A 57671-nucleotide genomic window follows, 5' to 3' on the forward strand; every position below is an offset into this window, starting at 1 on the left:
AATCTATAATTTTACAAAAGAATATATATAATGGAAAATAAAGATTTGACAATACGAGATATAATTTATCGTGATATGGATACGTTAATAATGGCGAAATTGCAAAATGGCTCTAATATATCTATAAATGATTTAATTGATATTTCTTCATATTTAGCTGCAAGCTTATTTCGTGAACGTTGGAAGAATAAAGGTGAGTTGAACGAAGATGAGGTAAATATAGTTTTAGGGAATATTGGTGATTTTTGTAATGATCATTTTGGTGAATATTTTAAACAAGAGGATTTTGATAAAATTGTTAAAATTTCACAATTATTACTACAAAAGCCTACATTCGATAATGATTCTCAAGAATTTTTCGATAATATACTGAAAACTAACAAACTATAATATATAAAAAAATCTCGAAAGTTTCTCGAGATTTTTTTATACGAATAATGTAATAATTTTATTTCGTCAACTTTTCTAAAGAATATTCTATCATAGCATCTACTGCTTTATATGAATCTGAACTAAATTCTCCTAAAATTCTATTTGCAACAATGGCATTTACAGATAATGCTTCGTGTCCCATCATTGCTGCCAATCCATAAATTGCAGAAGTTTCCATCTCGAAATTAGAAATTCTTAAGCCATTATAATTGAAAGAAGTTAAACGCTCATTAATATCAGCTGGATTTGGTTGTAATCTCAAATTACGACCTTGTGGACCATAAAAACCACAAGCTGTAGCAGTTATTCCTTGAATTGTCTTTTCAGAAGCTAATTTATCTAATAAACTATCAGATCCTTTTACTAAATATGGACGAGACTTGTTTGACGACCAATCCACATGATTGATAAAAGCATCTTCTATCTCTTTGTTCATCACTGATTCGCTTCCTACATAGTAATGTAGAAGACCATCTAATCCTAGTCCATGAGAACCTATTACAAAACTATCTACAGGAATATCTGCTTGCAAAGCTCCTGAAGTTCCTAAACGCACGAATGATAATTTTCGAAAATCTTTGTTAATTTCTCCTGTTTCTAAATCTATATTTGCTAAAGCATCTAATTCAGAAAAGACAATATCAATATTATCTGTTCCCATTCCGGTAGAAATAACTGTTAAACGTTTTCCATTTAACGTTCCTGTATGTGTTACAATTTCTCGTTTAGAAGCTTTATGTTCGATAGAATCAAAATGTCTCGAAACTTTTTCGACACGATTTGGATCTCCTACTGTTATAATCGTATCAGCTAAATGTTCAGGTTTTATATTACAATGGTAAATGCTCCCGTCTGCATTTAAAACTAATTCTGATGCTGCTTTACTCATGATTTTATAAATTAAAAATAAGGGAACAATATACAATTTTTCCTTGTAATAATTGTAACGAAATTATTAACCACCTACTCTTTTCACTTTGAAACCTTTATCTTTCAAAAAAGACATAATCTTATCACGATAATCTCCTTGAATAATAATTGAATCATCTTTAAAGCTTCCTCCTACACCTAAAAACACTTTAATTTCTTTAGCTAATTGTTTAAAATCGTCATCAGCACCAGTATAACCTTCTATAATAGTAGTTGCTTTTCCTTTACGTTTTTCATATTTACAGATTAAAGGTTCTTCTTGCATCCATAATTCATTATCAACTTCTTGAAATTCTTCTGGTTCAGAAACATGATCTGGGAACAAATTTTTTAGTTGGTCTTGTAAATCTTTCATTAATTTTTATAAATTATTTCTAGTAACAAAGATAAGATTATCTCTTTCTTAGCGCTAAATATTTGTAACTTTACACAAAGTTTTATCAAAACAAATTATGAATAAAAAAGAAATTTCTAAAGAAATAAACTATAAAGGACATATAAAAAAATTTAAAGTAGAAATTGAACAATTACCTCCATTTAACGAAAAAACAATGGATAAAGTAAAATATGAAGAAACAGAAAGGGCTTTGTATTTGATAGCAGAAGAAAAATTTGAAAATCAAAAGTTTGAATGGATTTTTTCTATAGAGAAAGAATTACAACAATAACTGACAACTAAATATTGGCATGTACTTTGTAATACATAATACGTTTTTAAAACATATTTTGTGAAATGAAAAAATCAAAATTCTTTAAAGTAGCTGGAGCAGCAGCAATGGCAGCTCAAAAAGATAAATCTTTTTTTGAAAAAGTAAAGGCTTTTTTCAAAATGTTAGGTGATTACAAAAATGGAAGTTATAAACCTGACAATATGAATTTATTTATTGGATTTGTAGCAACTTTATACATTGTTTCCCCAATTGATATTATTCCTGAAGCTCTTTTTGGACCTTTCGGTTTAATTGATGATTTTGGTATTTTACTTTTTGGAATGAAATATTTCAATAAAGAAGTTATAAAATATCTTGCATGGAAAGATACGCAAACAGCCTATGCAAATGTTGAAGATGCAAAAATTATTGAATAACAATAGATTAAATATCTATCATAAATCCGATTGAATTTTCAGTCGGATTTTTTTATTTCACATTATTGAAAAAGCTCTTTGATTCTCATAAATAAAATTTATTATATGCCATTTATTCATTAGATTTGAGCAATACAATACTAAAAACTAAAACACCCGAAAAATGGTAATTATTAATAATTTCGATGAATACAAAGCTTTCGAAGGTAAAGAAATTGGTAAATCAGATTGGCATGTTATAAATCAAGAACAAATCAATCGTTTTGCTGATGCTACTTTAGATCATCAATGGATTCATACAGATCCAGAAAAAGCGGCTAATGAAGGACCTTTCAAAAAAACAATTGCACATGGTTACTTAACACTTTCTTTAATTCCTCATTTATGGGATCAAATTGCAGAAGTTCGTAATATCAAAATGTTAATCAATTATGGAATCGAAAGTTTAAGATTTGGACAAGCTGTTTTAGTTGATAGCGAAGTAAGGTTAACAGCTAAATTGAAGTCTATTACGAATTTAAGAGGAATTGCAAAAGTTGTTATCGAAGCAACTTTAGAAGTTAAAGATAACCCAAAACCTGCCTATACAGCAGATGTAGTTTTCCTATATCATTTCAACGATTAATCTTGAATTAATATAATTTACAAAGCTTCTATTTTCTGATAGAAGCTTTTTCTTTTCATAAAATATCGAAGTATCTTGCACTCGATTTCATTTAACATGCAAAAAATTCAAAATAATAAAACTTTAATTTCTATTGTTGGTCCAACAGCAATTGGTAAGACAAATTTGGCAATAGAAATTGCAAAACATTTTCAATCTGAAATTATTTCTTGTGATAGTCGGCAATTTTTCAAAGAGATGAGAATTGGAACAGCTGTTCCTTCTGAAGATGAATTATCTCAAGTGAAACATCATTTTATTCAAAATATTTCTATTTACGAAAAATATTCGGTTGGAGATTTTGAGCGCGATGGTTTAGCCTTTTTAGATAATTATTTCAAAACAAATAATATTTGCGTCATGGTTGGTGGTTCTGGTTTATATGAAAAAGCAATTACAATTGGTTTTGATGAATTTCCAGATGTTGATCCTAAAATTAGAGAAGAACTGAATAATGAACTTGCTGAGTTTGGAATTGAGAAGTTGCAAGAAGAGTTAAAGGAAGTTGATCCTAAATATTACGAAGAAGTTGATATTTTCAATAAACAGCGTGTAACACGTGCTTTAGAAATTTTTAGATCTTCTGGCTTACCATTCTCACATTTTAGAAATCAAGATTTGAACAAACGTCCATTTAACATAATTAAAATCGGTTTAGAACTTCCTCGCGAAGAAATGTATAATCGCATCAATCGTCGAGTTGATATTATGATCAACGAAGGTTTAATTAATGAAGCAAAAAGTTTGTTTCCATTAAAAGATTTAAATGCTTTACAAACTGTTGGTTATCGAGAATTGTTTGATTTTTTTGAAGAAAAGATTGCATTAGATTTGGCAATAGAAGAAATCAAAAAGAATACAAGACGCTTTGCAAAACGTCAAATGACTTGGTTTAAAAAAGATGAAAATGTCAATTGGTTTTCTCCTTTTGAACAAGAAAACATTATCAATTTTATAACAACCAAAATTTAAATTATGGAAAATTTTGTCGCCATAGATTTTGAAACAGCAAACAATTATCGTAATTCTGCTTGTGCTATTGGGATTGTAACTGTGACGGATAATGTGATAACGGATGAATATTATACACTAATTCAACCACCTTTAAATCAATATAATTATCATAATATATTGGTTCATGGAATTCGTCCAGAAGATACAATAGATGCTCCTACTTTTGAAGATGTTTATTTTGAAATCAAGCATCGTTTACAAAATCAACTTGTTGTTGCGCATAACGAATCCTTTGACCGCTCTGTTTTGAAAAATACAATGGAGTTTTACAACTTGAATTATTCTAATTTGAACCTTTCAGAAAAATGGGAATGTACGTACAGAATTTTCAAACAGAAAGGAATTGTTCCTACAAAATTATCAGATTGCGCGCGTCGATTTAACCTTTCACTTAACCATCACGAAGCTTTATCTGATGCAAGAGTTTGTGCTCAATTATACTTATTAAAATAATATTTACTAAAAATTCATCTAATTAAACGATTAAAAATAACTTTATAATAAATTATAATTGTTTTATAATTAGCACTATATCCATTTACAAACATTTACAAATGTTTACAAATGCTTGTAAATGGAATTTTGAATAATTATTGTTGTTATAATTTCAAACCAAAATAATAATTATGTCAGTACAAACTTTTAAAGAATTACATAACCAAAATTATCCCCTTGTTATTGCAAACGTATGGGATTCGATAAGTGCTAGAGCTGCAGAAAAAGCTGGTTTTTTAGCTATCGGTACTTCTAGTCATGCAATAGCAAATATGTTAGGTTATGAAGATGGGCAAAACATTTCTTTTTACGAAATGTTATATATTATAGAAAGAATTTCTAAATCAACTTCTATCCATATTTCTGCTGATATAGAAAGCGGTTTTACTGATGATCTGGACACATTAAACGATTATATTGAAAAATTAGTTGATATTGGTGTTGTTGGAATCAATTTAGAAGATGGTAATACTGATGATGAAAAAAGAGAATTATCAAATGAAGTTGTGCTTGAAAAAAAGATAAAATCCATCAAGGATTATTTAAAATCTAAAAATAAAAATGTTTTTATAAATGCACGCATTGATACTTATACAACAAAAATAGAGCATACATTGGAAGAAACAATAAAACGTGGAAAATTATACAAAGAAGCTGGTGCAGATGGAATTTTTGTACCATTGATTGAAGATAAAATTGAAATTCTAAAAGTTATTAATGAAGTTGATTTACCATTAAATATTTTTATTACACCAAAACTAAATTCATATAAAATAATAAGTGAACTAGGTGTTCATAGAATTTCAAGTGGAAATAAAGTTCATCACAAAGTAACTGAATTTACTAATGTTTTCTTTGAAAGATTAATAGATTCAAAAGATTTTTCAAGTTTACTATAGCTCCCCTACTCTTATAAAATAGATAATACAAAATAGAATCAACTAATTGATTCTATTTTGTATTAAGTAAATATTAATCTAAATCGTCTAAAACAGATTTTAAAATATTACAACCTTTGATGATATCTTCGTCAGAAATATTAATTGGTGGAGTAATTCTTAAATTCTCTATACTATACATCAAAAAGAAAAGAATTAAACCTCTATTCATACATTCTTGTTGAACTCTTAATGTGTATTCTGGTGATGACAACTCTGGTGCTAACATCAATCCTTTTCCATGAATTTTCTTAACTTTCGAATGATTTAAATTTTCTCTAAACAGTTGTTCTTTACGATCAATATCTTCCATCAATTTTTCGTCATCTAACACATTTAGCAACTCTAAAGCAGCGGCAGCAATCACAGGATTTCCTCCAAAAGTTGTAATGTGTCCTAATTGAGGATTCTGTTTCAAAGAAGTCATAATTTTATTAGAAGTCATAAACGCACCAACAGGTAGACCACTTGCCATTCCTTTTCCCATCGCTACAATATCTGGTACAACACCAAAATGTTCAAAACCAAAAAGTTTTCCTGTGCGCCCAAAACCTGGCTGAATTTCATCCATAATTAATAATGCACCAACTTCTTCACAACGTTTTTTTAACTTGATAAAGAAATCATTCTCTGGCAACCTAAAACCAGAAGCCCCACGAATACTCTCAACAATAACACCTGCTGTTTCTTTGGTGATTTTTTGTAGATCTTCTTCATTATTGAAATCGATAAAATAAACTTCTGGTAACAAAGGTCTGAAAGCTGCTTTTTTTCGTTCATCTCCAGAGACACTCAAAGAACCATGTGTATTTCCGTGATATGCATTTCGAAAAGAAATCAGTTGACGACGACCTGTATAACGTTTAGCCAGTTTCAGCGATGCTTCAATCGCTTCAGTACCTGAATTTACCAAATAAACTTGATCTAGTCCTTCTGGTGTTAAATCAACCAATTTCTTACATAATTCAACTGGTTTTTCTTGCGCATATTCACCATAAACAGCGACATGCATATATTTGTTTACTTGATCTATAATTGCTTGATTAATTCGCGGATGGCTATGTCCAAGTGTATTGACCGAAACGCCAGCTACAAAATCAAGATAGGCTCTTCCATCTTTTCCATAGATATAAGAGCCTTTTGCGTAATCAACTTCAAAACCAGAAGCAAAATTTGTTGTTTGAGCTTGGTATTTGAAAAATCCTTCTTTTAATGTTTCCATTTTATTTTAATAATAAAAATGCAGCAACTCCACCCATTGCATAAGCAACAACAGTAAGAGCATCTGATTTACCTTTTGAAAATTTTCTTATTTTGAACGATGAAATATCGTTTTTATGAAACTTCAACTCTTTTTCAGTTCCTTTCACTACAGCATATAATGTATCTGCTTTCCATTGCTTTGCCTCTATTGTATATTCTTTTCCTTGCGAATCTACTTTATAAAACTGATCCGTTTTAATAACATCTGTCAATTTAATTGTAGAAGGATCTATCGCTACTTTATCTTCAATATTAGCTTGTTGTTTAGTTTTTAATGCTTCAACTTCTTCTTTGCTAATTTCAACTGAGGAACTAGCTGCATTTTGATTTGGATTTTGACGCGCTCTTCTCAAATCAGAAATATTAGCTTTAGAACGGCTTCTTTCATTAGAATTAGCTGAATGATTAGTATTTTTAGTCATTTCTGCAACATATTCCTCGGGATCAAATGTTTGGTATGTATAACAACTTGACAATAATAAAATAGATAATATAATAGATGTAGTTTTCATTTATAGTTTTAGAGATTAAACGATTAATTTATGAAAAGATTATTTCGATTCGATAAAAATATCTCGCCAAGTATTTAATCGTTCAGAAATTCGCCATTTGAAATCTGGTAAATAACGCATTTCTTCAGGAAATTTAGATAAAGGATACATTTTTCCATCTGATTTTATTCGACATGCAACCAATTCAACATCTTTTCCTACAACATCAACTTCTATAATCCCACAATATGAGATATTAATCCCATAACGTTCTTTTTCTTTTGTTTTCTGATCTGTATCATCCATATAAGTTAATGCTACAGCGTTTTCTTCCACATTAATAAAGTCTATTTTATCATCTTGAAAAAGAACTGTCAAATATTTTCCTTTGATCTGATGAAATTCATTTTCAGTAAGCGAATCTACTTTTGCGATTACAAATGCATTATTGAAAACTTTCATTGAATCAATTTTTTCTGTTTTAGCATTTGTATATGCTTCGATAAAATTCCCAGTAACTTGATTATCTCCAGACCAAAGAATTGGATCTTTATAAAATTGCATTAATCCTTTTGTTTGATTATACACCAAAGAATCTGCTTTTCCATTCGCATTCGATTTGTAAAAACGTGCTTTATGAAACGCTTTCACAAGAGATGTAGAATCTACATCATGACGTTTAACCGCCAACAAGGTATCAGCACTAATATAAAGAGAATCTTTATCAAATGCTTTTACAGCATAAGCGTTCTTAGTAACAAAAGCAGAGTCTAAATATTTAAATGCTTCACCGTAATCTCCTTTCAAAAATCTTTTTTCAAGTGGGTCATCAAGATAAACATCTCCTTCTCCTTTTCCAAAACCAGTCTTATCATTAAAATAAAGATTTTTAGCTGTTAAGGTTTTGTTTTGATAGTATACTTTTGAATTATTTCTTAACCAAGCTTCTCCAGTTTTTTTATTAAAGTCTCCATCAGAAGTAATGATATATTGTGACGGATCGTTTCTACGCGTTATTTTAGAATAATCACGGAAAGTAGTAATTCCTGTAATATCATTTGTTGTCATTTTTCTCGAATAAATTGTATAATCTTTATTCGTAATAAAAACTTCTGAGCCAAAATTGGCTGATTTAGATTTTACATTATATACTACATTTCGTCCTTCAACTAAAGTTCCATCTGAACCAATTGTTTTATATGTATCATTCACAATGATATTTCCTGTCAATCGTTCATAAATCATTTTTTCTGAACTAATTTGTTGAGTTGGAGTTTTAACTTCTACTTTTCCTATTCCTGTTGCAATTTCAGTTGTACGATTATAATCCATATAATCTGCGGTAATACGAGAACTAGGATCCGTTAAAACAACATCTTTAAAAGCTTTGGCTATGGTTGTATTAGCATCATATTCCATTTTATGCGCCGTAATTGTTTTATCCTTGCTTACCAAACGAGCATTTGACCAAACAACAGCCAAATTTTTATCACGATACAAAACTGCACTATCAGCAGTAATTACATCACCTTTATACTCAATCAAAACATTTCCAGAAAGAAATTCATTTCCTTCAAAAAGCTTTGGATTACGTTCAACTAAATCAGCGTGTTTTAACACAACTTTTTCTTTTTTAGGTTTTTGTTGAGCAAAAACACTTAAACTTATAAAACATGATAGTAATAAAGCTACTTTCAACTTTGTTTTATTATTTATATTATTAATTAACAAGTATTTATTTTTTAGTTTTACTTATATTACACTTATAAAAAGTGCTAGCCAAAATTAGTGTTATTTTTTTAGTCCTAAAAATTATTTATTACGTTAAAACATGCTTGATTACTTAAAATTTTCATAATAATTATCTTTATTTTTAAAATTAATTCTATTTAAAAAAATCTCTATTATTTATCTAATTCAGTTTTAAAATCCTTAACTTCATACTAAATCTATTTAAAATATACAATAATGCCTAAATATCAAAATGTATTAGACTCTCCAAATACCAATACTATTTTTATGATTTGGAATTTCAAAGAAAATACAGATTACAAAACTGTTTTTAAAAAGCTTTGTTCTTTAGTTATTAATCTTAATCATAGTGCTAATACACGTTTCCCAGAAACACAATCTAGTGTTGTTTTAGGAATTAGTTACGAAGCTTGGTTAAAATTAGATTTACCAAAACCTTTACCTAGAGAGTTAAAACCTTTTGTTTCTATCAAAGGAAAAAAACATGAAGCAGTTTCTACAAAAGCCGATATTCATTTTCATATTCGTTCAAACAATCAAAGTTATTGTGTTGACATTGTATCTAATTTAACCGATTTATTGAAGGATGTTGCAACTTGTCAAGAAGAAATCCATGGATTTCGATATTGGGATGGGCGTAGTATTTTAGGTTTTGTTGATGGAACTGAAAATCCACAAGATAAAGAAAGAATAACTTTTGGTTTAATAGGTAAAGAAGATTCTAATTATCAGAATGGAAGTTATTTATTTGTACAGAAATATCTCCATGATATGCAAGCTTGGAAAAATTTACCAATCTCAGAACAAGAAAAGATTATTGGAAGAACAAAAGTAAATGATATAGAAATGGATGACGACGAAAAACCTTCTAATTCTCATTCAGCTTTAGCCAATGTTGGTGATGATAAAAAAATAGTTCGTGATAATATGCCTTTTGGTAATATATCAACAAATGAAATGGGAACATATTTTATTGCTTATGCTAGGAAGTTTAGTATTGTAAAAGAAATGTTAGAACGTATGTTTATTGGCGAACCTGTTGGAAATTATGATCGAATATTAGATTTTAGTAAAGCAAAAACTGGAACATTATTTTTTGTTCCTTCTTTTGATTTGTTAGATCAACTCTCTGATTAATAATATAAAAAGACCTTTAACAAAATTGTAAAAGGTCTTTTATATTCTATATAATCAAGCTTATTTATTTTTTCGTGTACCGTAGAAATATAATGAATGATTATCAATTTTGATATCAAAAACTTCTTCTATTGTTTGTTTAATCGATTGAATTCGAGGATCACAAAACTCTAATACCTCTCCAGTATCAGCCAAAATAATATGATCATGATTTTTATCGAAATATGATTTTTCATAATGAGCTTGCTGGTCACCAAACTGATGTTTACGTACCAATTTAGCATCCATTAATAACTCAATTGTATTATATAATGTAGCACGACTAACGCGATATTTCTTATTTTTCATTTTGATATACAACATGTCAATATCAAAATGGTCATCTGTAAAATAAATTTCCTCTAAAATAGCATAACGCTCAGGTGTTTTACGATGTCCATGTTCTTCCAAGAAATTTGTAAACACTTGTTTTACTACTTCATAATTACTTGATTTTACTGATTCGTTTGTCATATAAAAAATTTGTGTAAATATAGGTATTATTTCTATATTAAAGTAACGATAATTTCTTCAATTAGTATCAATTTTCTATCTGTTTATAATATAATTCTATAATTATCCTTATTTTAACAATAATCCTTTTTTGAAATAATATAATCTTTTAAAATTATTTTATCCTTTACGACACAAAGGTTAACTTTGCAAAAGATGGAAGAAAATTATTTAGAAAAACTAAACGAACCACAGCGATTAGCTGTAGAAGCAACTGAAGGTCCTGTAATGGTTATTGCTGGTGCTGGTTCTGGGAAAACAAGAGTTTTAACCTATCGAATTGCACATTTGTTAAATAAAGGAGTTGATGCTTTCAATATATTATCCTTAACATTTACCAACAAAGCTGCCCGAGAAATGAAAGAACGTATTGGACATGTAGTTGGCGAAGCGAATGCAAAAGCGCTTTGGATGGGAACATTCCATTCTGTTTTTGCGCGTATTCTCCGTGTTGAAGCACCACTTTTAGGTTATCCATCAGATTTTACAATTTATGATCAACAAGATGCTGTTTCGGTAATGACAAAAATTATTAACGAAATGCATTTGGACAAAGATATTTACAAAGCAAAACAAGTTTTGGGAAGAATTTCTCAATACAAAAATAACTTGATTACAGTTAGAGCTTATCATAACAATCAAGCATTGATTGAAGCAGATAATGAAGCAATGCGACCTCGAATGGGTGATATTTATAGAGCTTACGTAGATCGTTGTTTCAAATCTGGCGCAATGGATTTTGATGATTTATTGTTACGTACCAACGAAATTTTGACGCGTTTTCCTGAGGTTTTAGCAAAATATCAAGAACGTTTCAAATACATTATGGTAGATGAGTACCAAGATACCAATCATTCTCAATATTTGATTGTAAAAGCATTAGCCTCTCGTTACGAAAACCTTTGTGTAGTTGGTGATGATGCACAATCTATCTATGCATTCCGTGGAGCAAATATTCGAAATATTTTATCATTCAAATCAGATTATCCTGACGCGAAATTGTATCCATTGGAACAAAATTATCGTTCGACGCAAATGATTGTGGAAGCAGCGAATCAGATTATCAAACAGAATCAAGATCAATTAGAAAAAAATGTTTGGACAGCGAATGAAACTGGTGAAAAAATAGCCATTTATCGTGGACTTTCTGATGCTGATGAAGCGCGCTATATTGCTACGCAAATTTGGGAAAGACAGATCAATGAACATCTTCAACCAAAAGATTTTGCTATTCTTTATCGCACAAATGCGCAATCTCGTGCGTTAGAAGAAGCCTTGAGAAAAAGAGGAATTCAGTACCGAGTTTATGGTGGAACCTCTTTCTATCAGCGCAAAGAGATTAAGGATATGGTTGGCTATATGCGATTATTGATTAATCAAAATGATGAAGAAGCTTTATTACGAACAATCAATTACCCGGCACGTGGAATTGGTCAAACGACTATTTCAAAACTTTTGGTTGCGGCAGATCAACATCAAATTAGTTTATTTTCTTTGATTGAAAATATTGCAATGTATGCGCCAACAATTGGTATAAATGCAGGAACAGCAAACAAACTGAATGATTTTGTATTGATGATTAAGCGTTTCCAAGTGATGTTAAAATCGCATGACGTGTACGAAGTAACGATGGAAATGGCGAAAACAACTCAATTGTTAAACGCATTAAAAGAAGATTCTACACCAGAAGGTGTTTCTCGTTTAGAAAACGTTCAAGAATTGTTAAACTCGATTCAAGGTTATGTAGAAGAACAACAACAATTAGACGAAGGAGATGCTTCTTTAGGTGGTTTCTTAGAAAATATTGCTTTGGCAACTGATGCGGATAACGAAGAAGATGACGATAACAAAGTCAATTTGATGACCGTTCACTTAGCAAAAGGTTTAGAATTCCCTGTTGTATTTATTGCAGGTTTAGAAGAAAATCTTTTCCCTTCTATGATGAGCGTTAACACACGAGCTGAATTAGAAGAAGAGCGTCGTTTATTTTATGTTGCCTTGACGCGAGCTGAGAAAGTGGCTTATATGACCTACTCTGTTTCACGTTTTCGCTGGGGAAAAATTATCGATTGCGAACCTTCTCGTTTCTTAGAAGAAATTGATGGCAGTTTCTTGGATTGGAAAAATCTGAATATTTCTGTTAGAGCTTCAAACAATAGTGGTTTATCTGCTGATTTATTTGGAGATGAACCTACTCCACAACAATATCAACAACGGGAAAAATCGGTTGCAAGACCTAATCCAAGAGCTCGTATAGAACCTGCTCAGCCAAGGTCAAATTTCAAACCAATTAATCAAACAAAAAGTAGCACTTCATCAACAGCAAATACACAAGGTTTACAAGTTGGTCAAGTTGTCGTTCATGATCGTTTTGGGCGCGGAGTTGTAAAAGATTTACAAGGAGAACCGTCGGATATGAAAGCAATTATTCATTTTGATAATGCTGGTGAAAAGAAATTATTATTAAATTTTGCGAAACTAAAAATCATTCGATCATAAAAATAAAACAGAAGAATGTTACAATTATTTGTAACATTCTTCTGTTTTATTTTCAACTATTTAAATACTAAAATATAAACCTAAACTTTAATCATTAGTTAATAAATCCTTTAAAGTATTAAGTATAAATTGTTCAAATCTTTTGTTAAAAAAAAGAAATAATAAATATCATATATTAAGATTTTTTTAGCATTTTAGCACCACAAATAAACACAAGAACAAAAATTTTATACTAAAATGGATGATATCATCAATCTCGTAAGTAGCTACGTCTGGTCATATGCTTTAATTGGACTTTGCGCTTTAACAGGAATTTACTTCTCTATTCGCACCGGATTTCTACAAATCGTTTATATCAAAGACATGGTTCGTTTGCTATTTAGTGGCGAAAAATCAGATAAAGGAATTACTCCTTTTCAAGCCTTTTCTTTAGCTATTTCAGGTCGTGTAGGAACAGGAAATATTGTTGGAGTTGCTACCGCAATTGCTATGGGAGGACCAGGAGCAGTCTTTTGGATGTGGTTTATCGCATTCTTAGGAAGTGCATCTGCATTCATAGAATCTGCTTTAGGACAAGTCTACAAACAAGAGATAGATGGAGAGTATCGTGGAGGACCATCCTATTACATCGAAAAAGGTTTAGGGATTAAATGGTACGCAGTTTTATTTGCAATCATTACAATTATGAGTTGTGGATTATTATTACCAGGCGTTCAGTCGAATAGTATTTCATCTGCTTTGAATAATGCGTTTGATATTCCAGTTTATGACTTTATTGGAATTCCAATCAACATTGTAGGATTTGTCATTATTGGATTATTAGCCTTGATTATTTTTGGAGGTGTAAAACGTTTAGGACAAGCTTCTGAATATATCGTTCCATTTATGGCAGGCGCTTATATTTTGATGGCAATCATTATTATTGGAATGAATGTTCATCAAATACCATCTGTCTTAAGATTAATATTTTCGTCAGCATTCAATCAAGAATCTCTTTATAGTGGAGTTTTTGGATCTGCAATTGCTTGGGGAATAAAACGTGGAATTTATTCTAACGAAGCTGGTCAAGGAACTGCTCCTCACGCGGCGGCGGCTGCAGAAGTGAACCATCCTGCACAACAAGGTTTGGTACAAGCTTTTTCTGTTTATATCGATACATTATTTGTATGTACAGCAACTGCTTTTATGATTTTATTTACAGGAAAATACAATGTGAATCATCCAGAGAAAGCGGGAAGTTTCATTACTCAAAATCTTCCTGACGTAGATTATACAGGTTTTACGCAAGCAGCTGTTTCAAGTCATTTTCCTTCATTTGGGAATAGTTTTGTCGCTATCGCTCTGTTTTTCTTTGCGTTTACAACAATTATGGCATATTATTACTATGCTGAAACAAATATCACATACATTTTCAAGAAAGGAAATAGAAAAGTATATGTTTGGATTTTGAGAGTTTGTTTTTTAGGTGCTACTTATTATGGAACAATTAAAACTGCTGAAACTGCTTGGGCAATTGGTGATATTGGTGTTGGTCTGATGGCTTGGGTAAATGTTATCGCTATTTTATTATTAAGCGGAGTTGGGCTTAAAGTCTGGAAAGATTATAAAGACAAACGTAAAAAAGGAATTAAAAACCCTGATTTCAATCCAATTGAAATTGGAATTAAAAATGCAACTTTCTGGGAAAATAAGAATAATTAAAAAAAGGTGTCTCTTTTGAGACACCTTTTTTTAATTATTCTTATTCACTAAATACCTTTATTAAATATTCTTTATATATTGTTTCGTAATTATTGATTCGTTCTTTTGTCGCATTCTTTTCTAAATCATGAAAGTGAAAGCCATCAACTTTTTTCATTCCTGTGAATTGATTCATTTTATGAAAACCAAATAAAACACCTTCATCTACAGAATGTTTATCAAAAAATTCTCCTTCCATTGTAAAAGCTGTTTCTGGCGCATTCCAAGTTGTGTTTACCATATACTTTTTTTTCTGCATCAATCCTCCTGTTCCATAATTTATTTCTGGGTTTTTATGTGAGCGTCCATCATTTTTATAAATTCCATTATTATGTCCAGCAGTAAAAACTTCATCTATATAATACTTTAATCGGTTTGGAACCTGAAACCACCAAATTGGAAAATGATAAATGATAAAATCTGCCCATTTAAAGTTTTCTACTTCATCAAGAGGATTAAATTCATTGTTAATATTTGTCATTCGAAAATCATAACCTTTTTCTTTCAAAAAAACTATTATCCAATTATTTAATGTATTATTAAATGCACCTCCTGAATGAGCGAATTTTTGTCCTCCATTGATAATGAAAATATTCATATTTATTATTTTTATTATTGATAGTGCAAATTTCTATCATAATATTAAATTATAAAAATAATTTAAATTGTATATTTGTATCATAATAATTATAGAATGAGAAAACAATATCATTTTCGAACAATTAAAAATCAACTCTGTGCTTGGGATGTTGATAAACTAATTTTACTTACACAAAATATTAAACCTAAAAATGTCAATCTAGATAATATTCGTGAATTAGATGAATCATATTGGTATAATAATATAGAAGATATTCCAACTTGTCGTTCTATTTCTGAACATATAAAATTAGTAAATGAGGCTGACCTTTACTATCCTATTATTATTTGTCCTGAAGGAAAATTAATGGACGGGATGCATCGTGTAGTAAAAGCATATCTGACTGGACTAACATCTATTAAAGCCTATCAGTTTGATCATATTCCATTACCAGATTATATAGGAATAAATCCTGATGATTTACCATATGATTAACTAAAAAAATAGAATAATGCATTGGAATTTAGAATGGCTGAGAACTTTTAAAGCAATATATGAAACGGGAACTTTATCTGCAGCAGCACAAGAATTATTTATTTCTCAACCTGGTGTTAGTCTTCATCTTAATTCTTTAGAAGCATACACAGGAACTAAATTATTTGATCGTTTAGCACGGAAGATGGTACCAACAGAGAAAGGAAAAATTTTTTACAATTATATAATTGATCCTTTAAAAAAATTAGAAAATGGTGAACAACATTTCCATAAAAGATCACAAAATGAACGTATAACGATAAGTGTAGGAATGTGTTTTGAAACTTTTCAGTATACTTTAGAAGAACATATTGCAGAACTACCATTTAATTTAATCATAAAATTTGGGGAATATCCTCAAATGCAACATGATTTAGATAATGGATTATTAGATTTAATTATCACACCAAAAAAAGGAACACAACAAAATATTTTGTATGAATCTTTTTCCAAAGAACGAATTGTCCTAATTGCAGGAAATAAAACAGATACTTCTGAAATAGAACAATTAATAGACACTTCTGAAATAAAACAAGTTGCAGATTTATTAAAACAACAATTATGGTATAGTACAGCTGCTGATATGACTCACTTACGTGATTTTTGGACTAACAATTTTGGCGAACACCCTGATTTTAGTCCTAATTATATTGTACCAAATATTAGTTCTATTATTAGATGTTTAAGTGATAATTCAGGGTTTTCGATTGTTCCTGATTTTTTATGTTCAGATGCTTTAATTAACAATAAAATTAAAATTGTTTGGAAAGGGTTAAATCCTGTTGAAAATACGCTTTATTTTGGAACAAGAAAAAAAACAATGTATCAACAAGAAATTAATCAATTAGAAAATTTATTGAAAGAGAAGTGGGAAAATTAATCTTATAAACTAATTTTAAAATTATATAATACTTTATATCCTCAATCTTTGGAAATTTGCCTTATAAAATTACTGTTATGAATTTACAAACACTTAATATTCCTATACTTAATTTAGATTCTGAGCAACAAGTTTCTAAATTAAATCAATTAATTTCAGAAGTTGAAAACTTAGATAGTTTTTTAGTTGATTTAAAAAATAAAACAGTGACACTTACAGCAAAAAAAATACCTAAAGTTGCTGGAAAAGTTTATGAAATTTTAAAACAAAATAATTTTAAAATTGATTCAGTAGAAAAGTCATATCCTGTTCTTAATATGACTTGTGCTTCTTGTGCAAGCAGCTCACAAGCAAATCTAAAACGTCAACCTGGTGTAGTAAATGCAGAAGTTAATTATGGAAATGGAATGGGAAAAATTGAGTACATCCCTACTCTAATTTCTCCAGAAAATTTAAAAAATGCTTTAATAGAAGTTGGCTATGATTTGGTTATTAATGAGTCTAAAAATCAAGATGAAGAAATAGAACAGCTACATGAAGAAAAGTATAAATCTCTTAAAAATAAAGTTATTTGGGCGTTAATCTTTGGCTCTCCTCTATTTATTATCGGAATGTTTTTTATGAATATGCCTTACGGAAATTATATTATGTGGGCACTTTCTACTCCTATTTTATTCATTTTTGGAAAACAATTTTTTATTGGAGCTTGGAAGCAACTTAAAAATAAATCTGCTAATATGGACACCTTGGTTGCTCTGAGTACAGGTGTAGCTTATATTTTTAGTGTTTTCAATACATTGTTTCCTGAGTATTGGCACAGTAAAGGTTTGCATTCACATCCATATTTCGAAGCTGCAGGATTAATAATCGTTTTTATATTGATTGGTAAATTAATGGAAGAACGTGCGAAAGGAAATACCTCAGAAGCGATAAAAAAACTCATAGGATTACAACCTAATACCGTTTTAGTTGTGAAAGAAGGAAACCAGCTTGAGGTAAAAATTGAAGATGTTCAAATTGGAGATTTAATTTTAGCAAAACCTGGAGATAAAATTGCAGTTGACGGAATTATTGTTTCGGGTGAATCTTTTATCGATGAAAGTTCATTAACAGGAGAACCTATCCCAGTCGAGAAAGGGATTGATGCGAATGTTTTTTCTGGTACTTTAAACCAAAACTCACCTATTCAATATAAAGCCTTGAAAGTTGGGAATGATACACTTTTAGCTCAAATTATTCAATCAGTTAAAAATGCACAAGGAAGTAAAGCGCCAGTTCAACAATTAGTAGACAAAATTGCAGGAATTTTTGTTCCTATTGTGATAATTATTGCTATTTTAACATTTATTACGTGGTTAATTTTAGGCCAAGAAAATGCTTTTACAATGGCACTTCTATCAATGATTACTGTACTTGTTATTGCTTGTCCTTGTGCACTTGGATTAGCAACACCTACTGCAATTATGGTTGGAATGGGAAAAGGTGCTGAACAAGGAATTCTAATCAAAAATGCCGAAAGTTTAGAATTAGCAAAGAAAATTGATACAATTATTTTAGATAAAACAGGAACAATTACAGAAGGCAAACCGAAAGTTCAAGAATTAACTTGGTTTGATGATTCTGCTAAAAATGTGCTTTACACAATTGAAAGTAATTCTCAACATCCTTTAGCAAAAGCAATTACAGAACACATTGGTAAACAAGATATTTTACTTGAACTAAAAATTGAAGATGTATCTGGAAAAGGATTAAAAGCTAGTGTTTTAGATAAAATTTATTATGTTGGAAAAACAAGTTGGATAGCTGAATTGAATATTCAAATAGATGAAAAAGTAGAACAAGCAATTCAAGATTTTTCAACCAAAAATTATACAACTTCTTTCTTTGGAGATGATGAAAAAGTTCTAGGATTAATTGGAATTTCGGATGAAATAAAAGCAACTTCTGTTGAAGCTATTAAAGCTTTTCATGAAAAAGGAATTGAAGTTTGGATGGTAACTGGTGACAACGAATTCTCAGCAAATGCGATTGCAAAACAAGTCGGAATTGATCAAGTTGTCGCAAATGCCTTACCAAATGATAAAATGAATATCATAAAAGATTTACAACAAAAAGGTAAAGTTGTCGCGATGGTTGGTGATGGAATTAATGACAGTGCGGCATTGGCTCAAGCTGATGTTTCGATTGCAATGGGAAATGGTTCTGATATTGCGATTGATGTGGCAGAAGTTACGTTGATAGGTGGAGATTTAACTAAAATCGATCATGCAATTAATTTATCGACACAAACAGTCAAAACAATTCATCAAAATTTATTTTGGGCATTTATTTATAATGTAATTGGAATTCCAATCGCTGCTGGAATGCTTTATCCAATTAACGGATTTTTATTAGATCCTATGGTCGCTGGTGCTGCAATGGCTTTGAGTAGCGTAAGTGTTGTAACAAATAGTTTATTGTTAAAGTATAAAAAGATTTAGAAATTTCTAAAATATCCACAAAAAAATCGACTAAATATTTAGCCGATTTTTTTTGCCTCATAACAAACGATCATCCCAATTATAATCTTCTAATTCTTTGATTTTAACCTTCGAAGAAAAATCAGAATGTTTGGTATTTATTAAATAATTATATTCTTTCGGAATGATTGATGATGGAACTTTCATTACCAAATATTTAAAATCTTGATACCAAGTAGAACCAATTTCTTGTAACTCGGGATAAGCCTCTACAGATTGCCAATTTTTAGGTAATTTAGATTTTTTAATTTCATAAATTTCATCTTCTTCACAATTAATTTCTATCACTAATAATTTGTATGAATTATCAATGTTAATAGAACTTCGATGTACCACCAATTCTAAAGTTGAGAGCGCACGAGAACTTCCTGTATAAATAATAAATTCATCATTTTTATTCCATCTGTTGGCAACTCCAGAAGCTTGTAATGATTTTGTGTATTTAGCCTTACGTATATTGTAAACAAACATTTCTATACGTTTTCTCCGTATTCAATCGCAGTTAAACGATTATCGATGAATTTCAAACCTGAAACTGTATCAAGAAAATCTGCTGGTGATTTTTTATCTAGAAAAACATTAGGTGTTGTTAGCCATTTTTCAAAATCATCTTTTGTATTAAAAACCTCCAATCCGTGCTTGTATAAAGAAATTAATAAAACAATATGCTCTTTTGTATTGTCTTTTAAAGAAACATCTTTCGTTTTGTAATTCCTATACGTACGTGTTGTAATATTTAACCAACTTGAGATTATTTCGTCTTTTAATGTTGATAGTTCATCAAGATATTGAATATATTTTTGATCAATATTATAACGATTTACATAAAAATAAACATTCGTAAAATCTCTTACTTCAGGAATTCCTTCAATAATTTGTTTGTATTCTTTTTGTTTTATAGTTGCCATAATCTAAAACTTTTACTAAAGTTATAATTTTTCCTATATAAAAAGGAATTTTTTCCTTAATATTTTATTTTTAAAATTTTAGCACAAAAAAAGAGGTTATAAAAATAACCTCTTTTAATATAATAATTCTTGATTTTTTATTTCAAAGATCCAACCATATCTTCTGGCTTCACCCACTCGTCAAATTGTTCAGCAGTTACATATCCCAATGCAATCGCAGTTTCTTTTAACGTTGAGTTATTTTTGTGAGCTGTTTGAGCAATTTCTGCAGCTTTGTAGTAACCAATTTTCGTATTAAGCGCTGTAACTAACATTAATGAATTATCTACTAATTCTTTGATACGTGAATAATTTGGCTCGATACCTTGCGCACAGTGCTCATCAAAAGAAACACAAGCATCTCCTAATAAACGTGCAGATTGTAAAAAGTTTGCAGCCATAACTGGTTTGAAAACATTCAATTCATAATGACCTTGAGTTCCTCCAATTGTAATTGTAACATCGTTACCCATAACTTGAGCAGCAACCATTGTTAACGCCTCACATTGAGTAGGATTTACTTTACCTGGCATGATAGAAGATCCTGGCTCGTTTTCTGGAATTATAATTTCTCCGATACCTGAACGAGGTCCAGAAGCTAACATACGAATATCATTCGCTATTTTATTTAAAGAAACAGCTAATTGTTTTAAAGCTCCGTGAGTTTCTACGATTGCATCGTGAGCAGCTAAAGCTTCGAATTTATTTTCTGCAGTTACAAAAGGATGACCTGTAAATTCAGCAATATATTTCGCAACAACTACATCGTATCCTTCTGGCGTGTTAAGACCTGTACCTACAGCTGTTCCACCTAAAGCAACTTCAGATAAATGCTCTAAAGTATTTCGCAATGCTTTCAAACCGTGATTTAACTGTGCAACATATCCAGAAATTTCTTGACCTAATGTTAATGGAGTTGCGTCCATTAAGTGTGTACGACCAATTTTTACGACAGATTTGAACTCTTCAGCTTTTTTAGCTAAAGTATCACGTAATTGCTCAACACCTGGAATTGTTACTTCTACAACAGCTTTGTAAGCTGCAATGTGCATTCCTGTTGGGAAAGTATCATTAGAAGACTGAGATTTATTAACGTCATCATTCGCTTTAAGAACTGGTTCACCTTCACCAATTTTGAATCCAGCTAAAACTTGTGCACGATTAGCAACAACTTCATTTACATTCATATTAGATTGAGTTCCAGAACCTGTTTGCCAAATTACTAAAGGAAATTGATCATCTAATTTTCCTGCTAAAATTTCATCACATACAGCAGCAATAGCATCACGTTTTTCAACTGGTAAAACACCTAATTCTGCATTTGCATAAGCAGCAGCTTTTTTTAAGTAAGCAAAACCTTCTACAATTTCGTGAGGCATAGAAGCCGCAGGACCAATTTTAAAGTTGTTACGAGAACGTTCCGTTTGAGCACCCCAATATTTATCTGCAGGAACTTTTACTTCCCCCATGGTGTCTTTCTCAATTCTGTATTCCATTTTGTATTTTTATTATTTATAATTTGTTTACTAATCTCACAAAATTAAGAAATCGTTTGATTAAAGAAAAGTGATTAATGTTAGTATTTCTATAAATTTTATTTACTAAGTTTGTATCACATAAAAATAAAATCATGATTCAATTTTTAGGTTTCTTATTATTCTTAGTAATCGCTTTATGCGGATTTTGGGGTATCATCTTTTTTGCTACGATGGCTATCTCTTGGATTCCATTTTGGATTGCGAATTTAAGAAAAGAAAAAGCAGGAATTGTAACAGCTGAAGATCCTCGCCCGATTTTACCAAATCAAGAAGGAATCACAGTATTATTCAAAAAATAATAAGCTGTTATTAAAAAATAAAAGAGACTTGACGAAGTCTCTTTTTTTATTCACTCAACTTTTGAGTCTTCTTCTGAGTTTCCTTCCAAATAATTTTTCAAACTAATTCGGATAATTTCTGTCCAACCAGCTTCAAAACTTTCGCGCGAGAAATTTTTATCATCAGGCGGAAAAGTTTCAATTCCTTCATGAATCACCGTTAATTTTGTTTGCGGAACAATTTCATCTGTTAATTCATCCAAAATAAATGTAACAATAGAATTTCCTTCGTAGACAGGATATTTCCACGTATAAGCTAATAATTTAGTCGGCTCTACTTCTACTATTTTACAATGATGTAAATACGATCCGCCATAAAATTCAAACTCAAATCCAACTTCTGGAACAAACTTCTCAATATCAAAATACCATTTATCAAAAGCAGCTTTTGTTGTTAAGGCATTCCACACTTTCTCAATTGAAACATCAAAAATTTCTACTATTTCTACAGGTTTTGCACTCATACTCTATTTTTTTATGATTTTGTTTAATTTACTAATTTTTTAATTATTATTTAAATTTAGCCCAAAATTTAATTGTTACATTTGCTATTGTAAAATTTTTAAAATGAAATTCAATAAGACTTTTTTAAGTGTTTTAGGATTATTTGCCGGTCTTTCGCTATATGCGCAACAAGAGGTTAGCCGTCCAAAACTAGTAGTTGGTATCGTTGTCGATCAAATGCGATGGGATTATTTATATCGTTACCAAGATAGATATTCTACAGGAGGTTTCAATCGTATGTTAAACGAAGGTTTCAGTAACGAAAACACCTATATTCCTTATATACCTACTTATACAGCTATTGGTCATAGTACTATTTATACGGGTTCTGTACCTGCTATTCATGGAATTGCTGGGAACGATTTTATCATTCAAGCAACAGGACAGGAAATGTATTGTACACAGGATGACGCTGTAAATGGAGTTGGAACAACTTCTAAGACTGGTAAAATGTCACCAAAAAATTTATTAACCTCTACTGTGACAGATCAATTAAAATTAGCGACAAATTTCCGTTCTAAAGTATTTGGAATTTCTTTAAAAGATCGTGGAGGAATATTACCTGCAGGTCATTTTGCGGATGCAGCTTTTTGGTTTGAAGGTGAATCAGGGAATTGGGTTTCGAGTTCATTTTATATGAAAGAATTACCAAAATGGTTACAAAAATTTAATGATAAAAAAATTGCTGAAAAATATTTAGATAAATGGAATACACTTTATCCAATTGATACCTATGTACAGAGTGAAAAAGATGGAAATCCATACCGCGAAAATTATAAAGGATTGGATAAAATGCAATTTCCTTATGATTTGAAAGCGTTGAAAAAAGACAATGGTTTAGGTTTGATTCGCTCTACTCCTTTCGGAAATTCGTTGACAAAAGATATCGCAATTGAAATTATTGATAACGAAAAATTAGGTCAAAACGAAAAAGGAATTACAGATTTCTTAGCGGTTAGTTTCTCTTCTACTGATTATGTTGGACATCAATTTTCACCAAATACAATCGAAACTGAAGACACCTATTTGCGTTTAGATAAAGACTTAGAACAATTATTTAATCATTTAGATCAAAAAGTTGGAAAAGGACAATATTTAGTTTTCTTAACTGCAGACCATGGAGGAGCTCATAATCCAAAGTATTTTCAAGATAAAAAAGGTAATGCAGGATACTTTCCAACTGGAGAAGTAAAAAAAGCATTGAACGCTAAATTACAAGAGAAATTCAAATCTACTGATATTGTACGCTCATTGACAAATTATCAGGTTCATTTGAATTACCAAACGATCGAACAAAATGAATTAGACGAAGAAGATATCAAAGAAGAAATCGTAAAATTTATGCAAAAAGTTGATGGCGTTTCTTTCGTAGCTGATATGGATAAAATTGGAGAAGCTTCTATTCCTGCAATTATCAAAGAACGAATGGTTAATGGTTTCAATCGTAAACGTAGCGGTGCTATTACTTATATTTTAGAACCACAATGGTACGGCGGAAAACAAAATGCTGGAGGAACAACGCACGGAACTTGGGGTTCTTACGATGCGCATATTCCTTTCGTTTTAATGGGATGGGGAATAAAACATGGTAAAAATAATAATCATGTTTATATGACAGATATCGCTCCTACCTTAGCTGCTTTATTACATATTGAAGAACCAAATGGAAACATTGGTAAACCCATTTCTGAAGTAATAAATTAAAAAAAAATATTTCTAAAAACGTAATCAGATTTGGTTACGTTTTTTTTTATGTTAACTAATTTTAATGAAGTAAAAAAGAAGTTATTAAAGAACTTATTTTAATTTTTAGTTGATTTGTATTGGAAAAATATGCTTAAAGTTAACTGAAATCATAACATTTCTAAAACTTATTGTATACGATATAGCACAATATTAGTAAAAGAGTATAATTATTTCCAATTAAATTTATAATTTTAGGCTATCTAAATATAAAATAATGAAAAAGAATTTTTTGAGTAAACTAACTTTGACATTATTCTCTACCAACCTACTTTTTTTATTAGCTCCAAAACTTGATGCATGCACAAGAGTTGTATACAAAGGACCTGAAAATACTATAATCACAGCTCGCTCTATGGATTGGAAAGATGAAATTGATGCAAACATCTGGATTTTCCCAAGAGGTCTTGATCGTTCTGGAAATGTTGGAAATTCTTCAGAAAAATGGACTTCTAAATATGGAAGTGTAATTACAAGTGCCTGGGATATTGCTACTACAGATGGTATAAACGAAAAAGGACTTGTTGCCAATGTTTTGTGGTTAGTAGAAAGTCAATATCCTAAGTTTGATCCTCAGGGAGTAAAACCAGGTATTACAATCGCAGCTTGGGCACAATATGTTTTAGATAATTATGCTACAGTGAAAGAAGCTGTCGAAGATTTAAGTAAAGAAAAATTTGTAATTGTTTCTGACTACATCCCGGGAACTCAAAAATTCACAACTCTACATCTTTCAATTTCTGATGCAAATGGAGATAATGCAATTTTCGAATATGTAAATGGTAAATTAAAAATACATCATGATTCTTCTTATACAGTAATGACTAATTCACCTATATTTGATCAACAATTAGCTATAAATCAATATTGGAAAGGTATTCCTGGAACCATTATGTTACCTGGCACTAACAGAGCTGCTGACCGATATGTAAGAGCTTCATATTATATTAATGCAATACCTCAGACAACAGATACTCGTATTTCTGTCGCAAGTGTTTTTAGTGTAATTAGAAATGTATCAGTTCCTTTAGGAATTTCGTCAGAAACAGAACCTAATATTTCATCTACAAGATGGAGATCAGTTTCTGATCACAAAAATCTTGTTTATTATTTTGAAACAACTAAAACTCCAAATACATTTTGGGTTGATTTGAAGAAAATTGATTTTAGTAAAAATGCAAAAACTAAACGATTAAGCGTGAGTAAAAATGAAACATATGCTGGTGAAACTTCACAGCTTTTTAGTATTACGAAACCATTTATATTTGTTGGAATTTAGATTAAATCATTTATTGCTTTTTTATTCAAAGTTCCTAACAATCAAATTTTAATATGACTGCCAATAAAAAACATTTTCTAACTATCTTATTATTGGTAGGTTCTATTGTAAAAGCACAACAATCGAATGATACAATTGATATTTCGATAAGACCTTACACTAGTTTGAGAGGTCATCTTGCTGTGCATGATAAAGTAATGGAGCTACAAGAAAACGCATCTCGTGCAGGACTTGAAATTAATCTAAAAAAAGGACGTATAGCGTTTGTAGCTGGTGTTGAACTTCAAATAAATATGTTCAAAGGAAATTCTTCGTTTAACGTTGATGGAAATTTAGATAGTGATCTTTTGACAATTGTTTCAGAACAAAAACAACAAGTTTTTGGAAATCGCTTAGGGTATTTAGGAATCGATTTGTCTAAATATGGTAAAATAACATTTGGTAAACAATGGAGTGTTTACCGAGATGTTACAGCTTATACAGATCGTTTTAATGTATTTGGAGGACGCGCTTCTGCAACTTTTACAGGAGGAACAGATGGGGGATTATTAGGAACAGGACGAGCAGATCAATCAATAATTTATAGAAATAAAATTAAGGCTTTTCAATTTGGTGCTCAAATCCAATCAAAAGGAGGAAATGATGATAAAATTATTGATGGTTTTGGTTTTTCAGCTCAACTAGAATTAAATCAAAATATTAGTATTGGAGCTGCATTTAACCGTGCTTTTATAGCGCAAAACTTAATTGATGATAATCATATCTTAGGTTTATCAGGACATCCAACTTTTTATTCAATTGGTTCAAAATATACGAGCAAACAATTTGATTTTAGTTTACTTGGAATTTTACAACAAAATGGAGATTTCACACCTATTTCATATCAATCTGAAAATATGATTAATCCTTCTTATGTTTTTGATGCAAAAGGTTTTGAGATAGTGTTGAAATATAAACTAAATAAATTTTCCGTTTTAGGAGGTTATAATTTATATGTTCCTGAAGCAAAGAAATCTGTTGAAAATATAATCATTGATAAAAATTTCAGACGAAGTGATTTGATTACCGGATTAGAATATTATCCGATGAAATATGTACAATTGTATACAGAACAGCGCATCTCCTTTGGAAAAAATTATGCTGGTAGAAAAGAACAAAATGTTTTTACATTGGGAATGAAACTAGATTTATCTAAGCAATTTAATACGAAACTAAAGCTATAATAAACCATAACTAATTTAACTTTTCTCTCTATTATTTGAAATAATTAATAAAACGAAACTTAAAAAATTATGTTTAACTTTTTTCAAAAAAGCACATTTTTAATTCTATTAGCATCAAGTACTCAAACTTTTGCGCAAGACACAATTCAACCAGATAATTCTTGGCGTTTTAAGGTGGAGCCAAATATGATGTTGCCACATATGAAAGGAAAAGCGAGTGTTTCTCTACTTCCGAATGTACATGTAAGTCAATCTCCATCAGATTTTTTTGAGCATTTGAAATTTGCTGGAATGTTAACTTTTGAAGCCGAAAACAAAGATTGGGTAATTACTTCTGATATTATTTACGCTTCTTTAGCTGCAAATGTAAAAAAAGATCCTTTGGTTTTGGATGGTAAATTAACAGCAAAACAATTCTCTTTTGAAGCAGGTTTATTGAGAAAAATTACACCTTGGTTAGAAGCTGGTATTAGTTTAAATCTTGTAAATATTAAATCTGGATTTGATGTAAATCTAATAAATCCAGTTTCTTTAAAACCAATGCATTTAGATCGTAGTATTTCTAAAACTTGGGTAGATCCAATGTTGGTTGCAAGAACAAGAAATTTACCAAACAAAAAATTTTTGTATAATGTTTCTGGAGAAATTGGAGGATTTGGAATCGGGTCAAAATTAGCATGGCAATTAGAAGGATTAGCTGGTTATCAATTCTCTAATTTATTCTACGCAATGGCGGGCTATCAAATCATAAGTATGGATTATGAAAAAGGAAGTAACAATTCCAACTTTGTTTATGATATGGATATGTTCGGACCAATGATAAAAGTTGGCTTTAACTTAAAATAATAACCTTAAAATAAATATATTATGAAAAAATTATTTGTATTATGTGCTTTTACGAGCATCTTATTCACAGCTTGCGAAAAAAAGACTGAAAGTACTCCTGCTACTGAAAATAAGTCATCACAGAAAATCGATGACTCTACTTCTCAATCTGCTTTAGATTGGAACGGAACTTATGAAGGAGTTATTCCTTGCGCTGATTGTGAAGGCATTAAAACAGAATTAACCTTAAATCAAGATAATACATATACCTTAACAGAGGAATATATCGATAAAAATCTAAAGGTTGAAAATCAAGGTAATATTACTTGGGCTGATGATGGTAATTCAATTTCTTTAAAAATGAAAGACGATGAATATAGACGTTATAAAGTTGGAGAAAATATTTTATTTCAATTAGATTTAGAAGGAAATGAAATTACTGGAGCTTTAGCACAAAATTATCAATTAAAGAAAAAATAAATCAGATAAATGTAGAAAACGTAACCAAATATGGTTGCGTTTTTTTACTTTTATAAAAAATAAACCAGAAATGACTTTCAATTCACCAATCATATCAGCACAAGAATTACAAGATAATTTGCATCTTAATAATTTAATTATTTTAGATTGTACGATTGATAAAGTTGGACAATCAATAAAAGATCAAGAATTAGAATTAATTCCGAATTCTATTTTCTTTGATTTGGAAGGAAAATTTTCTGATCATTCTTCGCAATTCCCTCATACACTTGTTGATAAAGAAACTTTCACAAAAGGAGCTCAAAATTTAGGTATTAATCAAGATTCTATCATCGTTTGCTATGATCGTTGGGGCGTTTATTCAAGTCCGAGAGTTTGGTGGATGTTCAAAGCAATGGGACACAATGAAATATATGTTTTAGATGGCGGATTACCTCTTTGGCAAGAGAATAATTTTGACACAACTTCTGGTTATTTTCAATCCACTATAAAAGGTAGCTTTATTACTGATTTTCAATCAAATTTGTTAGCCGACACACAAGTTATGTTAAATGCAATAAACGATGATTCGAAAATGATTATAGATGCACGATCAGAAGGGCGTTTCAAGGGCACTTCTCCTGAGCCAAGACAAGGTTTACGAAGCGGACATATTCCAACTTCTAAGAATTTATTTTTTGAAAATGTTTTAGCTGACACAACATACAAATCAAAAGAAGAATTGAAAGCAATTTTCGAAAAATTGACAGATTCATCCAAAGAAAACATTTTTTCGTGCGGTTCTGGAATTACAGCTTCTATCCTAGCCTTAGCTTCAACAATTGCAGGTTTTGATGAGGTAAAAGTTTACGATGGTTCTTGGTCAGAATGGGGCGCTGACGAAAATTTACCGATTGAGGAAAATTAATAGAAAACTTTATATAAAAAAGTCTGTAAGATATTTTTTCTTATCGCCATTTATCCATTTCAAAGCGAACAGAGAAAATATTAGAGTATAATCCCAAACCACTATTTCCAAAGTTTGTTAAAGCATAATCTATAGAAATACCTTTGTATTTAAAACCAACTCCCACATTTGGTTGAATTTGAGTTTTTTGTTTTCCATCAAATTGTTCAATTTTTTGTAAATTATTTAATCCTCCACGGACAAAAACCATATCATCATATCCCAATTCCATTCCAACTTGAGGTGAAATAGAGAACCCTTTTCCAGAAATTGCAGCATTAGTTTGTTGAAACTCTAGATTCATATCAACTTCTCCTAATAAAGACCAACGATCATTAAAATCAAATTTCTTTCCAATTCCGAATTGTAACTTTGGCATTGTCAACTCTATATTTTCTCCTGGTAAATCATTCAAAATAATAGGTTCACCTTCATTATTTGGTTCATCAACCGAAATTTCTTTGACCTTCTCTTTGTTAATACTCCACGCATTAAATGTTGTTGTAATATCTCTAGCCATTACACCAAAATACATTTTGTTATCTGTTCTATATTGTAATCCTAGGTCTATTCCAAAACCAAATCCTTGTGCAAATTTTCCTATATGACGATAAACTAATTTTGCATTTGCTCCAAATTGAATATTTTTATTATTGAATACATTCCCAGCATAAGACATTGTTAAAGCATAATCTGCTGTCGAAAATTTAGAAATTTTATCGTAATTAATATTACCTTGATTATCAATCAACTCTGTTGTATTGAGAATATCATCTACACCAAAACGCATTAATGAAAAAGCAATTGTAGAATTACTCTCTCTCAACGGTATAGCAACTGCTGCATAGTCAAATTTTGCAATTGACTGAAAATATTCAGCATGCATCGCTGAAGCTTCCCAATCGTAAGTAATTTCTGTTAATCCAGCAGGATTCCAATAACTTGCATTTGCATTTCCAATATTTGCAACAACTGCATTTCCCATTGCAAACGAACGAGCATCTGCACCAATATTCAAAAACTCGTTAGAGTATTTACGTCCAGTTTGAGAAAAAGCTAATTGACTTGCACAGACAGATAATAAAAGTAATGTTTTTTTCAAAATTGATTAATTACGATATAAAAACTCAAAATTAGTGGTTTTATTGTGTCTAAAAAGGATTCAGATTAATTTTTGTTTGTACTTTTGTGATGAAAAATTCATTTATGAAATTATTTACAATTCCAAATTTTCTAACACTACTTAATCTTTCATGTGGTGTATTATCAGCCATTTTCATGATTTCGAGCAATGCTCAAATCACAACTACCACAGTTACAATTGTGATGGTTTTGATGTTGATTTCATTAGTTGCTGATTTTTTGGACGGAATGGTTGCACGACTAATGAATATTGGTAGCCCGATTGGAAAAGAATTGGATTCTTTGGCAGATTGTATTTCGTTTGGTGTTGTACCAGGATTGATGTTATTTTCGATGTTTAATCATTTTTCAACTGATTTTATTTATGAAAATGAGAATTTAAAAATTGCTGCAATTTCATTATTTGCCTTTTTAGTTCCTGCTTTTTCAGCCTTACGTTTGGCAAAATTTAATTTAGATGAAGATCAAGCAACGTATTTCAAAGGTTTGGCAACGCCATCAAATACCTTATTTATTTTCTCATTATTTTCAATCTATTACAATAATGGACAAATTGTAAATCCATCTGTTGATCCGTATTTATTAATTGCCGTTTCTATTGTATTTAGTGTTTTATTAATTGTAGATTTACCATTATTTGCCTTAAAATTTAAAGGATTGAGTTGGGCAGAAAATTATTATAAATACATTTTCTTAATCATTACATTAGGTTTAGTGGCTTGGTTGCAAGTTGCAGCAATTCCACTAATCATCTTATTGTACATCATCATCTCAATCATTTTCAGAAAAGAAATTACAAAATGAAATTAACTAAAAATATCTGTTTCTTTGATTTAGAAACAACAGGAACTAATGTTTCAAAAGATCGAATCGTTGAAATCTCTATTGTGAAAGCATTTACAGATGGATCGAAAGAAGTAAAAACTTGGAAAGTTAATCCAGGAATTCCAATTCCACCAGAAACAACTTTAATTCACGGAATTTCTGACGAAGATGTTGCTGATGCGCCATCTTTCAAAGAACTTGCACCTGCGATTATGGAAATGATTAAAGATTCTGATTTAGCTGGATACAATTCAAATCGCTTTGATATTCCGCTTCTAGCAGAAGAATTGTTGCGTAATGGTTTTGATTTCGATTTGTCAAAACATCGTCCAATTGATGTTCAAGTGATTTATCATAAAATGGAACCTCGCAATTTGAGCGCAGCTTATAAGTATTATTGTGATAAAGATCTGATTGATGCTCATTCTGCTGAAGCTGATACAATTGCAACTTACGAAGTCTTAATGGCACAAATCGAGAAATATGATGAACTTGAAAATGATAATAAATTTTTAAGTGAATTTTCTTCTCAACGCAAAACGGCTGATTTAGCTGGATTTATTCAGTATAATGATAAAGACCAAGAAATTATTTCATTTGGAAAATACAAAGGACAAGTTGTGACGGATATTTTTGCAAAAGATCCAGGTTATTATGCGTGGATTCAGAATGCAGATTTTCCTTTATATACAAAGAAAGTTTTTACTCGCATCAAATTACAAAACGGTTTTTAAGCGATGAAAATAATTTGTGTCGGACGAAATTACGTCGAACATGCAAAAGAATTAAATAATCTAATTCCAGAATCGCCTATGTTTTTTATGAAACCAGATTCGGCTATTTTGAGAAAGGGTTTTCCTTTTGTAATTCCAAGTTTTACGAAAGAAGTTCATTTCGAAACTGAGATTGTAATTAAAATTGATCGAGTTGGTAAGATGATTCAACCTCAATTTGCAGATCGTTATTTTTCAGAAATCGGTTTAGGAATTGATTTCACCGCGAGAGATGTACAACAAGAATTGAAAGAAAAACGTTTTCCTTGGGAAATTGCAAAAGCTTTTGATGGTTCTGCATTTGCTTCGGATTTCTATCCAAAAGAAAATTTTGATTTAGAGAATTTAGCATTCAAATTAGATCGAAATGGAGAAAATGTGCAAACAGGAAATTCAAAAGATATGATTTTTCATATCAACACGTTAATTGCTGAATGTTCTAAATATTTTACCTTGAAAAAAGGTGACTTAATTTTTACAGGAACGCCAGCAGGAGTTTCAAAAATCAATTCAAAAGACACTTTAGAAGGTTATTTGAATGATGAAAAAGTATTCGAAATAAAAGTATTATAAAAAAAGCGTTACAATTTGTAACGCTTTTTTTATTTTAAATTCTTAATAAAATTTGCGTTTATAGAATTAAAATCATCCACAATTTTATTAGCCTTTTCAATATTTTGTTGTTTAGAGTTTAAACTTTTATAACCCAAACAATATAAATTGGCACAAAAAGCCGCTTCAACTCCATTTTTACTATCTTCTATTACAATACATTCTGAATGTTCTGATTTGGCTAAATCTGCCGCATGAAGGAAAATTGCAGGATCAGGTTTCGATTTAGGAAAGTTTTCCCCAGAAATTTTATGCGAAAAATATTGATTCAAATTAAAACGATTAAAAACACGATCAATCGTACTTTTAGAAGCTGAAGATGCTAAAATCATTTCTATTTCATTTTCATATAAATCTTTAATCAAGTCTTCAACTCCATCTATCAAATACAAATCTGGTTTTGTATCAAAAGCTTCGTTAAATATTGCACGTTTTCCTAAGACTAAATCATTTACATCATCTTTCAAATCAAATTTATTCTTCAAAATTTGATAAACATTTTTAGTTGATTGTCCTGTAAACGTTGCAAATAATTCATCTGTAACGGGAATATTTAATTCTTTATAATGTTCGAAATAAGCGTATTTGTGCACTGGTTCTGTATCCACAATTACGCCGTCCATGTCAAAGATAACGGTCTTAATCATTGTTTTATTTGTTTGTACAAAAATAACTGATTTAAAAATAATCAATAAAAAAGTAAACACTTTAGAATTGTTTTAAACTAACCATGTAACTCACTGATTAATTGCATTAAACATATTTGAAAATAATTTTCGAAGTGTTAAAATTTAACACTAAAGTAACATTTGCACGCTTTTTGTAAAATTCATAAATAACAAAATTAGAATTGAAAAAATTATAAAATGAAAAAAGTATTATTAGTTGCTGTAATGGCATTAGGAATTTCTCAGGTGAATGCTCAAAACTATAAAAATGCTTTAGGTGTTGTTGTAGATTTAGGAGATGGAGAGACACTTGTAGGTCCACAATTTAAACATTCTTTTGATGGTAAAAATGCTGGTAATATACAAGTAATGTTTGGAGATCATATTACAGTTTTAGGTGCAGATTATACATATAATCAACCTTTTTCTGGTACAAATGGATTAGGATGGTATGTAGGTGTTGGTCCTCAATTATCTTTTGTTGATGGAGGAAAATTTGAAGATAAAACATATTTTGCTATTCGTCCACAAGCAGGTTTAGAATATAAAATTCCATCTGCACCTTTGGCTTTACATTTTGATTGGAAACCTTGGTGGAATTTGACAAATGATTCTAACTTCGAAGCTGGTCGTTTTTCATTAGGATTTAAATATACTTTTAACTAATAAAAATTGAATATAAGATAAGCCGCTCAATTGAGCGGCTTATCTTATATAAGTAAAATCATAAAATCTTATTTAAAATTAATTTTATTCCTATCAATTAATCATTATTTTTGAATGATATTGTATTTTGAATTTTATCTAAGACTAATTATAGATTTATAATCAGATTTGATTTTTCAAGATATAATTCCGAATTTTAACTTATTATTAGATTTAATAACATTTATAGAAAATGAAACAATTAATTGGGACGGGAGTTGCTTTGGTTACACCTTTTCAACAAGATGGTACAGTAGATTATATTGCTTTAGAAAAATTAGTAAACTATAGTATCGATGGTGGTGTTGAATATTTAGTTATTTTAGGAACTACTGCAGAAGCAGCTACACTTACAAAAGATGAAAAGAAACAAGTAATTGAAACAATAAAGAAGGCTAATGCTAATCGTGTTCCTATGGTTTTAGGTATTGGAGGAAACAATACAGCAGAAGTTATTAAAGAATATGAGGAAACAGATTTGAATGATTATATCGCTATTCTTACTGTTTCTCCTTATTATAATAAGCCAAATCAAGAAGGAATTTACCAACACTATAAAGCGATTGCAGAAAGTACTGAAGCGAATATTATTTTGTACAATGTTCCTGGTAGAACAGGTTCTAATATCGCTCCAGAAACAACAATTCGTTTAGCAAATGATTTTAAAAATATAGTTGCTATTAAAGAAGCATCACCAAATTTTTTACAATCAACAGATATTATTAGAATGAATACTCGCAAAGATTTTAATATTATTTCTGGTGATGATGAATTTGCTTTACCAATGACTCTAGCAGGAGGTTCTGGTGTAATTTCTGTAATTGGACAAGGTATTCCTACCGTCTTTACAGATATGATTCGTAAAGCAATAAATAAAGAAATAGACTCTGCTTATTCTGCTCATTATAAAATCGTAGAAATTACACGTGCTATTTTCGAGGAAGGAAATCCTTGTGGAATAAAAGCTGTTTTAGATAACAAAGGAATTTGTAAACCATTTACAAGATTACCATTAATTGCTGCATCAGCTAATTTAACAACTAAAATCAACCAATTATTATCAAACATCTAAAAAATAAAAATTATGATAAAAGATATTGTATTAAATGCTTTAAATAAACAAATAAAATTAGAAGGAGACTCATCTCAATTATATTTAGCTATGGCTTCTTGGGCTGAAGTAAAAGGATTAGAAGGTACTGCAAACTTCTTGTATACTCATGCTGATGAAGAACGTATGCATATGTTAAAACTAATTAAATTCATTAACGAAAGAGGTGGAAAAGCATTTGTTCCTCAAATCGAAGAACCTAAACAAGATTTTTCTACATTAAAAGATATTTTTACAGCGATTTTAAAACATGAAATGTTCGTATCTGAATCAATTAATGAGATTGTAGGTTTAACATTAGAAGAGAGAGATTATTCTACACACAATTTTTTACAATGGTATGTATCTGAGCAAATTGAAGAAGAAAAGTTAGCTCGAAACATCTTAGATAAATTGGAAATGATTGGTTCTGACAAAGGAGGATTATATCTATTTGATCGCGACATTGTTACATTAAGTGTTGACGCAACAGCGGAATAAATCAAAACTTTGATATTTTATTAAGAGGATAAGAATAATTTTTTTTATACTTTAGTCCTCAAATTTTATTAAATTTGCAGAATGTTTAAAAAACTAAGCTTACTAGTTTTAATTGGAGCTTCATTAGTGTCTTGTAATAAGACCTATAACAAAGCGATGAAAAGTACAGATAAAGATGAGATCTTTATATTGGCGACACAGTTATATCAAAATGGTAAATATGACTTAGCAAATGAGTTGTATGAAAAAATATCAACATCTTTTGTTGGAACAGAAAAAGCAGCTGATATTGCTTATAATATGGCTCAAGGTAATTTTAATGAAAAAAGTTATCGTCTAGCTGGTCATCAATTTAAAAGTTTTGCAGGAGCATATCCAATGGATAGTCGTGCTGAAGAATCATTATTTAAATCTGCTTTTTCATATTACAAAGATTCACCAAAATATGACTTGGATCAAACAAGTACATACACAGCTATTAATGAATTACAAGGATTTATTAATTCTTATCCTGAATCTTCGCATGTTTCAGATGCAAATAATTACATTACAGAGCTTAGACAGAAATTAGAAATGAAGTCTTTTGAAATTTCAAAAGTTTATTATAAAACAATGAAATATAAGGCTGCAGGAGTGTCTTTCGACAATATGATTGATGAATATCCAGATTCTAAATTTAGAGAAGAAGCTATGATGTACTCTTTACGTTCCAAAGCTGAATTAGCTTTGAATTTTTCGCGTTTAGAGAATAAAGACTTACGTCTTCAGGACGCTAGAACTCAGTATCTATTATTAAAAAGATATTATCCAGAAACAAAATTTAAAAGCGAAGCTGATAAATTAATGGAAAAAATTGATAAAGATATAGCTGAAACTAAAAAAACATTGGTAAATTTAGAAGAAGCACGTATAAAAGTTGAAGCAGAAAATGCTAAAACATTAAAAAAAGAAAATAAATAGTAAAATAAATATAATTCTTTCATTATGAATTTCAAGGATATCGGTGCAGCACCAACAACACAAACTTATGATCGTAATAAAATTGATGAAAAAACAGGAAACTTATACGAGTCAATTGTAATTATGGGAAAAAGAGCAGAACAAATCAACCAAGAAATGAAAACTGAATTAATTCAGAAATTGGATGAATTTGCTGCACATACAGATTCTTTAGAAGAAGTTTTTGAAAACAGAGAACAAATCGAAGTTTCAAAATTCTACGAAAGATTACCAAAACCGACTTCTATAGCGGTTAAGGAATGGTTAGACAATGACGTATATTATAGAAATCCAAATGAGGATAAATAATGTCTGTTTTACATAGTAAAAAAATTCTTTTGGCAGTATCTGCTGGAATAGCGGCCTATAAAGCCGCTTTTCTTGTTAGAGGGCTTATTAAAAAAGAAGCTGAAGTAAAAGTTATTATGACTCCTGAAGCTCAAAACTTTGTAACTCCTCTTACACTTTCTACTCTTTCCAAAAATCCAGTTGAATGGGAATTTTTCGGAGACAAAGGAGATTGGAATAATCATGTGGAATATGCTCTTTGGGCAGATTATATGATCATAGCTCCTTGTACAGCAAATACTCTTTCTCATATGGCTGACGGAACTTGTGATAATTTAGTTTTAGCAACTTATCTTTCAGCAAAATGTCCAGTTTTTTTTGCTCCAGCAATGGATTTAGATATGTACAAACATCCTTCTACTCTAGAAAATATATCTAAATTAGAATCATTTGGAAATATTTGTATTCCCGCTGAAGCAGGTGAATTAGCAAGTGGCTTAGTTGGAGAAGGTAGAATGGCTGAACCAGAAAACATTATTGCATTTTTAGAAAAGACAATTGAAGCTACACTCCCTCTATTTGGAAAAAAAGTAGTTGTTTCTGCTGGTCCTACATACGAAAACTTAGATCCTGTTCGTTTTATAGGTAATTATTCTTCAGGAAAAATGGGATTTGAGATTGCGAAAGCGGCTGCAAATCTAGGTGCAAAAGTCATTTTGGTTAGTGGTCCAAGTCATGAATCTGTTACTGGTTTTCCTATTGAACGAATTAATGTTGTCTCTGCTCGTGATATGTACGAAGCAATGCATACTAATTTTTCTGATGCAGATGTTGTAGTAATGTCAGCTGCAGTCGCAGATTATCGTCCGAAAGAGATAGCAGAACAAAAAATCAAGAAAGAAAACGATAATAATTTAATCATCGAATTAGTTAAGAATCCCGATATTCTAAAATCATTAGGAGAAATCAAAACACATCAATTGTTAATTGGTTTTGCATTAGAAACAAATAATGAAGAAGAATATGCGAAGAAAAAATTAGCTAAAAAGAATCTTGATTTTATTGTTCTTAATTCAATGCAAGACAAAGAAGCAGGTTTTCAGAAGAATACAAATAAAATTACAATTATCGACAAAGATTTATCGATGCAACAATTTGAAGCGAAATCAAAAACAGATGTTGCAGAAGATATCTTAAATGTTATTTTAAATAAATTATAACAATATAATGAAGAAGTTAGCCTCAATTTTCTTTTCAACATGTTTAGCTATTTCTGCTTTTTCTCAGAATCTTATAGCTGATGTAAAAGTTGATTATTCAATGGTTCAAGGTTCGAATACTCAAATATTTCAGACTTTAGAAAAATCTTTGACAACATTTATCAATTCTACGAAATGGACAAATGATCGATTAAAAACGTATGAAAGAATTGAAGCTAGTTTCGTTATTACTGTGAAAGAACGAGAAGGAAACAGATTAAAAGGTTCTATTTTAGTTCAGTCTCGTCGACCAGTATTCAATTCTACTTACTATACTCCTATTTTAAATTTATCAGACGACAACTTTACATTTCAGTACCAAGAATTTGAAGAATTAATTTTTAATGATCGTAAATTCAGTGGAAAGAATTTAACAGATGTAATTACCTATTATGTTTATTTGGTTTTAGGATATGACGCAGATTCTTTTATGAAAGAAGGAGGAACAGAATATTTTAAAATGGCAAAAAAAATAGCAGATTTTGGACAAGCTAATAATAACTTTACTGGGTGGAGTGAAATGGATGGATTAAAATCGCGAACTTCTTTAATTAACAATATCTTAAAAACAGACAATTCAACATTACGTAATATAAACTATCAATATCATCGAAATGGTTTAGATATTATGTCTGAAAATGAATTAAGAGGAAAGAATGCGATAGGAAATACATTATTACAATTAGAATTCTATCAGAGAGGAAATTATGCTCAATTTTATCCATTAGAACTTTTTTTGACAGCCAAAAATAGTGAAATTAGTCAAGTGTTTTCGGGTGGACAAGTTTCCACAGTTAATATTGAAAAATTAAAAGAAATTTTAAATTCAATCGCTCCAAAGTATAGTGATACATATTGGAATAAAATGAAAAAGTAAAATGTTAAAAATTCTTCGCGTTAATAATTTTGCAATTATAGATCAATTAGAAATTGATTTTCACAAAGGAATGACTACAATCACTGGTGAAACTGGTGCAGGAAAATCAATTCTTTTAGGAGCTTTAAAGTTAGTTTTAGGAGAACGTGCGGATTTAAAAGCATTGAAAAATGCAGATGAAAAATGCATTATAGAAGCTGTTTTTGATATTAAAGATTTAGAATTAATTGACTTTTTTGAAGAATATGATTTAGATTACGAAGATGAATCTATTCTTCGAAGAGAGTTGTTGCCTTCTGGTAAATCTCGAGCATTTATCAATGATACACCTGTTAAAGTTTCTATTTTACAAGAATTATCAGAATTATTAATTGATATTCATTCTCAATTTAATACACCGAAAATATTTGAAGCTGATTTTCAGTTATCTATGTTAGATATTTATGGAGAGAATAAAGACTTATTAAAAGAATACAAAAAAGATTTTAATCAATATATTTCTATAAAAAAGAAAATTAAAGAAGCTCAGAATTCATTAGAAAATCAATCACAAGATTTAGAATATAAATTGCATTTATGGGAAGAATTAAATAATGCTTCGCTAAAAAATGATGAATTAGAACAATTGGAAATTGAGATAAAATCTTTATCAAATGTAGAAGAAATTATTTCAACTTTGAATGAAACTTATCAATTTTTAGAACATTCTGAAATGGGAATTATTTCTCAATTGAACGAAGCAAGTAATAAATTGAATAAGATTTCAGATTATAATTCACAATATAATTCTATTTATGAACGCTTAATTTCATCTAAAATAGAACTTCAAGATATTTCTGGAGAAATGAGTCATCTAATTGAATCAACAGAAATTAATCCTGAACGTTTACAAGAGATAACTGAACGTTATGATTTGATTCATAAACTATTAAGAAAACATAATGTTTTAACTATTGAAGAATTAAAGATTAAACGTGATGAACTAGAAAATCAAACTTCTGGCTTTGATAATTTAAGTGATTTAATAATTCATTTGAATAAAGAACTTAATTCCACTTCTGAAAAACTTGAAAAACAAGCTAAAAAAGTTAGAAAAAATAGAATTTCTTCTATTGAAATAATTAGAAAAAATATACTAAATACTCTATCTCAATTAGGAATGGAAAATTCTCAATTAAATATTCAACTGAATGAAACATCTGATTTTACTCCAAATGGAAAAGATGAAGTCTTGTTTCTATTTTCTGCGAATAAAGGAATGGAACCTCGTATTTTCGAAAAATCTGTTTCTGGAGGAGAACGATCAAGATTGATGTTGGCTATAAAAAAATTATTAGCAACTCATCAACATTTACCTACTTTGATTTTAGATGAAATTGATACGGGAATTTCAGGAAAAGTTGCAAACGAAACAGGAAAAGTTATGCAATCTATGGCTGAGAACATGCAACTTTTAGTAATTACACACTTACCTCAAGTTGCTTCAAAAGGAAATTATCAATTGAAAGTTTATAAAGAAGTAGTTGGTGAAACAACACAAACAAGTGTAATTGAATTATCAGAACAACAACGTTTAGAAGAAATAGCACAGATGATTTCTGGGTCTGAATTAACAGATGCAGCAATTAATCAAGCAAAAGAATTAATGAATTTAAATTAATAAAACAATAAATTAAATTAATATAAAAAAAGCCACTCAATTGAGTGGCTTTTTTTACTAAGATTAGATGTGTTTATTGCCATCCTCCTCCTACAGCACGATATAATTCGACCATTGAAGACAAAGATGATAACTTAGCATCAACTACATTCAATTCTGCATTCAAACCATTATCTCTTGCAGTAATTACTTCTAAATAGTTTGCCATACCGTAGTTTAACAATTCTTCAGAATATGTAATTGCTTGATTATATAATTGATATTCTTTTTGTTTATATTCAGCTTTTTTAACTGCAGCATCATATGTATATAAAGCATCAGACACCTCTTTACTCGCATTTAATATTTTGCTTTTATAATTAATTAAAGCATTTTCTTGATTTGCTAAAGCAACTTCTTTTTGCGTACGCAATTTACGTTGTTGTAACAAAGGTTGAGTTAAGTTACCGATAACCGTTGCAAATAAAGATTGCGCACTGAATAACTTATCAATATCAATACCTTGTACACCGCCAGTTGCAGTGATAGAAAGAGAAGGATAAAAACTTGCATTTGCAACATTTACATTCTCAAAAGCATTCATCAATCCAAATTCAGCAGCTTTGATGTCAGGACGATTTTCTAATAACTGAGCTGGAACACCAACAGATAATTTTGCATTAACTTGTTGAGAAGCTATATTTGTACGATTAATTGATTGAGGATTTGTTCCTAATAAAACACTCATTACATTTTCGTTCAATTTGATACCATTTTCAACATCAACCAATAAAGATTTTACGTTAAATAATTGAGCTTCTGTTTGGTTAACCGCAACTTCTGTTACACTTCCTGCTTCTTTCAAAGCTTTTGTCGTTTCTAAACTTTGTTCACGGTTAATTAATGTTTTATCTAAGATTCTTTTTTGCTCATCTAAAGCTAATAAGTTGTAATATGCATTTGCAATAGAAGCAACAATTTGTGTTTTAACTGCTTTATGTGCTTCTATAGTTTGCAAATAAGTTGCAGATGATGCACGTTGATTACTTCTAATTTTACCCCAAATATCTGCTTCCCAACTTAAGTTTCCTGAAACTTCGTATTGGTTTGCTGCTCTTTTACCTCCCTGATTAGCAATAGCTGCACCAAACTGAGTATTTACAGAACTTTCTGTAAAAGTGTATTTTGGACCAACAGATAAAGTCGGTAAATATCCTGCTTTACCTTGCTTTGCATACGCTTCAGCAACTGCAATATTTTGCAGTGCTGAACGTATATCTAAATTATTTTGTAGACCTTGATTAATCAAAGCTTGTAATTGTGTATCTGTAAAAATTTGTTTCCAAGAAACAGTTGCAACACTAGCACTGTCTTTTGCAATAACATCTGTTCTGAAATTTGCCTCATTTACAATAACTTCAGGACGTTTATAATCTTTTGCAACGAAACAAGATTGAACAGCAAACAATCCAGCTGCGATTAAAGTAATATTAAAAATTCTGTACTTTTTCATTTTTAGATTGAATTATTATGTTCAATTTCTTCTTGTGGACGATCAAATTTAATTGGTTTTATTCTCTCTTGAATTGATTGGAAAATAACAAACAATACAGGAATAACAAATACTCCTAATATAGTACCAATTAACAATCCAAATGCAGCACCTGTACCAACAGAACGGTTACCCGCTGAAGAAACTCCTGTTGCGAATACTAATGGCATCAATCCTAAAATGAATGCAAAAGATGTCATTAAGATAGGACGTAAACGAGCTTTTGCTCCGTCAATAGCAGCTTGTACAATTGTCATTCCATGCATACGTCTTTGTAAAGCAAACTCTACAATCAAAATGGCATTCTTGGCTAATAATCCCACTAACATGATTAAGGCAATTTGGAAATAGATATTATTTTCTAATCCAGCAAGCCATTGAGCTAAATAAGCACCCATCATACCACAAGGTACAGATAGTAATACTGCTAATGGTAATACATAAGACTCATATTGTGCAGAAAGAATGAAGTATACAAAAACAATACATAAGGCAAAAATCATTGCTGTTTGAGAACCTGAATTAATCTCTTCACGAGTAAGACCTGTAAAGTCTGTTCCATAAGAAGTAGATAATGTCTGTTCAGAAACTTCATTAATAGCTCCAATTGCATCACCTGTAGAAAACCCTGGTTTTACTGCTCCTGTAATATTAGCTGATGTGAATAAGTTAAAACGATTTACAGAGTTAGGTCCATATACTCGTTTTAAAGTTACGAATTGAGATACTGGAGTCATTTCTCCTGTAGATGTCTTTACAAACATTTTATTTAAACTCATTTCATTCACACGATCATCAGGAGAAGCTTGGATATACACACGATATTGTTTACCAAAACGTGTAAAATCCGCAGCATAAAGCCCTCCGATATACCCTTGTAATGTTGAGAAAATTGAACTTACAGAAACACCTGATTGTTTTGCTCTTTCAATATTTACATCAATCTCATACTGAGGGAAATTAGTATTTAAAGAAGTTTGAGCATACATAATTTCTGGACGTTGCATTAACGCGCCAATATATTCTTTTGCAACTTTGTCAAAATCAGCAATATCTCCTCCTGTTTTGTCTAATAATTTCAATTCGAAACCTGAAGACATTCCAAAACCAGGAATTGCTGGTGGTTGGAAAAAGATCATTTGAGCATCAGAAAATTGAGCTGCTGCTCCAAATAATTTTCCAATGATTGTTTCGATAGCCACATCAGGAGTTGTACGTTCTTCAAATGGTTTCAATTTAACGAACATCATACCATAGTTAGATCCTGCTCCCGAAATAATTGAGTTACCAGAGATGATTGTTGCTTTATCAATTCCAGGGATTTTTTCAATTGCTTTTTGAAATTGTTTTTCAACTTCATAAACACGATCCATAGAAGCTCCTGCAGGTAATTCGATATTACCGATAATAAATCCATTATCTTCTGCTGGTACAAACCCTGTTGGCATTATTTTTCCGAATCCCCATATTCCTATACCAGATCCTATAATAATTAAGAAGGTTACCCATTTATGTTTAAAAAGGAATTTAAACGAATTACCATATTTATGAGTAATTGTATTAAACGCTGTATTAAAAGAGTCAAAAAAACGTTGAATGAAATTACGTTTATGTTCTCCTTCTTGATGTGGTTTTAAAAATAAAGCACATAAAGCAGGCGATAATGTTAAGGCATTTAATGCCGAAATTAAAATTGCTACAATTAACGTAATACCAAATTGTTTATAGAAAACACCTGTTGGACCTGAGATAAATGTTACTGGTACAAACACAGCACACATTACTAATGTAATTGAAATAATGGCACCTGTAATTTCGTCCATTGCACTTCTTGTTGCCTCAAGTGGAGATTCATGATGAGATTCCATTCGAGCATGCACTGCTTCCACAACAACAATCGCATCATCCACCACAATACCAATGGCGAGAACTAAAGCGAATAAAGTTAAAAGGTTTAACGAGAATCCTGCCAAGTTCAAGAAAAAGAATGTACCAATAATAGAGACCGGTACAGCAATTAACGGAACCAATGTAGAACGGAAATCTTGTAAGAAAATATAAACTACTATAAATACCAATATAAAGGCTTCAATCATAGTATGAACTACTTTTTCAATTGATGCATCTAAAAATGTATTTGTATCCATTAAAATTGAGTACGAAACACCTTCTGGGAATTGAGATTCAGCTTTCTTTAATTCCTCTCTCAAATTAACAATAATTTCTTGTGCATTAGATCCTGGAGTCTGATAAACAGCAAATACAGCCGAAGGATCACCATTCATCGAAGAACGCGCTGAATAAGATTGAGCTCCAAACTCAATATTAGCTACATCTTTTAAACGTAATACTTCTCCATTTGGAAGCGATTTAATTACAATATTACGATATTGATCTTCTGTTTTATATCGACCTGAATATGTAATTGTGTATTGGAAAGATTGCCCCGAGTTTTCTCCTAATGCACCAGCTGCTGCCTCAAGAGATTCCTGAGATAATGCTGCAGATACATCTGAAGGAATAAGACCATAACTAGCCATACGAGAAGGGTCTAACCAAATACGCATAGAATAAGTCATTGCTCCAAATACTGTTGCATCCCCTACACCACTTACACGTTTTAAAGCTGGAATAATATTAATATTCAAATAATTCTGCAAGAATACTTCATCATATTTAGGATTCGTTGAATAAAAAGATGTGAACATTAATGCAGATGTTTGTTGCTTTTGTGTTACAACTCCTGAACGAGTTACCTCTGAAGGTAATAAAGGTGTAGCACGTGCTACACGATTTTGAACGTTTACCTGAGCTATATCTCCATCAACACCTGGTTTAAAAATTACATCAATAGAAGCAGAACCATTATTAGAAGCTGTAGATTGAATATAATCCATTCCTTCTACACCATTCACTTGTTCTTCTATAGGAATAATAACAGATTCCATCACCGTTTTAGCATTTGCTCCAGGATATGAAGCTGATATTTTTACAGTTGCTGGTGCGATATCTGGATACTGAGTAACAGGAAGCGTCAAAAGCCCTAGTATACCCAGAATTAATATGATAATAGAAATAACCGTAGACAATACGGGTCTTTCAATAAACTTTTTTAACATATCTTTTTACAATTTAGAAAATTGGTTTTGTAGATTCTACAATTTGATCAAAGTTTGCTGGAGTTGGTTTTACAGCCGTTTTGTCTCTTAATTTACCTACACCTTGTGCAACAACTTTATCTCCTTTCTTAACACCTTCTTTTACTACTGCCATATTATTAGCTCTTTCAATAACTGTAATTGGAGTTGCATAAGCTGTATCTTTAGTTACTTTATAAACATATGTCATACCTTGTTGTTCAAAAGTTGCTGCTTCTGGAACAACTAATACATCTACAAATGTTTTTGGAACACGAATACGACCAGAGTTTCCGTTTGCTAAAATTTTAGCTTCATTATTAAATGTTACACGAAAATCTATAGTACCTGTAGTAGGGTTAATTTGACCAGTAACAGTTTGAATTTTACCTTTTTCAGGATAAACATCTCCATTTGCTAAAACCAAATCAACTGCTGGTATTTTATTTAATTTGTCTTTTAAAGTGCTTCCTTCAGACTTTGAAATAAAGTCTAAATACTCTTTCTCATTCATAGAGAAATAAGCATAAACTTTACTTGTATTAGAAACAGTTGTAATTGCCATTTGATCAGTCGGACCAACTAATGTTCCCTGACGAGAATTAATAGAACCAATAACTCCGCTGATAGGAGCTCTTACAATAGAGTAATCCACATTAGCTTGTGCTCCTTTGTAATTAGCTTGTGCTTGTGTTACGCCAGCTTTAGCTTGTCCCAAAGCTGCAACAGCTTGATTGTGCCCTGCTTGTGCTTTCGCTAAATTAGCTTTTGCAGTTTCTAATTGTACATTACTTATAATATTTTTCTGTACCAATGGAGTCAACTTGTTTACTTCTACCTGAGCGGCTTGTACTGCTGCTTGAGCTGCATTTACATTAGCTTGAGCTGCGCTTACATTAGCTTGAGCTGCACCTACACCAGATTTCAAAGCATCAGCATTTTGAGTTAGTACATTTGTTTCTAATCTAAATAAAGGTTGTCCAGCTTGAACATATTGACCTTCATCAACATATACTTCTGTTATATACCCTTGTATTTTAGCACGAACATCGTTATTCACAATACCTTGAATATTTGCAGGATATTCATCATAACTTGTCACAACTTTAGTAGGCACATCAACAACTGGATAAGGAGTTGGACCTTGTGCTTGTTGAGCAGATGCATCTTTCTTACCACAAGAACTTAATGCAATTGCCAAAGCACCAACCATTATAACGTTAACGTTTTTCATATTACTTTTACTTATTTTCTAGTTGAATTTTATTAATTTTTAGGATTGTTTCATCCAATAACTCTTTTGTTTGATTTAGGTGGTGTAAGTAAATATCTATTACTCTATTATCTGCATTTTTAGAAAGCGTATTATTAGCTAACTTATGTTCTTTTATACGATTTGTAAAAACAATATCTTGTGAAATCATTTCGAATAAAAAATCTAGCTTCTCTGTTAAATAATTAAAGTTTAATCTAAAATATCTTTTTCGAGAGTTAATTTTATTAATATATTCAATATGCTTCATTGATAACAGATAGTTTATCGAATTTGATAAAGAACTTTTACTAACATTAAAAACTTCTAAAAGTTCTTCAAAAGTAAAACCTTCTTCATTAGACTCTAAAACCATATATGCTTGTAATTTTGCTGTCAATGGAGGAAATTTGTATGTTTTCTCCAAAAACGCGCTAAAACTGCAAAAAAGATCTATATTACAAGCCTGATTTTCTATATTCATAATATGTGTTTAAATCTATAAAAACCATGCAAATATAAAATAGTTAGTTCGTTTTACACAGAACTAACTATTCTTTTTTCAAATATTTAACAATAAATTAAATTAATATTTATGCTAATTCATGTTTTTTATTCAACAAAAAATATACCAAAACACTTATAATAAACACATTAAGATACAATTTCTAAGATTTTTATGTAACAAATCAATAACATTATACTATTTATCCAAGGTGAAAACAAATAGATGTATTCTTTAAAAAATTGTTAATTTTAACAATATCTTCTTCATAATCATATTTCAAATCATCATGAAATTTTTCAAAAAGCGATTGAATTAATTTCAGCCTACCTGATTGATATTTGTATAATTTTTCGGCATTATCTCCAGTTGTATAAGTTGCAAAAAGATAAGGATAACGACTAAAAGATTCTTGAATAATATATTTTCTTAATTCAAATTCTGATACTTTATCTTTTGTAATTTGAACATGATAATTAACAATTCCACTCAATGTTTTTAGTGTCAATAACAGCTGCCGATGACTCCTATTAATATTAATCTGATTGATTAAATGATGAGACTTTTCAAACTGTAAATCAATCTTTTCATATATACTTTTCACACGATATTGCAGATCATTTTCATCCTCTAATAACTGAAAATGCAAATGCTCTACTAAAGCTTCATCTTTATTGATAAGACGCAAAAGAAGTTTATCTTTTTCTTTTGAAGGAAGATCTAAAATAGAGTTTTTCAATTCAGGAACGTCTTTCAATTTCATACTTTTTTTATTTGTTGTTAGCTTGTTTAAAAGTACAAAATTATTCAAGAAAATTCGTTTTATCCAAAACGAACAAATCATATAAATAATGTATATTCGAAAAAAAATCATAACCTAAATGTCAAAATCACTCAAAATTTACATCATCTTCTCAATTGTTCTTATTCTATTTTTATTGAGTTTAAACCTGATTGGTTTGAATTTAAAAGGAGAATATACCTATCAAATCCTTGTTTGGACTTGGATTATTTTCACCTTTTACATCGTAATTAAATTTTGGAAAATCATCTACATCAAAATTTATGGATTTCTGCTTTTTGCTTTAGTTGGATTGAGCATTTTACCAATGGCTATCCCTTTTTTCTCTATTCTTAGTTTTTTATTTAATCTAAACACAATACAAACCATTAAAGTAAACGATAAATACAAAATAGTTGTTACGAAAAAAGTTATGGCAATGAAACGTGCTTATATCTATAATAATGAATCAAAATTTCTTGTTTTAGAAAAATCAAACAATATTGCAAGGCCAGATTATAGTGATATTGTTTCTGAAACATTGAATCTCAATTCTGATGATCCCAAATTATATGAATTAGAAAATACACCTATTCAGCAGGCTAAATTAATTTCTGTTAACAAGGATAGTATTGGAATTGAATATCAAATTCTCAACAAAAAGAAAATTATTTATCATAATCTTAACGAAACTTATGGTTATTAAACGTATTTCGTGATTTATAATCCGTACTTTTGCACTCCGAAAAAAGGATTACATTATGAAAAGCGTTGTAGAACACAGAAAATTACTTGGAGTTGATAAAAATGTTACTCTAAAAGAGTTGAAAACAATTTACAGAAATACGATGAAAGATGCGCATCCTGATAAATTTATCAACGACGAAGCAGGTAAAATAGAAGCTGAAGAAAAAAGTAAAGTTGTGATCGAAGCTTACCACTTTTTAGTAAGTGTAAATCCTGAAACGCACGAAAAAAACAAAGAAGAATATACTGCTACAACGGCAAAATCTAACATTCATGATTTTTATATGGATGAGCAAATTTTGAAAGTAGAACATTTAGACGGAAATCATTACGAATATTTCGGTGTTCCTAAAAATACGTACATCAAAATGGTTAATTCTGATTCTCCAAGCCGTTTTGCAAGAAGACATATTTATGGGAAATTTACGCATAGAAAAGCTGGTGAAGCAATGAAAGATTAATTATCTGAACGATATAAAACTAAAAAACCACTTCTTGAGAAGTGGTTTTTTTATACTTATAATTTGATTAGTTTCCTAAAATGTAATTAAAAATCAACGGTGCTACGATAGTTGCATCAGATTCGATCATGTATTTTGGTGTATCGATATCTAATTTACCCCAAGTAATTTTCTCGTTTGGAACAGCTCCTGAATAAGATCCGTAAGATGTCGTAGAGTCAGAAATTTGACAGAAATACGCCCAGAAAGGAACATCAGTCCACTCTAAATCTTGGTACATCATTGGAACAACACAAATAGGGAAATCTCCTGAGATACCACCTGCAATTTGGAAGAAACCAACTCCTTTACCTTCAGAATTCGCACGATACCATTCTGTTAAGTAAATCATGTATTCAATTCCAGATTTTACTGTAGATGCTTTTAAATTTCCTTTGATTACATTAGACGCAAAAATGTTTCCTGTTGTAGAATCTTCCCAACCTGGACAAACAATCGGTAAATTTTTCTCAGCTGCAGCAACAATCCAAGAATCTTTAGGATCAATTTCGTAATATTGCTCTAAAACTCCAGAATTTACAACTTGGTATAAGAATTCGTGTGGTAAATAACGCTCACCTTTTTCTTCTGCCGCATGCCAAACATTCTCTAAATGCTCTTGTAAACGACGAAAAGCTTCCTCCTCTGGAATACAAGTATCTGTAACACGGTTGAAATGTGTATCTAACAGCTCGCGCTCTTGCTCTGGTGTTAAATCACGGTAATTGGGAATTCTTTTATAATGAGAATGCGCAACTAAATTCATTACGTCTTCTTCTAAATTTGCTCCTGTACAAGAAATGATATGCACTTTATCTTGGCGAATCATCTCAGCTAATGAAATTCCTAATTCAGCAGTAGACATTGCTCCACCCAAAGAAATTAACATTTTACCACCTTCTAACAAGTGTTGCTCATATCCTTTTGCAGCATCAACTAAAGCAGCTGCATTAAAGTGTCTATAGTTATGTTCTATAAACTGACTGATTGGTCCTTTACTCATTTTATTTGTTTTTTTTATTTAAATTCAATTATTTGTATCCCAAAGTATTCAACACATCTTGATGCGTTTGCTCTTCGGAATATACTTTTGCTTCATAATTTTCGTCAATCAAAATATATTTGGGTTGAGGAATCAAACAGTGATTAATTCCACCAAATCCACTAATATTATCTTGATATGCTCCTGTATTAAAGAAACCAATATACAATGGTTTTGCTTGATCATATTTCGGAAGATAAATAGCGTTTACGTGTTGTTCTGAGTTATAATAATCATCAGAATCACATGTTAAACCTCCTAATAACACACGCTCATACTTATCGTACCAACGGTTAATTGGCAACATTACAAATCGTTTCGAAATTGCCCAAGCATCTGGCAAAGTTGTCATAAAAGAAGAATCAATCATATCCCAATATTCCTTATCATTTTGTTTCTTTTGATAAAGAATTTTGTAGACCACTCCTCCACTTTCTCCTACTGTAAATGAGCCAAATTCTGTAAAAATGTTTGGAACAGGAATTCCTTCTTCATCACAAATCATTTTAATTTGCAACAAGATTTCTTTCGCCATGTATTCGTAATCATATTCGAAATTCAACGAATTTTTGATTGGGAATCCACCTCCAATATTCAAACTATCTAATTCTGGACAAACTTTTTTAAGGTTTACATAAACTCTCAAACATTTTGTCAACTCATTCCAATAATATGAATTGTCTTTAATTCCTGTATTAATAAAGAAATGAAGCATTTTCAATTTAATGCGTTCATTTGGTTTTACCATTGTTTGATAAAACGGTACAATATCCTTGTAGCCAATTCCTAAACGAGAAGTATAAAACTCAAATTTCGGTTCTTCTTCAGATGCAATACGAATTCCGATTTCAAAATCGCCTTCTATCGCTTCCGAAAACAAATCAACTTCTTCGTAATTATCAATCACTGTGATTGTTTTACGATGTCCGCTGTTTACCAAACGAGCAATATTTTCTACATATTCCTCACGTTTGAAACCGTTACAAACAACATATTGATCGTCATTAATCAATCCTTCTCCAATCAAATTTTCGACAATATTAATGTCAAATGCAGAAGATGTCTCGATGTGAATATGGTTTTTTAATGCTTCGCCTAAAATATGACGAAAGTGAGAACTTTTTGTACAATAACAATAATTGTAAGTTCCTTCATAGTTTAACTCTTCACGCGCTTTTTCAAACCAACCTTTCGCTTTTTGTATATTTTGCGAGATTTTAGGTAAATAAGTAAATTTCAATGGTGTTCCATGTTCTTCGACCAAAGCTTTTAGGTCAATTCCATTAAATTTTAAGTACTCTCCATCTAATTCAAATTCATCTTGTGGAAAGTCAAATGATTGCGTGATTAAATCTATGTATTTAGTTTTCATTATGCTTTATAAATGTTACGTGTGTTTAATAATTCTAAAAAATTTGCGAGAAAAATTTAGGGTATTACAGACGTATCGCATAATATACATTGCGAAGCAATAAAGGGAAAGAATAATTCTTAGACTCTTTTCTATTCATTAAAAGTAATGCGTTGAGATTTTTTCTATTTTCAACGCTTTCGAATAAAAGGTTAAAACTCATCAACTTTTTTATTAAAAAAAATTATAAAATACTTGTCGCAAATATAAGTTTTTTAATTCTGTTAAAAAGATAAAATAATATTAAAATTTAGCTGATAAAAGCTATATTGAATGTTATTCTTCAATATTCAAATTAGGGAATTTATTTTTTAATAAAGGTAAATCACGAGAACTTTGATTTGACAAACTCAATTTTCCATTCTTGTAATCAAAAAATAATTCACCAAAATATTTTACTTTGCCTTTTTCAATATTGAAATCGATATTAATTGGTAAATCTAATGTTGAATTTGACAAGCCTCCATTAGAGAAAACTCTAAATGTAGTAAATTGATATTTACCATTCTTTTCCTTGATTGCAAAAAAATACACAGCTTTTTCATTATCAAAAAAATCAGGTTTAAATTTCATTTTAACAGTTTGTGATGGATTTATCCTAACAGATTTTTGACCATAAAAATGATCTATATCCTCTCCTGTATAAAAATATAGATAACTATTAAAAATAGGTTTCTCATTTTTAAAAGACATTGTACCTACAATCATACCATCATTGGAGTATGTATTAATCTCTTGAGGAATATTATTAGATGGTAAAGTTGCACAAGAGGTAGTGATTAAAAAAATAATAATTAAAGCTAAAATTTTATTCATATTTATATCATTGTTATCTGTAAAAATAATTATTTTTCATCAATCTCATTAAATTATTATAATAATCAACAATTGTTCAAAAATTTATTTTTTCTTTAAGGTTTAGCAAGGTTAAATATTGTATTTTTGAAATCGTTTTGAACGTAAATTATGGGTAAAATTATTGCTATTGCTAACCAAAAAGGTGGTGTTGGTAAAACGACAACTTCGTTAAACCTTGCCGCTTCATTAGGTGTTTTAGAGAAAAAAGTTTTATTAATTGACGCAGATCCGCAAGCAAATGCAACATCTGGTTTGGGTTTTGATTTGGATGAAATCGAAGCAGGAACCTATGAAGTATTGGAAAATGAAGTGCTTGCGAGCAAAGCTATTTTACAATCAGAATCGCCAAACCTAGACTTGATGCCTGCTCATTTAGATTTAGTTGCTGCCGAGATTGAGATTGTAGATTACGAGAACCGCGAATACATGTTAAAAAACGCGTTGTCAGAAATCAAAGATCAATATGATTATATTATTATAGATTGTGCGCCTTCACTTGGCTTGATTACTTTGAACGCGCTTACAGCTGCTGATTCTGTGATTATTCCTATTCAGTGCGAATATTTCGCGTTAGAAGGTTTAGGTAAATTATTAAATACGATAAAAGGAATTCAACAACATCACAACAAAGAACTAGATATAGAAGGTTTATTGTTAACGATGTACGATTCGCGCTTACGCCTTTCTAATCAGGTGTTAGACGAAGTGAACAATCATTTTCCGCAAATGGTTTTCAAAACAATTATTACTCGAAATGTGCGTTTGTCAGAAGCACCAAGTTTTGGCGAAACAATTATTCAGTACGACGCAGCAAGTAAAGGTGCAGAAAATTACTTAAATTTAGCGCGTGAATTTTTAATTAACAACAACGATACAGTTTAAATAAAATGGCAAAGCCAAATAAAAATAATCGCTTGGGACGTGGATTATCTGCTCTATTAAAGGATGAACCAACTGTAAAAACAGCACAAGATGAAGGTGCAAAAAAATTGGTTGGAAACATTTTGGAAATAGATTTAGAAAAAATCACCGCGAATCCTTGGCAACCACGAACTAATTTCGATAAAAAAGCTTTAGAGGAATTGGTTTCGTCTATTCAAACATTAGGCGTTATTCAACCGATTACGATTCGTAAAAAACCAACTGGAGAATATGAATTGATTTCTGGTGAAAGACGTTTTCGCGCTTCACAACTAGCTGGAAAAAAAACAATTCCGGCTTATGTTCGTTTAGCAAATGACCAAGAAATGCTAGAAATGGCATTAGTCGAAAATATTCAGCGTCAAGATTTAGATGCGATTGAAATTGCACTTTCTTACCAACAATTGATTGATGAAATCAAGTTAACGCAAGAGGAATTAAGTAAACGTGTTGGAAAAGATAGAACGTCTATTACCAATTATTTACGCTTGTTGAAATTAGACCCAATCATCCAAACAGGAATTCGTGACGGAATGATTTCAATGGGACATGGCCGCGCTTTGATGGCAATTGATGACACTGATTTACAATTTGATATTTACGAAAAAATTGTCAAAAACAATTTATCTGTTCGTGATACAGAACGTTTAATCAAATCGATAAAAGAAGGAAAACCAGAGAAAAAAGCAACAAATGAATTGCCTTCTCAGTACAAAGAAGCGTTGAGTTCTATTTCAAATACATTGAATACGAAAGTTGAAATAAAACGTGCGAATAATGGAAAAGGTAAAATCATTTTGAATTTTACTTCTGATGATGAGTTTGAACGATTAAGAAAATTTTTAAATGAAAATTAAAGTATTCTTACTTGGATTAACTATTTCTTCGACGTTTGCTTTTGGTCAAGTTAAAGCTGACTCTTTAGTAGTTGTCGAAAATAATGTTATTGTAAACGATACGATGAGCGTAACTAAAGAAGCATTAATGGAAAAAAGTCCAATTAGAGCCTCTTTGTATTCGGCTATTTTGCCTGGTGCTGGACAATTGTACAACAAAAAATGGTTAAAAGCACCTATTGCGCTTGGTTTGGTCGGTACAGGAACAGGTTTCACTATTTATTACAATAATTTATACAAAAAATACCGAAAAGCATATATTGCTGTAAGAGAAGGAACGCCAAACGAATTCACAGGAATTTTATCTCCAGATCAACTAGCAGTTATTCAAGATGATTACAAACGCAAACGCGATTATAGTGTAGCCTTAACTGCATTGGCTTATTTACTAAATATAGTTGATGCAACTGTAGATGCACATTTATTTACAGTTCGTAATGACACAGAAATGTCATTCAAACCAACAGTTATTCAAGATCAAATGACATTAGAGCCAGTTTTAGGATTGGCATTTAACTTAAAATTTTAGAAATTACAGATGAAAATTGCATTAATAGGATACGGAAAAATGGGAAAAGCCATTGAAGAAATTTTAATTCAACGCGGACACGAAGTTGTACTTAAAATATCTCGTACTCCACTTGCGGAAGAATTAAATGATGTTGAAGTTGCAATAGAATTTTCTAGACCAGAATTTGCTTACGACAACCTTAAAGTATTACTTAAAAATAGAGTCGCAACAATTTGTGGAACAACAGGATGGTTAGATAAACAAGAAGAAATTAATCATTTAGCAATTTCAAATAATACCGCTTTTTTATATGCTTCTAACTTTAGTTTGGGCGTTAATTTATTCTTCGAATTAAATTCTATTTTAGCTCGAATGATGAATAAATATCGTAACGAATATCAAATTAATCTAGAAGAAATTCATCATACACAAAAGCTTGATGCACCTTCTGGAACAGCGATTACAATTGCCGAAGGAATTATTGATAATTCAACGTATAATTCTTGGTCGATGGACGAAAAAGCAAAAGATATTATTCCAGTTGAAGCAAAAAGAATTGAAGATGTTCCCGGAACACATATCGTACAATATAACTCTGATGTAGACACTATTGAGATTTCTCATACAGCACATTCCCGCAAAGGTTTTGCTCTTGGAGCCGTGATTGCTGCAGAATGGATTTGGAATAAACAAGGTGTTTTCACAATGAAAGATGTACTTGAATTAAACTAAATTAAAATACTAAATATCAAAAACTTATGCATGTACTAATTTACTGGTTAATTGGTTTTATTATTGCCAATATAATCTTTGGAGCTGCAACTTGGAAATTATATAAAAATGCTGGAAAGCAAGCAATTCAAGCTTATATTCCTTTTCTAAATATTTGGAAAGGTTTAGAAATTATTCACCGTCCAAAATGGTGGATTATTCTATTTTATTTGCCAATTGTTGGTCCTATTTTTTGGTTAGTATTCTTTGTTGATTTAGGAGATTCTTACGGAAAAATTGAAACAAAAGACAAAGTCATTATGGTTTTGACTTTAGGTTTATACATTTTTGCAGTTAATTATTCTGATAATCCAAAATATTTAGGACCAGAAAAACGCAAACCAACATTTGTTTCTTCATTGATTTTTGCCCTTGTTCTGGCTACTTTGGTTCATAACTGGTTTATTCAACCAATGATTGTTCCAACAGGATCGATGGAAAATACAATCAAAATTGGTGATGCTTTATTTGTAGAAAAAGTAAGTCACGGAGCGCGTGTTCCTATGACGCCAATCGGAATTCCGTTCTCTGAGTTTATTTACCGTGATGGTTTTATCGACAAAGCACGCTTACCTTATATGCGTATTCCAGGTTGGAGAGATTTAAAATCGAACGATATTGTAGTTTTCAACTATCCTACAGATTCTATTTACAATGCTATTGATCGTAAAGATGCATATGTAAAACGTTTAGTAGGTTTACCTGGAGAAACTGTACAAATTCGTAATGGAGTTTTATATGTAAACGATAAAAAATTCATTCCGAAAAAAGATGCACAAGTTCAACATGCTTATACAGTTATTGTAAAAACTCCTTTCAGCGATAAATTATTATACGATAATTTTGGAATCATAAGTACAGATTATAATGCTGCAAAACAAGGTGACGGAACATTTATTTATCAGTTTGCTGCCTTAACTGATGCTCATGTTACAGCAATGAAATCTAATGCAAATGTAGTTTCTGTTGAGCCTATTTTGCAACCTGTCGGTGAAAAAACGGAACATATTGTAAATGGAAAAATTGATAGTACAAACACTATTTTTCCAGTAAACAAAAACTGGAATCCTGATCAATACGGACCTTTATATATTCCGAAAAGAGGTGACGTAGTAGATATTAACGAAGAAACTTTAGCGCAGTATATTAACATTATTCGTCGCTATGAAAACAATACATTAAGAGTTGATTCTACAAACGGGAAGTTTGATGTATTTATCAATGATCAAAAAACAAATAAATACGAAATCAAACAAAATTATTATTTTATGGTTGGTGATAACAGAAATCAATCATTAGATGCACGTTTCTTTGGTTATGTTGGAGAAGATCATATTATTGGTCGTCCAATTATGATTTGGGCAAATATGAACGGAATGTTCGAACCTGCTGCTCCTAAGAAATTTATTTGGAATCGTTTCTTTACATCAATCAATAATGATAATCCTGACAAAACTTCTTATGGAATTTACGTTTTAATTGCGTTAATTGGTTGGATTGGATACGATATTGTGAAAGCTCGTAAAGAGAAAAAGAAGAACAAATACTAACAAAAAGAACGATTATAATCCTCTTAATTATAAAATAACAACACTATAAATGTGCATTATAAGCTACTTGTAATGCACATTTCCATATAAAATAATAGAATGAAAAATACGTTTGCAGCTTTTTATTTTGGACCGATTGATTACTATGCAGAAATGGTAAAAAGCCAAACTTTGGATATCGAAGTTCAAGAAAATTTTCAAAAACAAACTTACCGTAACCGCATGAATATTTTAGGCGCAAACGGTAAATTGATGTTGAATATTCCAATCTTACATAACGGAACTCGTTTGTTCAAAGATTTGCAACCTTCTTACGAATATGATTGGCAAAAAGAACACATCAAATCATTAAAATCAGCTTATCAAAGTTCTCCATATTTCGAATATTATGAAGATGAAGTTATTCCGATTTTAGAACAAAAAGAGAAATTTCTTTTAGATTTTAATCTAAAAACTATTGATTTTATCAATAAGAAATTAAGCTTAGATTTGGATATTTCAAAAACTGAAACCTATCAAGATTTAAAT

The 57671-nt window shown here is 30.4% G+C and carries 61 protein-coding genes (2 of these 61 cut by a window edge); 40 read left to right on the plus strand and 21 right to left on the minus strand.

The window, feature by feature from the left end:
• Both E4J94_RS10785 and E4J94_RS10790 read left to right on the plus strand, forming a co-directional pair.
• On the plus strand, nt 1–9 hold the end of the coding sequence (locus tag E4J94_RS10785) for an RluA family pseudouridine synthase (protein WP_135835817.1). It extends 1674 nt beyond the left edge of the window; 9 of the gene's 1683 nt are visible here — the last part of the coding sequence; its start codon lies beyond the left edge, outside the window; its stop codon occupies nt 7–9.
• Nucleotides 10–30: 21 nt separating this feature from the next.
• Nucleotides 31–390 (plus strand): hypothetical protein, encoded by a 360-nt coding sequence (locus E4J94_RS10790; RefSeq protein ID WP_135835818.1) that lies wholly within the window; start codon nt 31–33, stop codon nt 388–390.
• 58 nt (nt 391–448) lie between these two features.
• Here the strand turns inward: E4J94_RS10790 and E4J94_RS10795 are convergent, their stop codons facing one another.
• Both E4J94_RS10795 and E4J94_RS10800 read right to left on the minus strand, forming a co-directional pair.
• The gene (locus E4J94_RS10795) at nt 449–1321 is read right to left on the minus strand and encodes a nucleoside phosphorylase (protein ID WP_135835819.1); all 873 of its coding nucleotides are present in this window, start codon (nt 1319–1321) and stop codon (nt 449–451) included.
• 66 nt (nt 1322–1387) lie between these two features.
• On the minus strand, nt 1388–1717 hold the full coding sequence (locus E4J94_RS10800; RefSeq protein WP_135835820.1) for a translation initiation factor: 330 nt from the start codon (nt 1715–1717) through the stop codon (nt 1388–1390).
• 97 nt (nt 1718–1814) lie between these two features.
• Between E4J94_RS10800 and E4J94_RS10805 the strand changes: the two genes are divergently transcribed.
• The 6 genes from E4J94_RS10805 (at nt 1815) to E4J94_RS10830 (ending at nt 5521) form a co-directional block, all read left to right on the plus strand.
• Nucleotides 1815–2030: a hypothetical protein gene (locus E4J94_RS10805; protein ID WP_135835821.1), complete on the plus strand. Its 216-nt coding sequence runs from the start codon at nt 1815–1817 to the stop codon at nt 2028–2030.
• Nucleotides 2031–2095: 65 nt separating this feature from the next.
• On the plus strand, nt 2096–2449 hold the full coding sequence (locus E4J94_RS10810; RefSeq protein ID WP_135835822.1) for a YkvA family protein: 354 nt from the start codon (nt 2096–2098) through the stop codon (nt 2447–2449).
• A 163-nt stretch (nt 2450–2612) separates the two neighbouring features.
• Nucleotides 2613–3074 carry a MaoC family dehydratase gene (locus tag E4J94_RS10815; protein ID WP_135835823.1) on the plus strand — a complete coding sequence of 154 codons (462 nt, stop codon included), beginning with the start codon at nt 2613–2615 and terminating at the stop codon, nt 3072–3074.
• Between the two features lie 96 nt (nt 3075–3170).
• Nucleotides 3171–4085, plus strand: coding sequence for a tRNA (adenosine(37)-N6)-dimethylallyltransferase MiaA (gene miaA, locus E4J94_RS10820; protein WP_135835824.1), 915 nt, complete (start codon nt 3171–3173; stop codon nt 4083–4085).
• A gap of 3 nt (nt 4086–4088) precedes the next feature.
• The gene (locus E4J94_RS10825) at nt 4089–4580 is read left to right on the plus strand and encodes a 3'-5' exonuclease (protein ID WP_135835825.1); all 492 of its coding nucleotides are present in this window, start codon (nt 4089–4091) and stop codon (nt 4578–4580) included.
• 173 nt (nt 4581–4753) lie between these two features.
• On the plus strand, nt 4754–5521 hold the full coding sequence (locus E4J94_RS10830; protein ID WP_135835826.1) for an isocitrate lyase/PEP mutase family protein: 768 nt from the start codon (nt 4754–4756) through the stop codon (nt 5519–5521).
• 73 nt (nt 5522–5594) lie between these two features.
• Here the strand turns inward: E4J94_RS10830 and E4J94_RS10835 are convergent, their stop codons facing one another.
• Genes E4J94_RS10835 through E4J94_RS10845 form a run of 3 tightly spaced genes read right to left on the minus strand, consistent with a single transcriptional unit; the run spans nt 5595 to nt 9012 of the window.
• Nucleotides 5595–6782 (minus strand): aspartate aminotransferase family protein, encoded by a 1188-nt coding sequence (locus E4J94_RS10835; protein ID WP_135835827.1) that lies wholly within the window; start codon nt 6780–6782, stop codon nt 5595–5597.
• Between the two features lies 1 nt (nt 6783).
• Nucleotides 6784–7335 carry a hypothetical protein gene (locus tag E4J94_RS10840; protein ID WP_135835828.1) on the minus strand — a complete coding sequence of 184 codons (552 nt, stop codon included), beginning with the start codon at nt 7333–7335 and terminating at the stop codon, nt 6784–6786.
• A gap of 39 nt (nt 7336–7374) precedes the next feature.
• Nucleotides 7375–9012 carry an OstA-like protein gene (locus E4J94_RS10845; protein ID WP_246034306.1) on the minus strand — a complete coding sequence of 546 codons (1638 nt, stop codon included), beginning with the start codon at nt 9010–9012 and terminating at the stop codon, nt 7375–7377.
• A gap of 270 nt (nt 9013–9282) precedes the next feature.
• Here E4J94_RS10845 and E4J94_RS10850 point away from each other — a divergent pair, with 270 nt between their 5' ends.
• Complete coding sequence (locus E4J94_RS10850; protein WP_135835829.1) at nt 9283–10203, plus strand: Dyp-type peroxidase; 921 nt, start codon at nt 9283–9285, stop codon at nt 10201–10203.
• Between the two features lie 60 nt (nt 10204–10263).
• On the opposite strand, the gene E4J94_RS10855 is transcribed toward E4J94_RS10850, so the two are convergent.
• Entirely contained in the window at nt 10264–10716 is a 453-nt protein-coding gene (locus E4J94_RS10855) for a Fur family transcriptional regulator (protein WP_135835830.1), read from the minus strand.
• Nucleotides 10717–10911: 195 nt separating this feature from the next.
• Between E4J94_RS10855 and E4J94_RS10860 the strand changes: the two genes are divergently transcribed.
• Complete coding sequence (locus tag E4J94_RS10860; RefSeq protein WP_135835831.1) at nt 10912–13254, plus strand: ATP-dependent helicase; 2343 nt, start codon at nt 10912–10914, stop codon at nt 13252–13254.
• Between the two features lie 237 nt (nt 13255–13491).
• A complete protein-coding gene (locus E4J94_RS10865; RefSeq protein ID WP_135835832.1) occupies nt 13492–14955 on the plus strand; it encodes an alanine/glycine:cation symporter family protein in 1464 nt (487 codons plus the stop codon).
• 40 nt (nt 14956–14995) lie between these two features.
• On the opposite strand, the gene E4J94_RS10870 is transcribed toward E4J94_RS10865, so the two are convergent.
• Entirely contained in the window at nt 14996–15592 is a 597-nt protein-coding gene (locus E4J94_RS10870; protein ID WP_135835833.1) for an NAD(P)H-dependent oxidoreductase, read from the minus strand.
• A gap of 96 nt (nt 15593–15688) precedes the next feature.
• Here E4J94_RS10870 and E4J94_RS10875 point away from each other — a divergent pair, with 96 nt between their 5' ends.
• The 3 genes from E4J94_RS10875 (at nt 15689) to E4J94_RS10885 (ending at nt 19468) form a co-directional block, all read left to right on the plus strand.
• Nucleotides 15689–16069: a hypothetical protein gene (locus E4J94_RS10875; protein WP_135835834.1), complete on the plus strand. Its 381-nt coding sequence runs from the start codon at nt 15689–15691 to the stop codon at nt 16067–16069.
• A 16-nt stretch (nt 16070–16085) separates the two neighbouring features.
• Complete coding sequence (locus E4J94_RS10880) at nt 16086–16988, plus strand: LysR family transcriptional regulator (RefSeq protein ID WP_135835835.1); 903 nt, start codon at nt 16086–16088, stop codon at nt 16986–16988.
• A gap of 77 nt (nt 16989–17065) precedes the next feature.
• Nucleotides 17066–19468, plus strand: a complete 2403-nt coding sequence (locus E4J94_RS10885; protein WP_135835836.1) for a heavy metal translocating P-type ATPase — start codon at nt 17066–17068, stop codon at nt 19466–19468.
• Between the two features lie 57 nt (nt 19469–19525).
• Here E4J94_RS10885 and E4J94_RS10890 read toward each other — a convergent pair whose 3' ends face one another.
• From E4J94_RS10890 to fumC, 3 genes are all read right to left on the minus strand, one after another.
• Nucleotides 19526–19978, minus strand: coding sequence for an RES family NAD+ phosphorylase (locus E4J94_RS10890; protein ID WP_135835837.1), 453 nt, complete (start codon nt 19976–19978; stop codon nt 19526–19528).
• Nucleotides 19979–19980: 2 nt separating this feature from the next.
• A complete protein-coding gene (locus E4J94_RS10895; RefSeq protein ID WP_135835838.1) occupies nt 19981–20415 on the minus strand; it encodes an antitoxin Xre/MbcA/ParS toxin-binding domain-containing protein in 435 nt (144 codons plus the stop codon).
• A gap of 137 nt (nt 20416–20552) precedes the next feature.
• Entirely contained in the window at nt 20553–21950 is a 1398-nt protein-coding gene (gene fumC, locus E4J94_RS10900) for a class II fumarate hydratase (protein WP_135835839.1), read from the minus strand.
• A 134-nt stretch (nt 21951–22084) separates the two neighbouring features.
• Between fumC and E4J94_RS10905 the strand changes: the two genes are divergently transcribed.
• Nucleotides 22085–22291 (plus strand): hypothetical protein, encoded by a 207-nt coding sequence (locus E4J94_RS10905; protein WP_135835840.1) that lies wholly within the window; start codon nt 22085–22087, stop codon nt 22289–22291.
• Between the two features lie 50 nt (nt 22292–22341).
• Here the strand turns inward: E4J94_RS10905 and E4J94_RS10910 are convergent, their stop codons facing one another.
• On the minus strand, nt 22342–22794 hold the full coding sequence (locus E4J94_RS10910; RefSeq protein ID WP_135835841.1) for an SRPBCC family protein: 453 nt from the start codon (nt 22792–22794) through the stop codon (nt 22342–22344).
• A gap of 103 nt (nt 22795–22897) precedes the next feature.
• Between E4J94_RS10910 and pafA the strand changes: the two genes are divergently transcribed.
• From pafA to E4J94_RS10940, 6 genes are all read left to right on the plus strand, one after another.
• Nucleotides 22898–24538 carry an alkaline phosphatase PafA gene (gene pafA, locus E4J94_RS10915; protein ID WP_135835842.1) on the plus strand — a complete coding sequence of 547 codons (1641 nt, stop codon included), beginning with the start codon at nt 22898–22900 and terminating at the stop codon, nt 24536–24538.
• 256 nt (nt 24539–24794) lie between these two features.
• Nucleotides 24795–25856, plus strand: a complete 1062-nt coding sequence (locus E4J94_RS10920; protein ID WP_135835843.1) for a linear amide C-N hydrolase — start codon at nt 24795–24797, stop codon at nt 25854–25856.
• Between the two features lie 53 nt (nt 25857–25909).
• A complete protein-coding gene (locus E4J94_RS10925) occupies nt 25910–27079 on the plus strand; it encodes a porin (RefSeq protein ID WP_246034307.1) in 1170 nt (389 codons plus the stop codon).
• A gap of 69 nt (nt 27080–27148) precedes the next feature.
• Entirely contained in the window at nt 27149–27925 is a 777-nt protein-coding gene (locus E4J94_RS10930; RefSeq protein WP_135835844.1) for a hypothetical protein, read from the plus strand.
• Nucleotides 27926–27946: 21 nt separating this feature from the next.
• Complete coding sequence (locus E4J94_RS10935; protein WP_135835845.1) at nt 27947–28384, plus strand: copper resistance protein NlpE; 438 nt, start codon at nt 27947–27949, stop codon at nt 28382–28384.
• A 70-nt stretch (nt 28385–28454) separates the two neighbouring features.
• A complete protein-coding gene (locus E4J94_RS10940; RefSeq protein ID WP_135835846.1) occupies nt 28455–29291 on the plus strand; it encodes a sulfurtransferase in 837 nt (278 codons plus the stop codon).
• A gap of 40 nt (nt 29292–29331) precedes the next feature.
• Here the strand turns inward: E4J94_RS10940 and E4J94_RS10945 are convergent, their stop codons facing one another.
• Nucleotides 29332–30432 (minus strand): putative type IX sorting system protein PorV2, encoded by a 1101-nt coding sequence (locus E4J94_RS10945; protein WP_246034308.1) that lies wholly within the window; start codon nt 30430–30432, stop codon nt 29332–29334.
• Between the two features lie 104 nt (nt 30433–30536).
• Between E4J94_RS10945 and E4J94_RS10950 the strand changes: the two genes are divergently transcribed.
• From E4J94_RS10950 to E4J94_RS10960, 3 genes are read left to right on the plus strand one after another with little or no spacing between them, the layout of a single operon-like run.
• Nucleotides 30537–31277: a CDP-alcohol phosphatidyltransferase family protein gene (locus tag E4J94_RS10950; RefSeq protein ID WP_246034309.1), complete on the plus strand. Its 741-nt coding sequence runs from the start codon at nt 30537–30539 to the stop codon at nt 31275–31277.
• Entirely contained in the window at nt 31274–32032 is a 759-nt protein-coding gene (locus tag E4J94_RS10955; protein WP_135835848.1) for a 3'-5' exonuclease, read from the plus strand. The genes E4J94_RS10950 and E4J94_RS10955 overlap by 4 nt, the downstream gene beginning before the upstream one ends.
• A 3-nt stretch (nt 32033–32035) precedes the next feature.
• Nucleotides 32036–32644 carry a fumarylacetoacetate hydrolase family protein gene (locus E4J94_RS10960; protein ID WP_135835849.1) on the plus strand — a complete coding sequence of 203 codons (609 nt, stop codon included), beginning with the start codon at nt 32036–32038 and terminating at the stop codon, nt 32642–32644.
• A 29-nt stretch (nt 32645–32673) separates the two neighbouring features.
• Here the strand turns inward: E4J94_RS10960 and E4J94_RS10965 are convergent, their stop codons facing one another.
• Nucleotides 32674–33330: an HAD family hydrolase gene (locus tag E4J94_RS10965; RefSeq protein ID WP_135835850.1), complete on the minus strand. Its 657-nt coding sequence runs from the start codon at nt 33328–33330 to the stop codon at nt 32674–32676.
• Between the two features lie 219 nt (nt 33331–33549).
• Here E4J94_RS10965 and E4J94_RS10970 point away from each other — a divergent pair, with 219 nt between their 5' ends.
• From E4J94_RS10970 to recN, 8 genes are all read left to right on the plus strand, one after another.
• Complete coding sequence (locus tag E4J94_RS10970) at nt 33550–34017, plus strand: hypothetical protein (protein WP_135835851.1); 468 nt, start codon at nt 33550–33552, stop codon at nt 34015–34017.
• Between the two features lie 232 nt (nt 34018–34249).
• Nucleotides 34250–35128, plus strand: a complete 879-nt coding sequence (gene dapA / locus E4J94_RS10975) for a 4-hydroxy-tetrahydrodipicolinate synthase (protein ID WP_135835852.1) — start codon at nt 34250–34252, stop codon at nt 35126–35128.
• Between the two features lie 12 nt (nt 35129–35140).
• Nucleotides 35141–35647 carry a ferritin gene (locus tag E4J94_RS10980; RefSeq protein WP_135835853.1) on the plus strand — a complete coding sequence of 169 codons (507 nt, stop codon included), beginning with the start codon at nt 35141–35143 and terminating at the stop codon, nt 35645–35647.
• A gap of 81 nt (nt 35648–35728) precedes the next feature.
• Entirely contained in the window at nt 35729–36607 is an 879-nt protein-coding gene (locus tag E4J94_RS10985; protein ID WP_135835854.1) for an outer membrane protein assembly factor BamD, read from the plus strand.
• A gap of 24 nt (nt 36608–36631) precedes the next feature.
• Complete coding sequence (locus tag E4J94_RS10990; protein WP_019973784.1) at nt 36632–36955, plus strand: DNA-directed RNA polymerase subunit omega; 324 nt, start codon at nt 36632–36634, stop codon at nt 36953–36955.
• The gene (coaBC, locus tag E4J94_RS10995; RefSeq protein WP_135835855.1) at nt 36955–38154 is read left to right on the plus strand and encodes a bifunctional phosphopantothenoylcysteine decarboxylase/phosphopantothenate--cysteine ligase CoaBC; all 1200 of its coding nucleotides are present in this window, start codon (nt 36955–36957) and stop codon (nt 38152–38154) included. Before E4J94_RS10990 ends, coaBC begins: the two co-directional genes overlap by 1 nt.
• 7 nt (nt 38155–38161) lie before the next feature.
• Complete coding sequence (gene porD, locus E4J94_RS11000; RefSeq protein ID WP_135835856.1) at nt 38162–39070, plus strand: type IX secretion system protein PorD; 909 nt, start codon at nt 38162–38164, stop codon at nt 39068–39070.
• Between the two features lies 1 nt (nt 39071).
• Nucleotides 39072–40730: a DNA repair protein RecN gene (gene recN / locus E4J94_RS11005; RefSeq protein WP_135835857.1), complete on the plus strand. Its 1659-nt coding sequence runs from the start codon at nt 39072–39074 to the stop codon at nt 40728–40730.
• 73 nt (nt 40731–40803) lie between these two features.
• Here the strand turns inward: recN and E4J94_RS11010 are convergent, their stop codons facing one another.
• From E4J94_RS11010 to E4J94_RS11030, 5 genes are all read right to left on the minus strand, one after another.
• On the minus strand, nt 40804–42222 hold the full coding sequence (locus E4J94_RS11010; protein ID WP_135835858.1) for an efflux transporter outer membrane subunit: 1419 nt from the start codon (nt 42220–42222) through the stop codon (nt 40804–40806).
• Nucleotides 42223–42224: 2 nt separating this feature from the next.
• Nucleotides 42225–45380, minus strand: coding sequence for an efflux RND transporter permease subunit (locus E4J94_RS11015; protein ID WP_135835859.1), 3156 nt, complete (start codon nt 45378–45380; stop codon nt 42225–42227).
• Nucleotides 45381–45393: 13 nt separating this feature from the next.
• Entirely contained in the window at nt 45394–46632 is a 1239-nt protein-coding gene (locus E4J94_RS11020) for an efflux RND transporter periplasmic adaptor subunit (protein ID WP_135835860.1), read from the minus strand.
• A gap of 7 nt (nt 46633–46639) precedes the next feature.
• Complete coding sequence (locus E4J94_RS11025) at nt 46640–47134, minus strand: GbsR/MarR family transcriptional regulator (RefSeq protein ID WP_135835861.1); 495 nt, start codon at nt 47132–47134, stop codon at nt 46640–46642.
• A gap of 223 nt (nt 47135–47357) precedes the next feature.
• Nucleotides 47358–47918 (minus strand): hypothetical protein, encoded by a 561-nt coding sequence (locus E4J94_RS11030; protein WP_115000380.1) that lies wholly within the window; start codon nt 47916–47918, stop codon nt 47358–47360.
• Between the two features lie 118 nt (nt 47919–48036).
• On the opposite strand from E4J94_RS11030, the gene E4J94_RS11035 reads away from it, so the two are divergent.
• Nucleotides 48037–48642, plus strand: coding sequence for a hypothetical protein (locus E4J94_RS11035; protein WP_135835862.1), 606 nt, complete (start codon nt 48037–48039; stop codon nt 48640–48642).
• A 55-nt stretch (nt 48643–48697) separates the two neighbouring features.
• Nucleotides 48698–49144, plus strand: a complete 447-nt coding sequence (locus tag E4J94_RS11040; protein ID WP_135835863.1) for a KTSC domain-containing protein — start codon at nt 48698–48700, stop codon at nt 49142–49144.
• Nucleotides 49145–49211: 67 nt separating this feature from the next.
• On the opposite strand, the gene E4J94_RS11045 is transcribed toward E4J94_RS11040, so the two are convergent.
• From E4J94_RS11045 to E4J94_RS11055, 3 genes are all read right to left on the minus strand, one after another.
• Nucleotides 49212–50186 carry a deoxyhypusine synthase family protein gene (locus E4J94_RS11045; RefSeq protein WP_135835864.1) on the minus strand — a complete coding sequence of 325 codons (975 nt, stop codon included), beginning with the start codon at nt 50184–50186 and terminating at the stop codon, nt 49212–49214.
• Nucleotides 50187–50214: 28 nt separating this feature from the next.
• Nucleotides 50215–51597, minus strand: a complete 1383-nt coding sequence (locus E4J94_RS11050; RefSeq protein ID WP_135835865.1) for a type III PLP-dependent enzyme domain-containing protein — start codon at nt 51595–51597, stop codon at nt 50215–50217.
• Nucleotides 51598–51912: 315 nt separating this feature from the next.
• Nucleotides 51913–52452: a hypothetical protein gene (locus E4J94_RS11055; protein ID WP_135835866.1), complete on the minus strand. Its 540-nt coding sequence runs from the start codon at nt 52450–52452 to the stop codon at nt 51913–51915.
• A 150-nt stretch (nt 52453–52602) separates the two neighbouring features.
• Here E4J94_RS11055 and E4J94_RS11060 point away from each other — a divergent pair, with 150 nt between their 5' ends.
• The 6 genes from E4J94_RS11060 to E4J94_RS11085 all read left to right on the plus strand — a co-directional run.
• Nucleotides 52603–53376: a ParA family protein gene (locus E4J94_RS11060; protein ID WP_038330582.1), complete on the plus strand. Its 774-nt coding sequence runs from the start codon at nt 52603–52605 to the stop codon at nt 53374–53376.
• A gap of 5 nt (nt 53377–53381) precedes the next feature.
• Nucleotides 53382–54272, plus strand: a complete 891-nt coding sequence (locus tag E4J94_RS11065; RefSeq protein ID WP_135835867.1) for a ParB/RepB/Spo0J family partition protein — start codon at nt 53382–53384, stop codon at nt 54270–54272.
• Nucleotides 54262–54840 (plus strand): DUF5683 domain-containing protein, encoded by a 579-nt coding sequence (locus E4J94_RS11070; protein WP_135835868.1) that lies wholly within the window; start codon nt 54262–54264, stop codon nt 54838–54840. Before E4J94_RS11065 ends, E4J94_RS11070 begins: the two co-directional genes overlap by 11 nt.
• A gap of 9 nt (nt 54841–54849) precedes the next feature.
• A complete protein-coding gene (dapB, locus tag E4J94_RS11075) occupies nt 54850–55554 on the plus strand; it encodes a 4-hydroxy-tetrahydrodipicolinate reductase (protein WP_135835869.1) in 705 nt (234 codons plus the stop codon).
• 26 nt (nt 55555–55580) lie between these two features.
• Nucleotides 55581–57143, plus strand: a complete 1563-nt coding sequence (lepB, locus tag E4J94_RS11080; RefSeq protein ID WP_135835870.1) for a signal peptidase I — start codon at nt 55581–55583, stop codon at nt 57141–57143.
• Nucleotides 57144–57242: 99 nt separating this feature from the next.
• Nucleotides 57243–57671: the 5' portion of a WbqC family protein gene (locus E4J94_RS11085; RefSeq protein ID WP_135835871.1), read on the plus strand. It continues 177 nt past the right edge of the window; 429 of the gene's 606 nt are visible here — the first part of the coding sequence; the start codon lies at nt 57243–57245; its stop codon lies beyond the right edge, outside the window.

The organism is Empedobacter tilapiae, assembly GCF_004785645.1.
Lineage (GTDB): Bacteria > Bacteroidota > Bacteroidia > Flavobacteriales > Weeksellaceae > Empedobacter > Empedobacter tilapiae.

What these genes read in the sequence shown, in the direction of transcription:
- E4J94_RS10925 (WP_246034307.1), top strand. Translation starts at nt 25,910, where the DNA reads ATGACTGCCAATAAAAAACATTTTCTAACTATCTTATTATTGGTAGGT.
- E4J94_RS10840 (WP_135835828.1), bottom strand. Translation starts at nt 7,335, where the DNA reads ATGAAAACTACATCTATTATATTATCTATTTTATTATTGTCAAGTTGT.
- E4J94_RS10850 (WP_135835829.1), top strand. Translation starts at nt 9,283, where the DNA reads ATGCCTAAATATCAAAATGTATTAGACTCTCCAAATACCAATACTATT.
- dapB (WP_135835869.1), top strand. Translation starts at nt 54,850, where the DNA reads ATGAAAATTGCATTAATAGGATACGGAAAAATGGGAAAAGCCATTGAA.
- E4J94_RS11025 (WP_135835861.1), bottom strand. Translation starts at nt 47,134, where the DNA reads ATGAATATAGAAAATCAGGCTTGTAATATAGATCTTTTTTGCAGTTTT.
- lepB (WP_135835870.1), top strand. Translation starts at nt 55,581, where the DNA reads ATGCATGTACTAATTTACTGGTTAATTGGTTTTATTATTGCCAATATA.
- E4J94_RS11055 (WP_135835866.1), bottom strand. Translation starts at nt 52,452, where the DNA reads ATGAATAAAATTTTAGCTTTAATTATTATTTTTTTAATCACTACCTCT.
- pafA (WP_135835842.1), top strand. Translation starts at nt 22,898, where the DNA reads ATGAAATTCAATAAGACTTTTTTAAGTGTTTTAGGATTATTTGCCGGT.
- E4J94_RS10950 (WP_246034309.1), top strand. Translation starts at nt 30,537, where the DNA reads ATGAAATTATTTACAATTCCAAATTTTCTAACACTACTTAATCTTTCA.
- E4J94_RS10805 (WP_135835821.1), top strand. Translation starts at nt 1,815, where the DNA reads ATGAATAAAAAAGAAATTTCTAAAGAAATAAACTATAAAGGACATATA.
- E4J94_RS10910 (WP_135835841.1), bottom strand. Translation starts at nt 22,794, where the DNA reads ATGAGTGCAAAACCTGTAGAAATAGTAGAAATTTTTGATGTTTCAATT.
- miaA (WP_135835824.1), top strand. Translation starts at nt 3,171, where the DNA reads ATGCAAAAAATTCAAAATAATAAAACTTTAATTTCTATTGTTGGTCCA.
- E4J94_RS10895 (WP_135835838.1), bottom strand. Translation starts at nt 20,415, where the DNA reads ATGGCAACTATAAAACAAAAAGAATACAAACAAATTATTGAAGGAATT.
- E4J94_RS10920 (WP_135835843.1), top strand. Translation starts at nt 24,795, where the DNA reads ATGAAAAAGAATTTTTTGAGTAAACTAACTTTGACATTATTCTCTACC.
- E4J94_RS11065 (WP_135835867.1), top strand. Translation starts at nt 53,382, where the DNA reads ATGGCAAAGCCAAATAAAAATAATCGCTTGGGACGTGGATTATCTGCT.
- E4J94_RS11045 (WP_135835864.1), bottom strand. Translation starts at nt 50,186, where the DNA reads ATGAGTAAAGGACCAATCAGTCAGTTTATAGAACATAACTATAGACAC.
- E4J94_RS10985 (WP_135835854.1), top strand. Translation starts at nt 35,729, where the DNA reads ATGTTTAAAAAACTAAGCTTACTAGTTTTAATTGGAGCTTCATTAGTG.
- E4J94_RS11015 (WP_135835859.1), bottom strand. Translation starts at nt 45,380, where the DNA reads ATGTTAAAAAAGTTTATTGAAAGACCCGTATTGTCTACGGTTATTTCT.
- E4J94_RS10880 (WP_135835835.1), top strand. Translation starts at nt 16,086, where the DNA reads ATGCATTGGAATTTAGAATGGCTGAGAACTTTTAAAGCAATATATGAA.
- E4J94_RS10940 (WP_135835846.1), top strand. Translation starts at nt 28,455, where the DNA reads ATGACTTTCAATTCACCAATCATATCAGCACAAGAATTACAAGATAAT.
- E4J94_RS11030 (WP_115000380.1), bottom strand. Translation starts at nt 47,918, where the DNA reads ATGAAATTGAAAGACGTTCCTGAATTGAAAAACTCTATTTTAGATCTT.
- porD (WP_135835856.1), top strand. Translation starts at nt 38,162, where the DNA reads ATGAAGAAGTTAGCCTCAATTTTCTTTTCAACATGTTTAGCTATTTCT.
- E4J94_RS10790 (WP_135835818.1), top strand. Translation starts at nt 31, where the DNA reads ATGGAAAATAAAGATTTGACAATACGAGATATAATTTATCGTGATATG.
- E4J94_RS10830 (WP_135835826.1), top strand. Translation starts at nt 4,754, where the DNA reads ATGTCAGTACAAACTTTTAAAGAATTACATAACCAAAATTATCCCCTT.
- E4J94_RS10960 (WP_135835849.1), top strand. Translation starts at nt 32,036, where the DNA reads ATGAAAATAATTTGTGTCGGACGAAATTACGTCGAACATGCAAAAGAA.
- E4J94_RS10980 (WP_135835853.1), top strand. Translation starts at nt 35,141, where the DNA reads ATGATAAAAGATATTGTATTAAATGCTTTAAATAAACAAATAAAATTA.
- E4J94_RS10955 (WP_135835848.1), top strand. Translation starts at nt 31,274, where the DNA reads ATGAAATTAACTAAAAATATCTGTTTCTTTGATTTAGAAACAACAGGA.
- recN (WP_135835857.1), top strand. Translation starts at nt 39,072, where the DNA reads ATGTTAAAAATTCTTCGCGTTAATAATTTTGCAATTATAGATCAATTA.
- E4J94_RS10935 (WP_135835845.1), top strand. Translation starts at nt 27,947, where the DNA reads ATGAAAAAATTATTTGTATTATGTGCTTTTACGAGCATCTTATTCACA.
- E4J94_RS11060 (WP_038330582.1), top strand. Translation starts at nt 52,603, where the DNA reads ATGGGTAAAATTATTGCTATTGCTAACCAAAAAGGTGGTGTTGGTAAA.
- E4J94_RS10875 (WP_135835834.1), top strand. Translation starts at nt 15,689, where the DNA reads ATGAGAAAACAATATCATTTTCGAACAATTAAAAATCAACTCTGTGCT.
- E4J94_RS11070 (WP_135835868.1), top strand. Translation starts at nt 54,262, where the DNA reads ATGAAAATTAAAGTATTCTTACTTGGATTAACTATTTCTTCGACGTTT.
- E4J94_RS10990 (WP_019973784.1), top strand. Translation starts at nt 36,632, where the DNA reads ATGAATTTCAAGGATATCGGTGCAGCACCAACAACACAAACTTATGAT.
- dapA (WP_135835852.1), top strand. Translation starts at nt 34,250, where the DNA reads ATGAAACAATTAATTGGGACGGGAGTTGCTTTGGTTACACCTTTTCAA.
- fumC (WP_135835839.1), bottom strand. Translation starts at nt 21,950, where the DNA reads ATGGAATACAGAATTGAGAAAGACACCATGGGGGAAGTAAAAGTTCCT.
- E4J94_RS10970 (WP_135835851.1), top strand. Translation starts at nt 33,550, where the DNA reads ATGAAAAAAGTATTATTAGTTGCTGTAATGGCATTAGGAATTTCTCAG.
- E4J94_RS10800 (WP_135835820.1), bottom strand. Translation starts at nt 1,717, where the DNA reads ATGAAAGATTTACAAGACCAACTAAAAAATTTGTTCCCAGATCATGTT.
- E4J94_RS11020 (WP_135835860.1), bottom strand. Translation starts at nt 46,632, where the DNA reads ATGAAAAACGTTAACGTTATAATGGTTGGTGCTTTGGCAATTGCATTA.
- E4J94_RS10825 (WP_135835825.1), top strand. Translation starts at nt 4,089, where the DNA reads ATGGAAAATTTTGTCGCCATAGATTTTGAAACAGCAAACAATTATCGT.
- E4J94_RS11035 (WP_135835862.1), top strand. Translation starts at nt 48,037, where the DNA reads ATGTCAAAATCACTCAAAATTTACATCATCTTCTCAATTGTTCTTATT.
- E4J94_RS10810 (WP_135835822.1), top strand. Translation starts at nt 2,096, where the DNA reads ATGAAAAAATCAAAATTCTTTAAAGTAGCTGGAGCAGCAGCAATGGCA.
- E4J94_RS10855 (WP_135835830.1), bottom strand. Translation starts at nt 10,716, where the DNA reads ATGACAAACGAATCAGTAAAATCAAGTAATTATGAAGTAGTAAAACAA.
- E4J94_RS10865 (WP_135835832.1), top strand. Translation starts at nt 13,492, where the DNA reads ATGGATGATATCATCAATCTCGTAAGTAGCTACGTCTGGTCATATGCT.
- E4J94_RS10890 (WP_135835837.1), bottom strand. Translation starts at nt 19,978, where the DNA reads ATGTTTGTTTACAATATACGTAAGGCTAAATACACAAAATCATTACAA.
- E4J94_RS10885 (WP_135835836.1), top strand. Translation starts at nt 17,066, where the DNA reads ATGAATTTACAAACACTTAATATTCCTATACTTAATTTAGATTCTGAG.
- E4J94_RS10795 (WP_135835819.1), bottom strand. Translation starts at nt 1,321, where the DNA reads ATGAGTAAAGCAGCATCAGAATTAGTTTTAAATGCAGACGGGAGCATT.
- E4J94_RS11050 (WP_135835865.1), bottom strand. Translation starts at nt 51,597, where the DNA reads ATGAAAACTAAATACATAGATTTAATCACGCAATCATTTGACTTTCCA.
- E4J94_RS11010 (WP_135835858.1), bottom strand. Translation starts at nt 42,222, where the DNA reads ATGAAAAAGTACAGAATTTTTAATATTACTTTAATCGCAGCTGGATTG.
- E4J94_RS10860 (WP_135835831.1), top strand. Translation starts at nt 10,912, where the DNA reads ATGGAAGAAAATTATTTAGAAAAACTAAACGAACCACAGCGATTAGCT.
- E4J94_RS10965 (WP_135835850.1), bottom strand. Translation starts at nt 33,330, where the DNA reads ATGATTAAGACCGTTATCTTTGACATGGACGGCGTAATTGTGGATACA.
- coaBC (WP_135835855.1), top strand. Translation starts at nt 36,955, where the DNA reads ATGTCTGTTTTACATAGTAAAAAAATTCTTTTGGCAGTATCTGCTGGA.
- E4J94_RS10930 (WP_135835844.1), top strand. Translation starts at nt 27,149, where the DNA reads ATGTTTAACTTTTTTCAAAAAAGCACATTTTTAATTCTATTAGCATCA.
- E4J94_RS10870 (WP_135835833.1), bottom strand. Translation starts at nt 15,592, where the DNA reads ATGAATATTTTCATTATCAATGGAGGACAAAAATTCGCTCATTCAGGA.
- E4J94_RS10835 (WP_135835827.1), bottom strand. Translation starts at nt 6,782, where the DNA reads ATGGAAACATTAAAAGAAGGATTTTTCAAATACCAAGCTCAAACAACA.
- E4J94_RS10815 (WP_135835823.1), top strand. Translation starts at nt 2,613, where the DNA reads ATGGTAATTATTAATAATTTCGATGAATACAAAGCTTTCGAAGGTAAA.
- E4J94_RS11040 (WP_135835863.1), top strand. Translation starts at nt 48,698, where the DNA reads ATGAAAAGCGTTGTAGAACACAGAAAATTACTTGGAGTTGATAAAAAT.
- E4J94_RS10905 (WP_135835840.1), top strand. Translation starts at nt 22,085, where the DNA reads ATGATTCAATTTTTAGGTTTCTTATTATTCTTAGTAATCGCTTTATGC.